Raw genomic sequence first — 55,655 nt, 5'->3', positions numbered from 1 at the left:
GCCCGGACCACCGAAGACGGCACGTGGAGCGACGGCACCCCGTTCGACGACTGGCAGCTCTCCCCCTCCGCCGAGGACGTCGCGCGCGTGGTCCGCGGCATCGTCGATCGGCCCGACGCACCGCAGTCCTTGGGCGTCGCCCACCGCACCCCCGTGGAGCGGGCACAGATTGCCGCCGCCCTGGCCGAGGAGTACGTCTCCGACGTGCACCTCATCGACGAAACCGGCGCGGCACTGGAATACCTGCGGCCCGGACTGCCGTCACACCACCGAACGATCGCACTGTTCGACGCCGGAGACACGGGCGTCGGCGTCGACATCGTGGACGTCGAATCCGGCCGCTCCTACGGATCGACGCGCACCACCGCCATCAGCGGTCGCGCGTTCGACGCCGTCGTCCGCGAGCACATCCTCGGTCTCGGCATCGTGCGCCCGCCGCAGTCTCCCGACGAAGAGAGTGCACTGACGGCCTTCTGCCGAGGAATCAAGGAAGCGCTGTCCACGCACCAGACCACCAGCACACCCGACGGCGAGCACGTCCTCCTCGAGCGCCACATCTTCGAGTTGTCGATTGCGCGCTCCACCGAGCAGGCCGCCGCGACGGTTCGCCAACTCGGTCTCGAAGCCGAGTTCTATCCCGATGCCGTCGTCGCCATCGGTGGAACGTCCAATGTTCCGTTGGTCCGGGCCACGCTGGAACGCTTTCTGCAGCTGCCGGTCATCGTCCCGGATCGGCCGGAGCTGGTGGTCGCCGGCGGAGCGGCGGTGCACGCCACCCACGTGGACGCGGCCCGTGTGCCGCCCCTCGTCTCACACCGACCGGCACTGACACGGCTGGGAATGATCGCGCTGCCGATCGCAGGCGTCATCGCGGCCATCGGGCTGTTCACCGCTATCGGGTCCAGCGAGGGAGACCAACCGCTGAGCACCCCCGCCAGCGTGGGCGAGCGCGTTTCGCAGACCACAAAGCCTGTAGCCGGCACTACGACGACCTCGACGACGGCACCCACACCCGACGTCCCGCCGCCGGCCCCGACGACGACCTCCGCGCCGCCGCCTGCTGCCGACCCGGCACCCTATGTTCAGTACCAACCGCACTACAACCCACCGGCACCTGCGCCGGCACCGACGGTGCCGCTGCCACAGATTCCCGGCGTGCAGATGCCCGTCATCCCACTACCGGTGTTGCCGCGCCTGCCGTTCTGACCGGCCGCGTTCTCGTCCGTCGAGCGGATACGGAAGGATCGTCGCTCATGGCCACCACTGCGCAATGGATCGAAGGCGCGCGACCGCGCACACTCCCGAACGCGATTGCTCCCGTCCTCGTCGGTACCGGTGCAGCCGTGTCCCTGGACGCCGGGGTGTGGTGGAAGGCGCTGCTGGCCTTGATCGTCTCGCTGGCCCTGATCGTCGGCGTCAATTTCGCCAACGACTACTCGGACGGAATCCGCGGCACCGACGACGATCGTGTCGGGCCCTTGCGCTTGGTCGGTTCCAAGGCGGCCTCCGCAGGCGCGGTCAAGAGGGCCGCCATCGGCTGCTTCGCCGTCGGAGCCGTGGCCGGATTGGCGTTGGCTGCCACCAGTGCCTGGTGGTTGGTCATCGTAGGCCTGGTCTGCATAGCCGGTGCCTGGTATTACACCGGCGGCTCGAAGCCGTACGGCTACAGCGGATTCGGCGAGATCGCGGTATTCGTGTTCTTCGGACTCGTCGCGGTTCTCGGCACGCAGTTCGTGCAAGCAGAGCAGATAGATTGGGCCGGAGTGTTGGCCGCGGTGGCCGTCGGATCGTTCTCGAGTGCCGTGCTAGTCGCCAACAATCTGCGGGACATCCCCACCGATACCGAATCCGGAAAGCTCACGCTCGCAGTGCGATTGGGCGATGCCCGCACTCGCTACCTGCATCTAGCATTGCTGGTGGTGCCGTTCGCGATGACGGTGGTTCTGATTGCCCGAACTCCGTGGGCACTGGTGGGCCTGCTGGCACTCCCCTTCGCTGCTCGCGCGAACTCCCCGGTACGCAAGGGTGCGCACGGATTCGAATTGATTCCCGCACTGCGCGATTCGGGCTTGGCGATGCTCGTCTGGGGAGCGAGCACCGGCGTTGCGTTGGCCTTCGCCTAACGCTTGTCGGGCACGAACGCGCCGAGCAGGAAGTTCACGATCGAGATGATGATCGCGCCCCAGAACGCAGCGGCGAATCCCACGATCTCGAGGCCGTAGCCGGTCTGCGACGACAACCAGCCCGTCAACAGCAGCATCAGCGCATTGATCACGAGCGTGAACAGTCCGAGAGTCAGAATCAGCAACGGCAGCGAGAGCAGCTTGACCATCGGCTTGATGAACGCGTTGACAATGGTGAGAACGGCTGCGATACCGAGCAGCACAACGATGTCCCACCCGTCACCGCGGCCCGAACTGGTGACGGTGATCCCGTCGACGAATTCCTTGGCGACCCAAATGGCAACAGCGTTGATCACGAGCCGAATCAGAAAGTTCATGGCCGCCATCGTAGGGTTCGCAGCGTTCGGCGGCTACGGTGTCCGAACCAGCAGGACCGTCGACCGCAGTTCATCGAGCGAACAATGCCGCTGCACCAGTTCGGTGAACCATGGATCGGCACCTCGAACCAAACCGAGAAGAACATGTTCGACGCCTATCTCGCGGTCGTGTCGTTCGACGGCTTCCTTCAGCGACAGCTTCAATACTTCCTTGGCCGATGGCCCGAACGGTATGCGATTCAGGCCGCCCGGCTGCGCCCCGTCGACGGCGTGCGGACCCAGGGCTGCGTCGACGGTGGTCATGACGGCGTCCAGGTCGATCCCGAGAGAACGCAGCGCACGCGCGTCCTGGGACTGTGCATCCTCGAATACTCCGTCGACGGTGAATCCGGCCTCGGCGAGCGCGTTCTTCAGCGGCTCTTCGGCGACCGCGAGCGCACCGAGGAACAGATGCGTGGGCTCGATACGCGGTGAGTGCAGCGCCCGCGCTCGACCCTGGGCGCCCAGGACGACTGCTCTGGCGGACGTGGTGAATCGCTCGAACATGATTGTCTACCTTCCTTTTCCGCCGTGCTTCTTGTGGACCGCCTGCCTACTGACGCCCAGCGAGTCCGCTATCGCCTGCCACGACCATCCCTGATTGCGGGCGGTGCGAACCTGAACGGCTTCCAGCCGCTCGAGCAACCGTCGAAGAGCCGCTACCGCACGCAGCCCCTCACCCGGATCGGGACTGGCGGCTGCGGCTGCAAGTGCAGTGGCTTCGGTCATGGTTGTCAATGTAGGTTGACAGACCGACTGTTGTCAACCTTGATTGACAGAGCGGCGTGCAGCCACCGCAGGAGTGGCACCGTCGAGAGCACGACGACAACGCCGAAACCCAGCCCCGCCAGCACGTCGTGCGGATAGTGGACTCCGGCCGAAACCCGTGCGACGGCGATCAGAACAGCCGCCGGGCAGACCACCCACGCGCTCCGAGGCACGGCCAGGACACAGGCCGTGGCCACAGCAGCTGCGAGCACGGCGTGATTAGACGGCCATGACCAATCATCGACGTCGGGGCAGGCGATGACGGTAGGCGCATCGATAGTCCGGCATGGCCGGGGTTGGGCCACGAGAACCTTGACCACCTCGCTGGCGAGATAGGCGATCGCCACTCCGCAGCCGCCCGCGACCAGCACCCCGAACGACTTCCGATCCCGCAGCCAGGTCCGGACTGCGAGGACGATCGCAGACGCCACCGAGACGAGCAATCCGATCTCGGCCACTGCCGCGATCAGTGCGTGCGGCAACGCCGTGTCCGAGGCGCGGACCACCGAACGAAACAGCGGCTCGCGGATCGGAAATGTCAGCGCGGACAGAAGGAGAAGCACAGCCGCTGCAAGGGCAAATCCGCAGTAAGAGTTCATGGTCGGCGTTCGTGTCGAATTCATGCTCAGGACGCTACGAAGGGTCGAAGCCGAGCAGATCTGGCCGAAGTCGATACCTGACTATGACCCTGGTACTAGTCGCACAACGCGCCCATCGTCGAGGATGTGGAATATGAACACCGTCGATGCGTCCATACGTCGCCGCGCGGCGGCCGCACTGATGATCGTCGCTCTCGTCGCGCTCACGTCCGTGCCGAGTCCCGGCCCATGGAACGCTGCGGCCGTCGCCGTGTGCGCAGCGACCATCGGGCTGGGCCCGAACCCCGTCCGAAGCATCGCCGTGGCCTGGATTCTGGGAGTGTCTGTTCTGGTCGCAGTCCTGGTCGGCTGGGGCAGTGCGTGGACAGAGCTACCCCGGGACATTCTCTACGCCTCGCTACGCATGGGCGTTCCATGGTTGGCCGGCTTCGCCTGGCAGCTCCGCACGCAGGTGCGCAACCAGGCCGTCGAAGAATTGGCTGCCACGCGACAGCGCAGAACCGCTGCTGCGGAACGGGATCGAGCCAAGGAGCGACTCGAGCTTGCGGAGTCCCAGCACGACGACCTCGGGCATTCCCTGAGTCTGGTAGCCCTCGACCTCGGCCGCCTCGAGCTCGACTCCACACTGACGCCCTCGGCACAGGAATCGGTGGGTACCGCACGAAAGCAGCTCGCCCGTGCAGTGGAACGACTCGGCGACTCGGTGGAATCGCTGCGGGTCGGCGCAGCACCGGGCCTGCCTCGCCGCGACACTGTCGACGCGTTGATCCAGCGTGCTCGTGAATCCGGGGTCGACGTCGAGGTGACGAGCACGATCGACGTGTCGAACCTGCCGGAAGCGGCTCACGCCCCACTGTTTCGAGTGCTGCAGGAAGCTTTGACCAACGCGAGCAAGCACGCACCGGGCCTCCCGATCAACGTCGAGCTCGACGGAGACAGGACGTTTTCGATTGTGCGCGTACGCAACCCCGTCGAGCACACCGCTGTGTTCGGTCGAGGTACCGGACTCGAATCCGCGACAGATCTTCTGCGCAGTAGCGGAGGCGACCTGCGGGTCGAACTGAGCGAGAGCGAATTCGAGCTCCGTGCTCGGATTCCACACAGGCCGTCGCCGATGGACCCGATGGACATGCCGCCGGAGGAAGACATCGCCGGTCTCACGCGGGCCCAGCGACGCGGACGGCTACTGCTCGTCGGCGCTGCACTTGTGGCGGTGTCGATGCTGGCGGCCGTGGAGAGCTTCAACTGGTTCGAGACTCGACGAGCTGTACTGTCGGAAGACGACTTTCGCAATATCAGCGTGGGTGACAGTCGAGACGACACCGCCCGCTCATTGCCCGATCGCGAACTACCCGGCGAGGCCGGGGGAACAGGTGAGTGCCACATGTATGCCGTCACCGCCGATCGATTCGCCGACTCGTCCGGGAACCGATATCGCATCTGCTACGACGGTGACGCCGTGTCCGAATCAAGCCTGATCTCGGAGTGAACGGCACTCGATCGGGACAGATCAGAATCCTGATCGCCGACGACGAACCACTCGTCCGCGCCGGCATCATCGGGATCCTCGGTACCGAACCGGATCTGAACGTCGTCTGCGAGGCCGCCACCGGACGCGAGGCACTGGACATGGCGCGCTCACGCTTGCTCGACGCCGCGGTGCTCGACATCCGAATGCCCGAGCTGTCCGGTCTCGAGGTTCTCCGCGAGCTGCGGCGCGACAACTCGACCTTGCCGTGCCTCATCGTGACGACATTCGGTGAGGACGACTACGTGTCGGAGGCCATGAACTGTGGTGCCGACGGGTTCGTACTCAAGTCCGGTGACCCCCGCGAACTGATCCTTGCCGTCCGAGCCGTGTCGGAGGGAGGTGCGTTCTTCTCACCGGCCGTGGCGCGAAGACTTCTCACGGACTCGGTGGTGGTGCGACTCGATCGCAAGGTACAGGCGCAGAACGCCTTTCGGTCACTCACCACCCGCGAACAGAACGTCATACAGCTGATCGGCCGGGGCATGTCCAACTCCGACATCGCCGCCGAACTGCATCTGGCCGAGGGCACGGTCAAAGTACATATCACGTCGATCCTGCGGACGACCGGGGCTCGAAACCGAGTAGAGGCGGCGCTCATCGCAGTCCACGCCGGCGAGGCCTGATTCGCCGTTTCGCGGACTCAGTGATCCACGGCGATGTCGACGAACACTCGACCGCGATCGTCGCGGGTCGCCGTCGCGAGGCCTGTGTACTGAACACCGCCGAGATCGACGTCGACGCGACCGCCGTCGTTCGTGAAGTTTCGCCACCAGTTCTTCTTGTCCGGCATCGCCACCCTGACTTGCAGGTAGTCACCTTTCCGGTCGATAGCCAGCGGTAGTGAAATCTTCTTGCCGGACTTTCGGCCGGTGTAGGTCAGGATGCCCATCGACCGTCCGAGCACCCTGTCGAGCACGGGCGCCTTCATCGCGACCGTGAAAACCCTGTTGAACGCTGCCGCCGACTTCTGAAATGTGTTCATCGTGTGCTCCTTCCGAGCTCGCTCCCGCACCTGCTCGCGAGCGTAGCCCTCGAGCAGGTCGACGGAGCAGTCACAGCGATGAGACACCGTCCTCCATCGACTCGGCGAGGGTGGCCAGAGCGTCGAGAACATGCGACCGTTGCGCACCCAATGCGTCGAACAGCCGTCCGTGAGCGTCGAGCTCGCGAGGAAAAACCTCGTCGACAACGCGCTTTCCCCGATCGGTCAGGGTGATCGAAGCAGACCGTCGATCCTCGGCGCTGGGCACTCGATCCACGAATCCGCGGCGTTCGAGTTTGCCGAGTGCCTTGCTCACCCCGGCGCGAGTCATGCCGAGCAACTCCGCCAACCGCACCGCTGTCACCTGCTCGACTGCATAACGCAGGGGCACCATCAACTCCACCTCGGCGACGGAGACATCGGCGGCGGCGTATATCGGCTCGACGGCCAGATCGAGCAGTGCGACGATTCGTTTGATCTGGGCCACCACCTGCATCGGCGACGTATCCAGTTCCGGATTGAACTCGGTCCACCGTGCGCAGGTCAGCTCACGGAGCGAGTCATCGGTCATCGTCACCACCAATATTGTTAACCAGTTGACAGTTCTGCTACGTTCGGATCTTAGCCCATCGACTTCGAGGAGCCTCTTGACGTACGACACCGTGGTGATCGGCGGCGGACCCGCCGGGCTCAGTGCCGCAACCCTTTTGGCGCGGGCCCGCAGGCGCGTGATCGTCGTCGACGCCGGAGAGCCGCGCAACGCTCCTGCCGACCATGTTCACAACTTTCTCTCCCGCGACGGTTCCGCACCAGGGGACTTGCGTGAGACCGGACGCCAGGAGGTTCTCCGGTACGACGGAGAGATTCTGCAGGGCAACGTAACTCGAATCGAGAACGGCTTCGAGGTTCACCTCGGTGATGGCACGGTCCTGACTTCCCGATCGGCATTGGTGGCCACCGGGCTTCGCGACGAACTACCCGACATCCCCGGCGTCCGAGAACAGTGGGGTTCGGGGGTTCTGCATTGCCCGTACTGCCACGGCTACGAGGTACGGGATCAGCCCATTGCCGTTGTCGGCGGGCCCAACCGGCCGTTCACGGTCCATCAGGCGTCTTTGATTCGACAGTGGTCGGAGGATGTCGTCTTCTTCACCAACGGCATCGAACTGAGCGACGACGAACGCCTCCGACTCGACGCTCGCTCCGTCGATATCGTCGACGCGCCCGTTGCCCGAGTCGTCGTGCGGGATGGTCGCGTCGTCGGCATCGAGCTGTCCGACGGGACCGTCGTTCCTCGAACAGTCGTGTTCGTCGGCCCGACGTTCGTCCCGAACGACATGCTGCTGACTCCGATCGGATGTTCCCGCCTCGACGACGGGTGGGTTGCTACCGACCCGACCGGACTCACCAGCGTCGACGGCCTGTGGACTGCAGGGAACGTCTCGGATTCTCCCGCCCAGCTGATCAATTCGGCAGCAGCAGGATCGAAGGCAGCGATCGCCATCAATCACTACCTCCTCGAACTCGATGTGACTCGCGCCGTCAGCGCGCTCTGAGGGCCTTCCACCAGGGCCGGGGAATGTGTCGGTGCTCTGGTTTACCCTTGTGGCAACGAGGTCGAATACGTGTTCGATCTCCGGTCGCTGGGGGGTGACATGGGGCTACGAAAAGCGGCGTGGACGACGGACGATCATTCCGCGCTCGCCGATGTTCTGGGCGCGCGTCGGAGGATCAACGCTGCCGTCGCGTCGGAACTTGCCCTCATGGACCACTATGTCCGGAATCGAACGGCATGCGCATCACCGTGGGACACCGGGGTGACCGAGAAAGATCTGTACAGCTCGGCAATCTGCGAACTGGCGGCGGCTCTGTCGTCCACCTTCGCCGCTGTGAACAACAAGCTGCAGATGTGGCGTCAACTGCGCCCTCTCGTGCGTCAGGGCTTCATCGACGGTGCGCTCGACCTGGAACGCGTCAGGACGATCCACGATCATCTGCTTCATGCCCGGCCGGAGACGGTCGTCGCTCTCGAGCCCGAAATTCTCAAAGCCGCCCGGGAGATGGCTCCGAGCACCTTGGGTCGCGAGATCGACCGACTGCTCATCGAGGCCGACGCCGACTGGGACCGCGCGGTGCGCAAGCGTGCCGCTCGCACCGAGAAGCGAATCCGCCTTCGCCGCCGGGCACGGGGACTGTCGAGCCTGACCACACTGATGACCGACGGCGAAGCCGACGAACAGCTTTCGCGGATCGACGCCGAGGTCACGCGTCTGCACCCGGAGGATCCACGTTCGGACGACCAGCGTCGAGCCGACGCCCAGACTGCATTGATGCGCGGCGAGGCACTGCTGTGCGAGTGCCCCACGTGCGTGGTGTCTCGCGAGGATGTGACCGATCCGGAGGCCCCTGATACCCACGGGTCACCCGAGATCGGTGGTCCGAGTCCGGCGACAACCGAGCCCTCGGACACGAACTCCGAGGCAACTGGTGAAACATCCAGTGGCTGTTCGAGTTCCGGTCCGGACACGATGCCAACGGCCGCACCACCACCCCCGCCAGGCACACCGGTACCCGACACACCGCCGCCCGATACAGTGCCGCCCGATGCAGTGCCGCGATCGCGGCCGGGCGGAGGAACGCTGATCGAACGGTGGCGTGGCATCGTCGGGCACGACCCCATCGGCGTCCACGCCTTGTATCCCGACGGCCACGGGGGCATGAAACTCCCGCCTCCGGGTGCACTGAGCTACACGCCCAGTCGATCTCTCGCGGCGCGAGTTCGTGCCGAACAGCCGTACTGCCTCCATCCTGGCTGCAACGTGCCTTCGGAACGATGCGACCTCGACCACATCGTCGAATTCGACCGACGACAACCCGAGAAAGGCGGCTGGACAATTCTCACGAACATCGGTCCGCGCTGTCGGCTCCACCACAACCTCAAAACGCGGAAGCTGTGGCGCACCGAACTACTCCCGGAAGGAGTTCTACATATCGTCGATCCACTCGGAAATCACTACTTCACCCCACCCGCCCTGTGAAAACGAATCACCTAGGGTTGGTTCGGTGAGCACCGCAAATCTGACCCGGACCGAAACTCGCAGGCGATCGCGACACATCGACGGGGTGAAATATCTCGTCCATCTGGATCTCCTGCGAGCCGAGGACATGGATGTCGATACCTTCGAGACGGTCACGACCATCGAATTCGACGCCACCACCGCAGCTACATGGGTCGACTTCATCGGTGCCGCTGTCGACGAGGTCACCGTCAACGGCACCGACGCTCAGGTCGATTACGACGGCGCTCGCATCCAGCTGGTCGGACTCACCGAGCACAACATCGTTCGGATACGTGCACGCGGGCGATACAGCAGGTCGGGGGAGGGACTGCACCGATTCGTCGACCCGGTAGACGACAGCGTCTACCTCTACACCCAGTACGAGCCGGCCGATGCTCGCCGGGTGTTCGCAAACTTCGAGCAACCGGACCTCAAGGCCTCGTTCACGCTGACGGTCACGGCACCACCGGCGTGGACGGTCTTGTCCAACCGCGCGGGGGTCACCGACGACACGGTCACTACCTTTGCCCCGACCCTGCCCATATCGACCTACATCACCGCGGTTGCGGCCGGCCCCTATCACGGCGTCGAATCATCATGGACGCGAGGCGAACTGACCGTTCCTCTCGGCGCATATTGCCGAGCCTCACTCGCCGAGCATTTCGACGCCGAGGACATATTCGACATCACGAAGCGGGGCCTGGACTTCTTCCACGACAAGTTCGACTATCCGTACCCGTTCGGTAAATACGACCAGATCTTCGTCCCCGAGTACAACCTCGGTGCGATGGAGAACCCCGGGCTCGTCACGTTCACCGAATCGTACGTATTCCGTTCGGCGGCAACCGAAGCCCAGTACGAGGCTCGCGCCAACACGATCTTGCACGAGATGGCACACATGTGGTTCGGCGACCTCGTCACGATGCAGTGGTGGGACGATCTGTGGCTCAAGGAGTCGTTCGCGGACTACATGGGTGCGTACGCATCGGCCGAGGCCACCCGATTCACCGATGCCTGGGTCAGTTTCGCGAACCGCCGAAAAGCGTGGGCCTATCTGCAGGATCAACTCCCCACCACTCATCCGATCGTTGCCGACATCACCGATCTCGAGGCCGCCAAGCTCAACTTCGACGGCATCACCTACGCCAAGGGCGCGAGCGTGCTCAAGCAATTGGGGGCATTCGTCGGTGCCGACGCCTTCTTCGCTTCCTCCCGCAACTACTTTCGCACCCATGCCTTCGGTAACACGACTCTGACGGACCTGTTGAGCGAGATGTCCACCGCCAGCGGACGCGATCTCGACACCTGGGCGGCCGCGTGGCTGCAGACCACCGGCGTGTCCACACTGTCCTTTACGGGTGATGCCATCGAGCAGACGGATCCGCGTCCGCACCGCATCGCCGTCGGACTCTACGATCTGAACGAGGACGGGAATCTGACGAGAACCCACCGCCGGGAACTCGACATCACAGAAGCGCGAACACCGGTCGACTTCGAAGATGCCGCACTGGTTCTGCTCAACGACGACGATCTGACCTACGCCAAGATCCGATTCGACGAGCGCTCCACCGCCACCGTGCAGGCTTACCTCGATCGCATCGTCGACCCGCTCGCGCGAGGGCTCGTGTGGTCCGCGCTGTGGAACTCCACCCGGGACGCAGAGCTCTCTGCGCTCCAATACATCGATGTCGCAACAAGATTTGCGCCCAACGAGCCCAAGATCGGCCTTCTCTCCGCGGTGACGGCCAACGTGGCGTTCACGCTCGGGCACTATCTCGGTGACGATCGGCGGGACGAACCCACCCGGCAATGGCTGAATGCGTCGTGGACGCAACTGCAGTCGAGCGAACCCGGGAGCGACGCACAGTTGGTGTGGGCGCGTGCGGTCGCATCGACTGCGCAGCTGGACGACTTCCTGGCGGAGGATCTGCGCTCACTGCTCGATGGCACTCGCACCATCGTGGGGCTGCGGCTCGATCCTGATCTCCGCTGGGCATTCTGGCTGGCACTCGCCGCCACCGGCCACGCGACTTCCCACGACCTCGATGGCGAACTGGCCTCGGACGACACCCTGTCGGGGCGCACCGCTCATACTGCGGCGTCGACGGCGATCCCCGACGCCGCAGTCAAGGCGAGGGCGTGGGCCGCGGTCACCGAACGCGAGGACATCTCCAACGATGTGCTCGACGCCTTCATCACCGGCTTCGGGGCGGGTCACCGGCCGGACCTCACTGCGCCCTATGACGACCGATACTTCGAGTCCATCTCGTCGTTGTGGACCTCACGCAGTATCGAGATCGCACGGCGAATCGTCGTTCGCCTCTTTCCGCAGCAGTCGTCCACCGACACCGCAGACTCGTGGCTCGCCGACCACGAGTGGGCACCGGCAGCGCTACGACGCTTGGTGATCGAGCAGCGAGACCACCTGGCCCGGAGTCTGCGAGTCCAGGCCCGGCTAGGGTGACGAACATGGCTGACCACGATGCTCGACGCTCGATCACCACCTCCGCCCTGGCCGCCGGTGGCTTGCTCGGCGGCTTCGCTGTTGCCCAGCAATCGGGCAATCGGCAACTCGGCGGAGCAGTCCTAGCGGCAGTCGGCGTGGCGTGCACAGCGCAGTGGCAGAAATCCTCGGGCTCGGCTCGCGCCGGCGCACTGCTCGGGACCTACCTCGTCGCGTTCGGCGCTTCGCACCCGCTTGCGAAGAAGATCGGTGCGTGGCCGGCTGTCGGCACGGTAGCCGCTGCAACCGCGGTGGCGTCGCTGATTGTGAGCAGGTAGGTCTGCCAGAAGGGCCCAGTCAGAACGCCCCGGTACCAATGAACTTTTCGAGAGCGGCGGTCGGTTCTTCGAGATTCATGCCCTGGTCCGCGACCCAGGTGTCGTCGAAGTATGTCTGCGAGTACCGATCTCCGCCGTCACACAGCAACGTCACCACGCTGCCGCGTCGGCCTGCGGCGATCATCTCCGAGATCAATCCGAAGGCTCCCCAGATGTTGGTGCCCGTCGATCCGCCCACCCGCTTTCCGAGTGCCTCCGAGGTGAATCTCGCGGCGGCGACCGACGCGGCATCGGGAACAGCGATCATTCTGTCGATCACCTGGCCGACGAACGACGGTTCGACGCGCGGTCGTCCGATGCCCTCGATGCGGGAGGGCAGGCCGGTCTCGAATCCCGCGTCCCCGGTCTCGTAGCCACCGATGAACGCCGAATTCTCTGGGTCCACCACAGCCAATTGCGTTGCGTGCCTGCGATATCGGATGTATCGACCGATCGTGGCGCTGGTTCCACCGGTCCCCGCGCCCACCACCACCCAGTCGGGAATGGGGCATTCCTCCAGCCGGAGTTGGTCGAAGATCGACTCGGCGATGTTGTTGTTGCCGCGCCAGTCGGTAGCTCGCTCGGCATGGGTGAACTGGTCCATGTAGTGGCAGTCGGGTTCGGCTGCGAGCCTGTGCGCCTCGGTGTACATCTCACCCGGCCGATCGACGAAATGGCAACTCCCACCGTGGGACTCGATGAGCGCGACCTTGGCCGGGCTGGTGCTCCGCGGCATCACTGCGACGAACTTCAGGCCCAGCAGTCGAGCGAAATACGCCTCGCTGACGGCGGTGGAGCCCGACGATGCCTCGATCACCGTCGTACGCTCGGTGACCCACCCGTTGCAGATCGCGTAGAGGAACAGCGACCGAGCCAGCCGATGCTTCAGGCTGCCGGTGATGTGCGTGGACTCGTCTTTGAGGTAGAGCGAAATCCCCCAGGCTGCAGGAAGGGGGTAACGCAACAAGTGCGTGTCGGCGCTGCGCTGCGAATCGGCTTCGATCAGCCGGACGGCATTGTCGACCCAGGTCCGTGATCCCGAGTGATCGACCGATGCGGTCATTTCTTGCCGTCTTCACCGCGCAGTTTCGACTGCAGGTCCGCACGCGCGGTGCGCCGGTCCTCGTCGACTGCCGCGATGGATTCGTTGACGCGGATCCGCATCTTCTTGAACAGGAGCAGCGACAGTGGCAATGAGATGAGCACTGCGAAAATCGCGGCGACGAGAACCGGAACCTCTACGCCGAACAGTAAACCGACGCCCACGATGACGGCAGCGATCACGATGACGAGGGCCAGGCGCGCGAAGGTATAAACGCCGAGGTTCACGGCGAGGGACTTCTTGGCCGACCTACCCGGAACGGCATTTCCGCTGGTCGGTTCACTGCTGTCGGCATTCGTCGCTTCACTCACGGCCTCCAGGTTACCGGGCTCACCGGGCATTCCGACCCGCCCCCGCGGTGACCGATTTGTCCATTACCTCCCCTTTACCAACCTTGTATCAGTCGAGTACCTAGGGGTTCGAGTGCAACCATGGGTTCCGAACGCAGCAGACCGATATCTCCGGTTCGACGCAAATGCACCGAACCGCATCGTAGGAGGACACGACAGATGAGCGCACCCACATTCCAGAAGGCTCAGGACTCACTGCTCACGCCGGGTCAGGTAGCCGCGCTTTTTCACGTCGACCCCAAGACCGTGACTCGCTGGGCACACGCCGGACGCCTCGGATCGCTCCGCACTCCCGGTGGACACCGTCGGTTCCGTGAGACCGAGGTCATGCAGCTGCTGACCTCTCTGACGACCGAAGCCGGCGTACACCACTGAGTCGGACGCGATACTGAAGTACGCGCAGACTCCGCACCCGTACGAACTCATCGAACATTCTCAGGAATCTTCGACGCTCGACGGGTGCGGAGGTTGTTGCATCGCGGCTACCCTCGTAGTAGGAGGTGCGTCGTGATCTATCTATTGGCGTTGATCGGCTTGGTGGCAGTGGTGGTTCTGTTCTGGAAGGCCTTCGGACCCAGCGCAGGTGCTGCACCCACCCGCACAGTCGGACCAGATGACGATCCCGATTTTCTGTGGCGAATCAATCGTGAAGCTCGCCGCGGCGGGAAAGACGGAACCGAGGCCGGAACCGAACCGACGGAGTAGGGTTCGGCAGCTTCTCAATCGGGGCGAGAAGCGGTGGGCGAGTCGGGAAATCCGGCCGCTACCGCTGCCGCCACTTCCAGAAGCGCGGTGCGGGTCCGTCCACGAAGACGATCCAGCTCGATTTCCGCACCTTCCTCGAGATGCGGGTCGAACGGAATCGTCCGTACGTGGGCGCAACGCTGCTCGAAGTGCTCGATGACCTTCTGCAAATCGACTTTTCCCGCTCTGGGCCGAACCCCGTTGACCACGGCCACCGACGTGGCCACCAATGATCGATACCCGTGAGCATCGAGCCAGTCCAACGTCGCCGACGCGCTCCGCGCACCGTCTACCGACGCCGAGCTGACGACCACCAGAGTGTCGGTGCCTTCGAGAATGCTCTCCATGGCCGAATGCATCAAACCGGTTCCACAATCCGTGATCACGATGCTGTAGAACTTCTCCAACATGTCGACCGCGCGGTCGTAGTCTTCGCCGCTGAACGCCTCCGACGCTGCCGGATCCGAATCGGACGCCAACACCTCCAATCGGTTGGCATTCTGCGAGGTGTAGGCACGGACATCACTGTAGCGATCCAGAGAATCCATGTCACGCAACAAGTTTCGAACGGTTGCAGTTGTTTCGCAAGGAACCTTCTGGCCCAGAGTTCCGCGGTCGGGGTTCGCATCGATCGCGATCACTCGATCACCTCGGATGTCGGCGAACGTCGACCCGAGCGTGGCGGTGGTGGTCGTCTTGCCGACACCGCCCTTCAGTGAGAGCACCGCGACGCGATAACACCCCACGAGCGTCCGATCCACCTGTGCGGTCAGCTCGAGCCGACGCTGCTGGGCGGCGCTGTTACCGACATCGATGCGGCCGCCGGACATCACGTACAGCGCCCGACGCCACCCGGAAACCGGTGGCACATTCGCCGATCGAACGAGCAACGAGTTGCCGAGATCGTGCGAGGAGACCGGCTGCACGGTCAGCCGATCACCCGTCAGGCTCTGACCGACCGCCGCTGTCTGGGGACCCAGACCATGCACGTCGACTGCGCCGCGCAGCTGCGGCTGGTGCTGTGCGACGGATTGTGGATGCGGAAGTTGGGGCCACGGACCGGCCTGAACTGGCCACTGGTTCTGCGGATTCTTTTCACCCTGCGGCGCACCCTGACCCGGAGGCACCATCGGCCCCTGTTGCACAACCTGACCCTGGGGCTGCGCCCCGTTGTTCTGCGGAGCCCAGTTGTTCTGCGGAGCCCAGTTGTTCTGCGGCGCCCCGTTGTTCTGCGGCGCCCAGTTGTTCTGCGGCGCTCCATAGTTTTGCGGCATCCACTGCTGAGCTGGCGGTGGCCCCGATGGCACCGGCGGCGTAGGCGGACTCTCGATCGGCTTCGCCTCGGGAGATGGGGCCACGGTGCTCTGCCGCGCAGGAGTCGCCTGCTCAGCGGAGGCTGAGGGAGTCTTCGTAGTCGTCCCGTTCGCAGTGGCCCTGTCCACCTCATCGACAAGCACCGCCGCCGAATCGGCGAGCACCGCCACCCCACTGGAATCCGTAACCGCATCGGATCCATCAGCCGCGGCAACTGTCCCGCTCTCTGCTTCACCACCGTTGTCGGTCAGCTCGGGAGCGTCTTGCGCCACCCCCGCAGGGTCCACCGAAACCGGCGGCGGACCAGACGTGGGCGTGGCCTCGTGGGGCGCTACCGGTGGGTTGTCCGCGCTCTCGGGCGGCATGGTGATGGGGGTCGAGCGGAACGGTTCCCGTTGAACCGCAGGCTTCGCGTCGGACACCGGTGTGGTTTCGGCGGCAACCGCAGGCTCCGGCTCTCGGTCGTCCGGCGGGTCGTCGTCCAATGGTCGGACGGGTTGCCAATTGTTCTCGTGCCGATCGGCCATGACCGATTCCCCCCAGTTCGCGTCCTACATCCTTCGATCCGGCTCGGATGTCTCCCCCATCGAGCCGGATCGGACGCTACCAGCTGAGCGGCCTGCGCAGCGGCCGAGTGCTAGTTCAGACCCGCGTAGCTGTGCAGGCCCGAGACCACCATGTTGATGATGAAGAGGTTGAACAGCATGGCGGTGAATCCGGCCACGTTGATCCACGCGGCGCGGGTGTTGCGCCAGCCGGAGGTGGCGCGGGCATGCAGGTAGGCGGCGTAGATGATCCAGGTGATGAACGACATCGTTTCTTTGGGGTCCCAGCCCCAGAAGCGTCCCCATGCGGCCTCGGCCCAGATCGCGCCGAGGATGACGCCTGCTCCGAAGAGCGGGAAGGCGACGATGGTCGTCTTGTATGCGAGTCGATCGAGGGCTTGGGCGTCGGGCAGCTTGGAGGCGAATTTGCCCCAGAACCCAATGCTTTCCTCTCCCAGTGGCTGCTTGATGCGCAGTAGGAACAGCAGGGAAGCGACGCCGGAAACCAGCAGGATGCCGCTACCGACGCTGACGATGGTGACGTGAATGGGCAGCCAGTAGGACCGCAGTGCCGGGACGACCGGGGCGGCGTCGGCGTAGAGCTTGGTGGCGGCGAAGAACATCAGCACGATGATCGGTGCGAGAACGAACACCAGCATCGGGCGCATCGCCTTCTTGCGCAGGGCGATGACGGAGGTCAAGGCCGCGGCTGCGGTGGCCATGGTGACGAACTCGTACATGTTGCCGAGCGGGAAGCGGTGCGTGGCGAACCCACGCAGCACCACCGCGGCGATGTGCAGGATGAGGGCCGGCGCTAGCAACGCGAAGCCCATGCCTGCCAGGCGGTCGGAGAGCGGGCGCTTCGGCGCTTCGGCGATACGACCCGGCCGGGTCTCGACCACCGGGGCACCTGCACCGACCAGTTCCTTGGCCTGAGCAGCCGTGGCCTTGGCCGACGCGTACTGAGCGATGAGCAGAACGAATGCGAGCACGTAGATGGTGAACGCTGATTCGAACGACCAGTCGCTGTACTGCGAGAGGGTCTCGTTGATCGGCATCGGTCAGTTCTCCTGTTTCGAGGTGTCGCCGAGCAGGCGGGTGCACAGGCGGTCGAACTCTTCGCCCCACCCCGCCTGATCGGTGCGTGCAAGTCCGCCGAGGTCTACTACAGTACGTCGTGCCTGGGCGTCGGCGGTGAGCCGGACCCAGATTCTGCGACGCTTGATCACCAGTGAGACGAGCAGCCCGCCCATCATCGTGAGTGCGAAGACGAGCACCCAGGTCTGAGCCGGGTCGTGCGAGACCTGAAGGTTGACGAACTCCTTCGCCCCGTCGAACGTGACGACGGTGCCGTCGCTGAGCGTCGCGGATTCTCCCGGCATCAGGTTGACGCGATCCTGCTTGACCAACCGACCCTGGGCGATCATTTCCTGGTCGAGCGAGAAGATGGACTGCGGCAGTCCGGTGTCGAGGCCGGTGTCGCCCTTGTAGATGTCGATCGCGACGGCGGGGTCGTTCATCGCAGGGAAGCTCGACGACAGCAGGCTGCCGTGGAACGACGCCGTCGGCGCGAACAGTCCCTCGATGGCGATCTGGTTCTTCCGGCGGTCCAGTGCGTCGGGATACAAACCGCCGGGCGGGTCGACGCGCAGCACGCCACTGGACAGGAAGGTCGTGGCGTCCGTCGGTTGCCACTGAATGGTGTCGGTACGGGTCTCACCGTTCGGGAACGTCACGGTGAAGGTCGGTGCATAGCCGTGGCCCTGCAGGTAGACGCGGTCGCCTGCGACGCGCAACGGGTGGTTGACCTGAAGCTGATCGTCGCGCCACACGTTGTTCGTCAGGTCGTCGCCGGCCTGGTATTCGATGTTGGAGGTGAACATCTCGGCCTGGCCGTTGTCGAGGTAGTCGGCCTGAAAGTCCTTGACGCGCAAGCACAATGGCTCGAGGTCGGTGCCGTCGACGAGATTGCCTGCGCGGAACGAGTCGTAGTTCGCGGGGGTCGAGGTGCAGAATCCAGGGCCGTCGTCGGCGATGACGATGCGGTTGCCCTCGTAGCCGAGCAGTTTGCCCATGGCGATCGCGGCCAACAGCCCGACGAGAGAGAGGTGGAAGACGAGGTTGCCCAGTTCACGGACGTACCCCTTCTCCGCCGAGAGCGTCACTGCTCCGCCGTCCTCGGTTCGCTGAGCGACGCGCCAGCCGCGCAGCTGAGCACGCACCTGACCGGCAATGTCCTCGGGTGTGCCGTCGACGTCGTACCGGCTGTGGTGCGGCAGCCGCGAGAGATTACGGGGAGCGCGAACAGGCTTGGTACGCAACTGCTTTGCGTGCTCGATGCACCGCGGCAGGATGCAGCCGATCAACGAGACGAACAACAGTGCGTAGATCGCGGTGAACCAGAAGCTGCCGAAGACGTCGAACAGCTCGAACTTGTCCATGATCGGGCCGAGAGTCGGCCGGTCGGCGATGTATTGATCGACCTTGCCCGCGTTGAGGCTGCGCTGCGGCACCAGGGCACCGGGCACTGCGGCGAACGCCAGCAGGAACAGCAGCACCAGCGCGGTCCGCATGCTGGTCAGACCGCGCCAGGTGTTGCGAATCAGGGCCACTCCCCTGCCCAGCACCGACTGCTTGTGGGGCGGCGACGCCTCGGTGCGCTCTTCGACGTCGGTGGTCATATCGGCAACACCACATCGGAGACGAAGGCGTCGCGCACCCAACCGACGAACTGATCCCAGGCACCGGTGACCAGTGCAATTCCTACCGCTATCAACATGATTCCGCCGAACACCTGTATCTGTCGTGCGTGTGTACGTAGCCAGCCGACGCCTCGAAGCGCGCTGACCGAACCGAACGCGAGGATCACGAACGGCAATCCCAGACCGAGGCAGTACGCCACGATGAGGGTGACGCCGCGCGCTGCCGTCGCACCGTCGGTGCCTGCGGCGAGCGAGATGACGCCTGCGAGTGTGGGACCGAGGCACGGGGTCCACCCGAGTGCGAACACTCCGCCGAGCAGCGGAGCGCCGGCCAGCGAGCCGATCTGCTTCGGCTCGAAGCGCACATCACGCTGCAGTGCGGGGATCAGTCCGACGAACACCAGCCCCATGGCGATGGTGACGACACCGCCGATGCGCATGAGCAGCTCACGGTTGATCGACAGCACCGTGATCGCCCCGAAGACGGATGCCGTGGCGAGAACGAACACCACGGTGAATCCGAGCACGAACAGTCCCGCCGCACCGGCGACGCGCACCCGGCCGTTGCGCACCTTCGTCTTGACGGCGGCCTCGTCGGCACTCACGGCCGGCGCGTCGGCTCCGACGACTCCGGCGAGGTAAGACAGGTAACCCGGTACCAATGGAACGACGCACGGTGATGCGAAAGAGACGAGTCCGGCCAGGACGCAGGCACCGAGAGCCAGAATCAGTGGCCCGGAGGCCGCAGCTTCCTGAAAACTCGCGCCAATCCCGGCGAGATACATCGTCTCTGTCACGGCTGCACTGGCTCCTCGGCTGCTATCCGTTCCACGACGGGCTGCAGATCCTCGGCCAGCAGTTCTCGCAGAAACACCGCGGCGACGCGATGCTGCCGGTCGAGCACGACGGTGGTCGGGATGACGGAGGTGGGAACGCCGCCGAGTGCGTTGAGCGTTCGCATCGGCGGGTCGTAGATCGAGGAGTAGGTGACGTTGTTGCTGACGACGAAATCCTGTGCGGCGGTTTGTGATTCGTCGCGCACATTGATGCCGAGGAATTCGACACCGGAGGCCTTGGTGGCCTCGTAGACCTTCTCGAGATCGTCGGCTTCACCGCGGCACGGACCGCACCACTGTCCCCAGACGTTGAGCACGACGACGTCACCGTCGTAGTCCGACAGCGAGGTCGTCTTGCCCTCGGTCATCAGGTCGGGCCCGGACAGTTCGCCGAGGGCACCGCGCTCGGACGGCGGATCGTAGAAGATGTCGGTCTTCCCGCCCGGCGAGACGAATTGGAAGGTACCGCCCTGAGCAACCGCGTCGGTGCCGGTCGAACAGCCGGCGACGAGGGCCACCGCGGCAACCGCGAGCAGAAACCTACGCACCGGAGATCCTCGGGTCGGACGCTCCCGCTGGCTCGGAGTAGACGAGGTCGACGAGCTGATCGCCCTCGTAGACCAGCGACGTCAGCGACGCGAGTCCGCACTGGCGATTGCGCGGGTCGTGCCACAGCCGGTCGCCCTGCAGGAAGCGGCGAAGTGTCCACACCGGGAGTTGATGGCTGACGCAGACGGCCTCGTGCCCGACGGCCGCGACGCGGGCTGCGTTGACGGCGGCGAGCATGCGGTGCGCGATCTGCAGGTACGGCTCGCCCCAGGACGGCGTGAACGGATCGCGCAGTTTCCACCAGTGTCGTGGCCGACGCAGCGCGCCGTCACCGACGGCGACGCGCAGCCCCTCGAATTCGTTCCCGGCCTCGATGAGGTTCTCGTCCTCGGCGATGGTCAGGCCGTGAGCCGCCGCGATGGGTCCGGCGGTCTCCTGGGCGCGCAGGAGCGGCGATGCCACGACGTGGGTGATGTCGTGGCCGGCGAGAGCGTCCGCCACCGACTTGGCCTGTGCCTGACCGGTGACCGAGAGCTTGAAGCCGGGCAGCCGCCCGTAGAGGATGCCCTTGGGGTTGTGCACCTCGCCGTGCCGGAGGACGTGCACGATGGTGCGCGTCGTCGAGTGCGGATGTGTTGCGGGGGCCTCGGTCACGTCGGGGTCCTGTTTCTCGCTAGTCGGGTGGGGAGTCAGTTCTGTGTAGACGTCACAGTGGTGCGGTAGCGGCTGCTGCGGCTTTCGCGGCAGCCGGGGCCGCGTCGGCGATGATCGAGAACGCGTCGTCGTCGAGGGCTGCGGAGACGAACCAGGCCTCGAATGCGCTCGGCGGCGGGTAGACACCGCGCGAGAGGAAAGCGTGGAAGAACGCCGGGTATCGCCATGTCTGCGCGGCCTTGGCCTGCGCGTAATCGGTGACGGGTCCATCGGCGAAGAACACACTCACCATAGTGCCCGCGAACTGCACCTGATGGGTGACGCCTTCGGCGGTGAGGGCGTCGCCGAGCAGCGTTCCGAGCCGTTGCGAGTTCGCCTGCAGCCTCTCGTAGACGGCTGCGTCGGCCAGTTGCAGGCTCGTCAGGCCGGCTGCGACGGCAACGGGGTTACCGCTCAGCGTGCCCGCCTGGTACACCGGTCCGGCCGGCGCGAGGTAGGCCATGATGTCTGCTCGGCCACCGAATGCGGCAGCGGGCAGTCCACCGGACATGACCTTGCCGAAGGTGTACAGGTCGCCTGCGACACCGTCGATGCCGTACCAACCGGCGGCGCTGACGCGGAACCCGGTCATCACCTCGTCCATGATCAGCAGCGCGCCGTGTTCGGTCGCAAGACGACGCAATCCTTCGTTGAAGCCGGTGACCGGGGCAATCGCGCCCATGTTGCCTGCGGCGGCCTCGGTGATGATGCAGGCGATCTGGCCGGCGTTGGCCTCGAAAGCGGCGGAGACGGCGGCGAGGTCGTTGTAGGGAACAACGATGGTGTCCGACGCCTGTGCGCCGGTGACTCCCGGAGAAGTCGGGAGTCCGAAGGTGGCCAGACCCGAACCGGCGTCGGCGAGCAGCGCATCGACGTGGCCGTGGTAGCAGCCGGAGAACTTCAGGATCTTGGTGCGGCCGGTGAATCCGCGGGCCAGACGCACCGCGCTCATGGTGGCCTCTGTGCCCGAATTCACAAGGCGAACCTGGTCGACGGGGCCGACTCGACGGACGATTTCTTCGGCGAGCTCGATTTCGCGCTCGGTGGGTGCGCCGAACGACAGGCCGGTTGCTGCGGCCTTCTGGACGGCGTCGACGATGGCCGGGTGAGCGTGCCCGTGGATCATCGGACCCCAGGACGAGATGAGGTCGACGTAGGACTTCCCGTCGGCGTCGGTCATCGTGTATCCGCTGGCCTGCGTGATGAACCGTGGGGTTCCGCCGACCGATGCGAAGGCCCGCACCGGCGAGTTGACGCCACCGGGAATCACCGTGCTCGCGCGAGCGAAAAGTTGGGCCGATACGGGGGCGTCGTCGCCGAGAGGAGCAGTCACGACTTCCAGTGTCCCAGGTTCGGCGAAATCACCAACTACAGGGCGTAATAATGAGCTCGCCCGACAGCCTCAGTCGTCGGTTTTGTTGTCCTCGGGCATGAACACCATCGCAATCAGGATGATGCCCCAGATGCCGAGGGGCCACAGAGGCCAATAAGCGGTCGGCTCGCCGTCGGAGATCCACTGGACGGCCCAGATTCCGTTCATGACGACGGCACCACCGAACCACCATCGCCACTCGTCCAGATACTCACGCCACTTGCTCGTCGCGTGGGCGACGTCCCTTGCTTTCGATTCGTGTGCCGTCGATTGCTCTGCGTCCGGCAAGTCGCGAACGACCTCGGCCAAGTCGCCGCGAGTTCTCGACGCCCACACTGCGTCGAGGCGTTGTTCGTACTCGACCAAGGTCAAGCGGCCCTCGCCCATCGCCAGGCCGAGTGTGTTCACGACGACCTCACGTTCGTCGTTGCTCACGCGCAGGTCCAGCCGATCGTTCCTGTCGACATTCTTTCCCATACGCAGCCTCCCGACACTCGTGTCCGTTTTGTCACCTTAACGGTTGAGTGAGCTACGCACCGGGTAGTTGGTTTCGATGACGAACACCGACAGAACAAACACCGACAGCTCCGCGGACGGGGTCACCAAAGTCGCCGAACTGATGTCCGACGCCGGACTCTGCATGTTCACCACCGTCGGCGCAGACGGCCACCTCATCTCACGTCCGATGGCGCTGCAGGAAGCCGAGTTCGACGGCGACCTGTGGTTCTTCGCCGCACACGACTCGCGCAAGGTGGCCGACATCGCGGCGAATCCGACGGTCAACGTCTCGTTTCAGTCCGGCGAAGGCTGGGTGTCCCTGTCCGGCACCGCGGCCGTGGTCGAGAACCGAACGAAGGCCGAGGAACTGTGGAACACCCGGGCGGCCACGTGGTTCGAGAAGAATCCCGATTCACGGGAGGTGGCACTGATACACGTGGCCGCCGAGGGTGCGGAGTACTGGTCGACCCCCGGATCGAAGGTCTCGAATCTGATGGCTTACGCCAAGGCCAAGATCACCAACGAGCGGCCCGACCTCGGCGAGCACGAGGTCGTCGAACTCGAGCTACCCCACAATTCGACGAACTAGTTCCGCTCGTGCCGGGGTTCTGTCGGGGGCACGTCCGGATCGCCCACGAGGTTCTGGTGGCCTGTGACGTTGCGGTCGTCCGTCACATTGTGGTCGCCAGCGATGTCCCGGTCATCTCGCTCGTTGCGGTCGTTTGTCATGGTCCGGCCGCTCTTCACGTCCGGGTCGATACGATTCGCGCGCTCGAACTCCGAGTCGACCTCGTCGCGTGATGCCGCCGCAACTCCCTGGTGGGACTGGGCCTGCTGTGCAAGTTTCTCCGCCTCGGCTGCTTTGACGTCGGCCTCGGCCTGCGCTCGACGCGCCTTGGCCTCGCTTTCGCGAGCGAGCAGTTCACGCTCTTCTACGATGGCCGCTTGATCGGCTGCCTTTTCACGAATGTCGTTCGCTTCCAGCCTCTTTCGCTCCTTGCCTTTGCGCGCCACGACCAGGGCGACAGCAACGACCAACACTACGACGACTACTGCAACGATGATCCACACTGCGGTACTCATAATTGGAACTCCCGATCTGTTTCGAATGCCGAAGCGGCAGACGTTCCCCGTCGGTTACCCGAGTAACGAATCAGTAAACTCGCCGAACATCGTGCGGGCGAGCGCACCGAATTCCTTCTCGTCCAACAGGCCTGCCCCGTCGAGCACAGACGCGATCAGTTCCACACCCGTCACGAGCGGCAACTCCTCCAGGTTGACCCGCGCCGCCAGACTCGGTTCGGTCGGCCACGACCCGATGACCAGGCCGGAACATCTCACGTCCGCTGCACGCACGGCTGCGACGGTCAGCGCGCTGTGATTGAGCGTCCCCAGCTCCGCCCCTGCCACGATCAGCACCGATGCGCCGACGGCAGCGGCGATGTCGAGCGCGGTGAACCCTGCGGCACCCAGGCGCACCGCTACTCCGCCCGCACCCTCGACCAGGACGAGGTCGTGGGTCTCGTCGAGTGCGAGAACCGCGTCGACGACGGCGGCGAGTTCGAGCATCGGCCGACCGGACCGGCGGGCTGCGACATCAGGTGCCAGTGGCTCGGGGTACCGCGCCAGCTCGATTCCTCGCACTCCCGAAAGACGCTCCACCACATCGATATCCGACTCTTCCGGGCGGTCGTCACCCACTCCGGTCTGCGCCGGCTTGCATACCGCCACCGTCCGTCCGTGCGCCCGAGCCGCGGCCGCGAGCGCTGCGGTCACCACGGTTTTCCCGACGCCGGTCGACGTTCCGGTGACGAGCAGCACGGTCATCCCGGTACCGCCGAATGAAATACTGCAGCATTCAATACCGTCGCCAAAACCGCTGCGGCACGGTCGATGTCAGCATCGGTGAGGTCGGCGCGGGCGGTCAATCGCAGCCGAGATGCGTTCGGAGAAACCGACGGCGGCCGAAAGCACCCGACGCGCAAGCCGAGCTCGAGACAGTCCGCGGCCGCGCGGACGGCACGCTCGGCATCACCGAGTATCACCGGAACGACCGCCGATGCAGTCGGTTCCACTCCCGCTGCAGAGGCCAGTTGGGTTGCCCGAACACCGATCGCAGCCACTCGATCGGGTTCGGTGCGCAGAATCTCCAGAGCGGCCGATGCTGCACCCACCGATGCCGGGGCGAGCCCGGTGTCGAAGACGAAGGTGCGCGCGCCGTGCAGCACCTCGTTGCGGACGGCGGCCGGGCCGAGTACGACTCCACCCTGCGACCCGAGTGCCTTGGACAACGTCGCGGTGATCACCAGATCGGGCGCACCGGCCAGGCCTGCGTCGTGGACGGCCCCGCGTCCGCCGGCTCCACGAACGCCCAACCCGTGCGCTTCGTCGACGACGAGTACGGCATTGCGTCGTCTGCACACCGCGTACAACTCGGCCAGCGGTGCGAGGTCGCCGTCGGCGCTGAACACCGAGTCGGTCACCACCAGAGCCCGCGTCTCGGTGCGCTCCCGCAGCAGCCGGTCGACGTGCTCGGGATCGCAGTGATGCGCGACGGCAACCCGTGCCCGAGACAGACGACAGGCGTCGATCAGCGATGCGTGCGACGCGGCGTCGGAGATCACCAGCGCGTCACGTCCCGCCAGTGCAGTCACGACGCCGAGATTGGCGGTGTAGCCGGAGGAGAACACCAACCCGGCGTCGGCACCGACAAAATCGGCGAGTTCGTCCTCCAGTTGCTCGTGTGCCGTCGTCGTGCCGGTTACGAGCCGCGATCCGGTGGATCCGCCGCCCCATCGACGCACGGCAGCGCAGGCCCCGTCGACGACGGCCGGATGCCGAGCCAGACCGAGGTAGTCGTTCGACGCCAGATCGAGAACTGCGTCCTCGGCTGTGCGGGCAGTGACGACGCGCTCGAGTCCGGCCTCGCGTCGGTTGCGCGCGGCGGCGTCGAGCCACTCCAAAGCGGTCATGGCAGCACCATACTTGAACGCTGTTCAAGTATGGCTTCGGGCCACCGCCAGCATGGCCTCGGCGATGGCCGTTACGTCCTCGCCGGTGCAGATGTACGGCGGCATCGCGTAGACGAGGCGACCGAACGGCCGCAACCACACTCCCGCGTCGACGGCCGCAGCGGTCGCCCGTTCCATGTCCACCGGACTGTGCATCTCGATCACCCCGATCCCGCCCAGCACTCGGACGTCGGCGACGCCCGGCAGCGAACGAGCAGGTGCCAACCCCTCTGCCAGGCCCGATGTCACACCCGCGACCTCGGCGCGCCAATCGCGCGAGAGCAACAGTTCCACCGAGGCCACCGCGATCGCGCACGCGAGCGGATTGCCCATGAACGTCGGCCCGTGCATCAGGCCACCGGCCTCACCGCCCGACACCGTCGTGGCTACCTCGGTGGTGCACAGCGTCGCCGCCAGGGTCAGATAACCGCCGGTCAACGCCTTGCCCACGCACATGATGTCCGGCGCAACACCGGAATGATCGGCGGCGAACAACTCCCCGGTCCGGCCGAAACCGGTCGCGATCTCGTCGAAGATCAGCAGTACGCCGTACTCGTCGGCGAGGCGACGCAGCTCGACCAGGTATTGCGCGTCGTGGAATCGCATACCGCCTGCACCCTGCACGATCGGTTCGACGATGATCGCCGCCAACTCGCTCGCGTGCGCTGAGAGCACCTGCTCGAACTCGGCGACGTAGGACTCGTCGAAGTCCGTGGGTGGGGCCGGTGCGAACACCTGTTTCGCGAGCACGTCGGTCCACAGCGTGTGCATCCCACCGTCCGGATCGCACACGCTCATCGGAGCGAACGTGTCGCCGTGATAGCCGCCGCGCCAGGTCAACAACCGTGTGCGCCCGTCCTCTCCACGGGCCCGCCAGTACTGCAACGCCATCTTCACCGCGACCTCGACCGAGACCGATCCGGAATCCGCGAGGAACACCTTGTCGAGCCCTGCGGGGGTGATCTCGACCAGCAGCACGGCCAATCTCGCCGCCGGAGCGTGCGTCAGTCCACCGAACATCACGTGACTCATCCGGCCGAGCTGATCGTGCGCGGCGGCGTCGAGCACCGGGTGCCGGTAGCCGTGCACCGCAGCCCACCACGAACTCATCCCGTCGATCAGTTCCCGGCCGTCGGCCAGGCTGAGCCGCACCCCGGATGCACTCTCGACCACCAGCGGTGCAGCGGTCGCCGGAAACCGGCTGTAGGGGTGCCACAGGTGGTCGGAATCGATTCGACGAACGTCCTCGGAAGTCAACACGCCACAGCACCCTGCCACAGCGCCCTCGAGCGCCGGCCGCATCGCCCCCTGAGGCGAAATGTCCGAATCCGTTAGCATCGCAGCATGATGATGCCGCGCACCACGACGAGACTCGCAGTCGTTGCCCTCGCGTCGACTCTGACACTCTCCGCCTGCGGCGGCACGGCCGAAACGCCTGCGGCCACCTCCACCACGACGGAACCGGCCTTCGCCGTCGACACCTCGACTCCCATCGGTGCGCTCAACGACCGAATTCTGCAGTGGATCAACGGCGAGAACGCACCCGATCCCACCGAGGTGGAGGCCGTCGTCGGCCCCGAGTTGGCCGCTGCCGTGGCCCCGCTGGGCGGACTCGTCACCCCACTCGAACAATTGCGCGCCGGTGCACCGAACGTGGCCACGAACTTCGATGCCGGCCCCGATACCGGCGTCCTGGGCTTCACCACCGCCGACGTCCCGGCCACGATCTCCACCTCGATCGGTGCCGATGGCAAGCTCGACGGATTCCTGGCCAGACCCGACACCCCCGAGATCTCGTCGTTCGACGACCTGGATGCGGCGTTGTCGAAGGTGGCCCCGAAGTACTCCTACAGTGCGTCTCGGCTCAACGGCGGTGACTGCGAGGCCGTCTATTCCACCAATGCGGACGCAGTGCTGCCGCTGGGGTCGGTGTTCAAGTTGTACGTCCTCGGCGCGCTCACCGACGAGATCGAGGCGGGCACGGTCCGATGGGACGAGCAGCTCACCGTTCGCGATGCGACCAAGAGCGCGCCGTCCGGCGAGTTGCAGAATCTGCCCGACGGCACGGCGGTGTCGGTTCGGGAGGCCGCCGAGAAGATGATCTCGTTGTCCGACAACACCGCAACGGATCTGTTGATGGAACGACTCGGCCGCGACCGCGTCGAACGCCAGCTCGGTATCATGGGACATCACGATCCGTCGGTGATGACGCCGATGATGGACACCCGGCAGTTCTTCGTCATCGGATTCGGCGATCCGAACATGCGGGCCGAGTGGTCCGGTGCGGACCCGGACGGCCGGGTCGAGCTGCTCGCCCGAGCGGACTCGCGGCCGCTCGAGATCGACTTCGAGAACTTCCTCGACAATCCGGCGTCGGCCGACGGCGTCGAGTGGTTCGCCAATGCCCAGGACGTCTGTGCGGCGATGGGCTACCTGGCATCGGGTCCGGCAGCGGAGGAGAACCGCCGGATCCTGGCGATCACCCCGGGTGTACAGCTCGACGCCGCACTGTGGCCGTATCAGGGCTTCAAGGGTGGCAATGCACCCGGCGACCTCGCCGGCGCATTCCTGGCCACCGATGCGTCCGGTCAGGACTGGATCGTCACCGAGCAATTCCAGGCCGAAGGTGCGATCGATCTGATCCCGTCCAGCTACGCGTTCCTCGTTGCTCAGGAGGCGTTCGCGCTACTGAAGTAGGTGTGATTTGTAACATCGGTGTTACTGCTGCATTACACTCGCGGTCGTGGAGGCACAACACGAACCAGCCCAGCACGCGTGGCCGTCGGGCTTCAAAGAGTTCCTGGTCAGCGAATTCACCGACTTCAGTCCCCTGGTCACCCGGGCTCTGGAGGACAACTGTGCGTCGTTGTTCCACGACGGTCCGTACGCGAAAACGGGCTTCTGGCGCACCTGCAGAGCGGTGTTCAGAGAATTCGTCTGGCCGGTCTGACTTTCCGGCCCTCACGCGCGGCGGCAAAAGGTTACCGTCGAGTATGGCAACCACAACGGATCACCTTCGGAACACTCTGGACGGCCGCTGGCGAGATGTGAAGAACGAGGCGCGCACGCAGCTCGCGCGCGACGAGTTCCGACCGCACTACACGCCGAACACCGTCATCGCCCGCACCAAAGCACTCGAGCAACTCAAGCTCCTCGCCGCCGCCGGTGCAGCCGACAACGGCTTCAAGAAGGAACACGGCGGTACCGGGGATGTCGGCGCTGCAGTGACGATGATCGAGATGCTCGCGATGAGCGACCTGTCGCTGATGGTCAAGGCCGGCGTCCAGTGGGGACTGTTCGGTGGTGCCATCGAGAATCTCGGCACCGAACGCCACCACGAGGCGTACGTCCCGAAGATCATCAACCTCGAACTGCTCGGTTGTTTCGCCATGACCGAGACCGGACACGGCAGCGATGTGCAGTCGCTCGAGACCACGGCCACCTACGACCCGAAGACGGACGAATTCGTCGTCAACTCCCCTACGCCGTCCTCACGCAAGGACTACATCGGCGGTGCCGCCGAGACTGCAACCGTCGCCGCGGTGTTCGCCCAGCTCATCACCGCCGGACCGGGCCAGGAGCCCGAAAGCCATGGTGTGCACTGTTTCTTCGTGCCACTGCGTGACGAGAACGGCGACGACCTGCCCGGTGTCACCACCTCGGACTGCCAGTACAAGGGCGGCCTTCCCGGAGTGGACAACGGCCGCATCATGTTCGATCACGTCCGGATCCCACGAGACAACCTGCTCAACAAGTACGCCGATGTGTCCGACGACGGCACGTACACCTCCCCCATCGAGAACAAGTCCCGACGGTTCTTCACGATGCTCGGCACGTTGATCCGTGGCCGCGTCACGGTCGGCGGCAGTGCCGCCGCTGCGGCGCGGGTCGCTCTCGACATCGCGACACGATACGCATTGCAGCGCAGGCAGTTCGCTGCACCCGATTCCGATCAGGAAGTTCTGATCATGGACTACCTGGTGCATCAGCGTCGACTGTTCCCGCTCATCGCCAAGTCCTACGCCCTGCAATTCGCACAGAACGAACTCGTGTCGAAGATGCACGAGTTGCAGACCGCGGACAGCCCCGACGCCGAGGAGCAGCGTGAGCTCGAGTCACGGGCAGCCGGCCTCAAGGCGGCGAACACCTGGCATGCGACCGCCGCGATTCAGGAAGCCCGCGAAGCATGCGGCGGCGCAGGCTATCTCGCCGAGAACCGGCTGATCTCGCTCAAGGCCGACACGGACGTGTTCACCACGTTCGAGGGCGACAACCATGTGCTCACCCAGCTGGTGGCCAAGGAACTGCTCACCGCGTACGCCGACGACGTCAAGTCCATGAGCCCGGTCGAGTGGGTCAAGTTCGCCGCCGATATGGTCGGCGACCGAGTGGTCAAACGCACTGCAGCGCAAGCGATCATGCAGACCATCCTGGACCGCCGTCAGGACAACGAGGAAGAGGGCTCGCTGTTCAACCGCGGCACCCAGGTCAAGATGTTCGAGGATCGCGAGGAGTACCTGCTCTCCACCGTCGCTCGCCGGTTGCAGTCCAAGTCCAAGGAGACCAGCCCGTTCGAGGCGTTCAACGCGGTGCAGGATCACGTGCTGCACGCTGCGAGCGCGCACATCGATCGCATCATCTTCGAGGCCTTCATCGCCGGCATCGAATCGTGTGAGGACGCGGCCACCCAGGATCTGCTGCACGAGGTCTGCGATCTGTATGCCCTCTCGGTGATCGAGAAGGACAAGGCCTGGTTCATCGAGCACCGCTACCTGTCCACCGAGCGGTCCAAGGCCGTCACCCGCGCCATCAACGAGCGCTGCCGCACACTGCGTCCGCACGCGGAGTTGCTCGTCGACGGTTTCGGTGTGCCCGACGCGTTGGTCGGTGCGGCGATGCTCGGCGAGCCGGGAGCGGGAACCGAGGAAGAGCCGGCGGCCAATCCCAGTCACGCGCACTGACGCATGACGGGATCGGAGCCAGGAGACCGAACCGACTAGGGGACTATCGCGAAAACTCGGCAGGGGCCACCGGTCGCGCCGGCGTGCTTGGGTGCGCCGACGACGACCGTCGCCCCTGCCGGGGGCACCGCATCGAGATTCGCCAGCGCTTCGACTCCGTACCGGCCCGCCCCGAGAACGGCTGTGTGCGCGGGGTATTCGCGGTCGTTCATCCGGTCGAGGCTCAGCGTGTCGACCCCGATTCCGACGATGTTGCGCTCACGTACCAGCATCTGTGCCGCGGCTGCGCCGAAGCCCGGCGCGGCACGCTCGGCAAGTCGGGTCTGCCACCGACTGTGCATCGCGACCAATGCCCGATCGGGTATTCGGCCGTGCTCACGCTCCCATCGGTCGATGTCCTCGGGTGTCACCACCGCTTCCGGATCGGCCTCGGCCCGCGCCGATATGTCCACGACGACGAGTGGGGCGATCAGATCGTCCAAGGGCAGCACGTCGGCCGTCGCCCCGCCGCGAACACGGTGCGCAGGGGCATCGATGTGTGTGCCGGTGTGCTCCCAGTACGAGAGCTTGTTCACCAGGAACCCACCGAGCTCGTAGGCCGCGACCGGGCGCATCGAGAACGGTTCGCTGCCCGGCCACACCGGAAACGTGGGGCTCAGGGTATGCGTCAGGTCGACCAGTCGGCCGGCCGGAACAGCCGCGGCGACAACGGGTTCGGCACGCACCGCCCCGCTTGCCGCGACCGTCAGCGCAGCCGCGCCCAACGATCCGAACAACGCCCTACGGCCCAGTGTGCGGTGAACCGTCTCGACGACCTCGGGGCCACACATCAGCCGGCAGCGGGAGTGACGAGCAGAACCTTGTCGTCGGACCCGTTGTCGGTGGTGAGCAGAAACGCTCCGTCGTTGCCGAAGCTGGTGAGCGAACGCAGGCGTCCGTACGTACCGACCAATGCGTCCGCTTCGTCGACGTATTCGGTGCCGTCCTCGGACAACTTGAGGAACACGAGCTTCTCGCCCTGCTGACTCGACACCACCGCGGCACCGTTCCAGGAGCCCCATCCTGCACCGTTCGCGAAGGTGAGGCCGGGCGTAGCGATGGTGGGGCTACCCGAACTCCAGACCGCCGCGAGTGCACCGGGCACCCGGGTTGGATCGGTCATCGGTACCGATTCGTCGTAGATGACCGGGAGTCGGTCGGGGCGGTAGCCGTAGTTTCCGCCGGGCTCGAGCAGATTCAGTTCGTCGTCGCGAGTCGTACCCTGCTCCACCTCGTAGATCTGTCCGGTCCCGGGGCGGATGGCCAAGCCCTGCACGTTGCGATGGCCGAGTGTGAAGATGCGATCCGGTGAATCGGCCGCCGGGGAACCGTCGGCGTTGACGTGCAGAACCTTGCCGCCCAACGAGTTTCGATCTTGCGGCACCGTCGGCGTTGCAGTGTCGCCGGTACCGACGTACAGGGTGCCGTCGGGATGAGCGAGGATGCGGCAGCCGCCGTGACGCCCACCGTCGGCGACGGGAATGTCGTCGATCAGCGTGCCGGTGCGCGTCAGCGCGGTCCACGCCGTGTCCACCGTCCACGAGAGGACGGCAATGTGGTTGTCACTTCCGCCGCCGCCCGCGCTGCCGGTTCCGGCGCTGCCCGTGCCTGCTCCGCCGCCTTGCACACCTTGGCACGTGTAGATCGTTCTGGATGTGCCGAAGTCCGTGGCCAGGGCGATGCCCATGAGTCCGGTTTCCCCCGACGCGTACAGATCGTCGAGGTCGGCATCGAGCTCGCGGGTGGCCCCGTCGACATCGCGGATCACGAACCGCCCGGACCGTTCACCCGTCAGCACCGTTCCGTCGGGCGCGACCACGGCATCCCATGGTCTCGCGAGTCCGTCGAGCACCGTGGTGACCGTCAGATCAGGGAGCGGATCGGTCTGTGCCGTCGCGCCCGTCGAACATGCCAGCGTCAGGAAGACACTGGCGGCGAGCACTCCGGAACTGGACACCAGCTTGTTCATCCACACTCCTGACGACGATCTGCGACCAGCCCGATATGACCGGTATCACATGATTTTAAACACAGTCAGGAGGTGAACCGCCAGCTCACGACGCGAGGCGGTACCCGGCCTCGGCGACGGCAGCATCAACCGTCGCGGTATCGAGTGCCGAATCACTGCTCACCACAACGGAACCGGCGTCCACGTCCACATCGACACCGGTGACCCCCGCGATCTCGGAGACTTCTTCCTTCACCGACGCGGCACAGTGTGCGCACGTCATGCCCTCGACCGAATATGTCGTCTGCATCGTCGACTCCCCTTCTGTCGTCAGGAGCGCACGAGGCGCGCGATGGCCTCGGACGCTTCTTTCACTTTCGCGTCTGCTTCCGGCCCGCCCTGCCTCGCCGCCTCCACGACGCAGCCGGCGAGGTGGGCATCGAGCAGCTTCAACGAGACCGACTGCAGCGCTTTGGTTACGGCAGAGACCTGGGTGAGAACGTCGATGCAGTAGCGGTCGTCGGCGACCATGCGGGATATCCCGGCCACTTGACCCTCTATACGACGCAATCGCTTCAGCAGGTCGTCCTGCTCGGCGCTGTAGCTGCTCATAGCCTCACTATACCCCTACCGGGTAGGGGGTGACTCTTCCGTTCGGACTCGGCGCACACCGTCGACGATCAGCAATCCCGCGACTATGACGGCGAGGGCGGCCAGCGCGATCCAGGACCCCGAGTAGAACGTCCCCTGATATGCCGGGAACACGTCGGGAACCGCGGGGAACGCGGTGGTTCGCACACCCATGTTCCAGCACGCCACGGCTCCGATCCCCGCCAGCAGCGTAACCACGATCTCCACCCAGCCGACGGACTTCCTCACAGGTACTCCCGTTTGGCCGTTTCGAGGGCCGCACGCAACCCGTCGTCGTCCTTGGCCCAGGCCTGAACCAGTCCGCCGCCCACCAGCCGTAGCCCGATGCCGTGGCGCTTCCGCGGCACCCCCGAAAGCTCCCCGAGCACTCGCGCCGTCTCCCACCTCTTGGGCTCGTACTCGTCGTCGGCGTACTCGGCCGGAGGAAAGATGTCTTCGATATCGGCGACGTCGACCGTCTCCGTGCCCTGACGCAGCGCTCGGGTGGTGAGTTCGACGCTGACGTGCATGCGAGCGGCGCGCAGCTGAACGTAGGTGAGACCGACGAGAATCAGCGAGAACAGCGCGAGTGCGAACCAGTGGATCACCGGACCGGACGCGAGCTCGACGGCGAGTACCACGAGGCAGAACGCAGGCCCCCAAGCCAACATGCGCCATCGACCACCGGGTTCGTGGAACAGCACGGTCTCGCCCGCCGACATCTCACTGCTCACGATGAAACCACTCCCGCGCCGACGGTCGGTAGACGAGAACGGCCGCGAGAACAAGGCCGATGGTGATCACCAGCGGAACGAACGGGAACACCAGCGCCGCGAAGATCAGCAGCAGAGCGGCAACTCCCGACAGCGCCGCCAGAGCCCGTCGAAATCTGCGGTCACCGCCGCGGACGTGGCTCGACATCAGTCCGATGGCCAATCCGACCACTCCGGAGATCACGCCGAGGCCGCGAAAGACGGTGAGGAACGAATTGCCCTGTGCTTCCGAGCTGAACGAGGCACGAATCTGATCGGCGGGAAGCGTCAGGGCGATCATGCAGACGACGATCAGCAACACGGCCGAGGCCAACCACAGCCAGTAGGCGGCCGAGACCACCCGAGGACGGACGATCGATGCGTCGGTGTCTGCGCTCACGCCAGACATCCTGCCACCGCGGGGTGTGAAAGGGTTCCGGCGGCAGAAATTCTGTACGGGCCCAGCGCGCTCAGCCTGCAGAAATTCCCAGCGCCATGATTGCGATCGCGGCCGAGACGGCGAGAAGCAACCCGAGCAGCGCCCAACCGGGACGGCCGCTCTCCTGGGGACAGGGCTCGCGGTCGGCTGCCGGCTGGGTCACGCTCGCTACTGCAGGGGTGTTCTCTGCCATGTCGGATCCGATCACTCGAAAAGATATCGAGAGTGATGCTAGTCACACAGCAGAGATCACAGCCGAGAACACGCCCGAAACTTCCGAGTTCCGACAACTACCGCCGTCTGGACGCGACGAAGTATTCGTTGGATTCACGACGATGCATCAGGTAGATCGCCCCGGCGGCAAGTACACCCTGGCCGATACCGATCACGCCCATCACGATGTTCATGGCCCCCGCCGTCGATGCCATGGCGAACAGATCGAGGATCGTGGTGAACACGATGAACGATCCGATGACGGTCAGCAGCATCCGGGCCCACATCTTGCCCGCGCGCATCCGCTTGACCCAGAACAGGAACAGCGCCCCGAAACCGATCACGACGAATATGGTGACGACCAGCATCACCGTCACCATCGACTGCGTGGACTCGACGGTCATGTCCGCTGCCGCGTCCTGCGCCGCGAGTTCGTCGAGCAGAGACTGCGCAAATTCCTCACGCGCCCCGAACAACGTCCACACCGAATACAGGGCCGAGAGAGCGCCGATCAGCGCCACTCCCCACCAGAGATGGCGAGCCGTCTCCACGTCGACCGGTGCCGGTCGTGGAGTCGGCTCCAGCTCCGGACCCGATTGCGGGAACCCGTGCTCGAGCTCCCAGCGCTGCCAATCCGGTTGCGACGGTGGATTGTTGGGCGTGTTGCTGTCGGGGTTGTTTCCCGGTGGAAAATCGTTCACAGCCAGCCCGCCACTTCGGTTGCCCAGTAGGTCAGTACCACATCGGCACCCGCACGCCGAATCCCGACGAGCGATTCCAGCACCGCCGCATCGCGATCGATCCACCCGTTCTGTGCGGCGGCGGTGATCATGGCATATTCCCCGGAGATCTGATACGCCGCAACCGGAACCGGCGACATCTCGGCCACATCGCGGAGTATGTCGAGGTAGGACATGGCCGGCTTGACCATCACCATGTCGGCACCTTCGGCGAGATCGAGCTCCACCTCGTGGGTGGCCTCTCGGCGGTTCCGGGCGTCTTGCTGATACGTCCGGCGATCGCCCTGCAGCGACGAGCCGACGGCTTCCCGGAACGGGCCGTAGAAGGCCGAGGCGTACTTCGCGGAGTACGCCAGCTGTCCCACCTCGACGTGACCGGCCGCGTCCAGTCCGGCGCGGATCGCACCGACCTGTCCGTCCATCATTCCGCTGGGTCCGAGCAGATGCGCGCCCGCGTCCGCCTGAGCGACGGCCATGTCGACGTAGCGCAGCAGGGTGGCGTCGTTGTCGATCGAGCCGTTCTCCCCCAGCACCCCGCAGTGGCCGTGAGAAGTGAACTCGTCCAGGCAGGTATCGGCCATGATGACCGTCGAATCTCCGAGGTCGGCCTTCAGTCGAGCCAGTCCACGATTCAGAATTCCGTCCGGATCGGTTGCCCCCGAGCCGGTTTCGTCCTTGTCCTCGGATTTCGGCACACCGAACAGCATGACGCCACCGACGCCTGCCGTCACGGCATCCTCGGCCGCTGCGCTCAGCGAGTCCAGCGTGTGCTGGAACACCCCGGGCATCGAGCTGATCTCTCGCGGTTCGGAGATGCCGTCGGCCACGAACATCGGCAGTATCAGATGCCGTGGCTCCAAGGACGTTTCGGCTACCAGCCGACGCAGCGCCGGGGTACGGCGCAGGCGTCGGGGGCGATCGGTGGGGAACAAGGTGGAACCTGCCTCACTTCGTTCGTCGTGCGCGTTTTGCGTAGTCAGAGCTACGCAAAACGCGCACGAGGCGCGTCAGCGCCTACGTGACTTCTTGCGCGGCGGGGGCAGTGCACCCTCGGCGCGCAGGCGAGCTGCGTGCTCGGCGAGTGCCTCCACCAGTGGTCCGACCTGAGCCGACTCGGGCTGCACGTCCACGCGCAGACCGAATTCGACGGCAGTCTCCGCCGTCTTGGGGCCGATGCACGCAACGAGTGTGCGGGCGTGCGGCTTTCCGGCGATGCCGACCAGGTTCCGGACGGTGGAGCTCGACGTGAAGCACACTGCGTCGAATCCGCCGGTCTTGATCATCTCGCGGGTCTCGGCGGGGGGCGGCGCGGCCCGAACGGTGCGGTATGCGGTGACGTCGTCGATCTCCCAACCGCGTTCGCGCAACCCTTCGGCGAGCGTTTCGGTCGCGATGTCGGCACGCGGCAACAGAACTCGATTGACCGGGTCGAACACCTCGTCGTACGGCGGGAAGTCCTCGAGCAGTCCGAGCGAGCTCTGCTCCCCCGACGGCACGAGCTCGGGATTGATGCCGAACGAGCGCACCTTCGCCGCGGTTGCCTCACCGACGCACGCGATCTTGACGCCGGAGAACGCGCGGGCATCCAGCCCGAACTCCTCGAACTTCTCCCACACTGCCCGGACGGCATTGGTGGAGGTGAAGACAACCCACTGGTAGCGGCCGTCGACCAGGCCCTTGACGGACCGTTCCATCTGGGCCGGGCTGCGCGGGGGCTCGACGGCGATGGTCGGAACCTCGATCGGGATGGCCCCGTGCGTGACGAGGCGGTCGCTCATCTCACCGGCCTGGTCCTTGGTACGCGGCACCAGCACGGTCCAGCCGTACAATGCGCGAGACTCCCACCAGGACATCTTGTTTCGGCCCGAGACGACCTTGCCGACGGTGACGACGAGCGATCCGACGAGCTCGGATCCGGCGTCGTTCAGAGTCGCCAGTGTTGCTTCGACGGTGCGCTGCTGACGGGTGGTGCCACGAACGGTGATGGCGGCAGGCGTCTGCGGTGCCAATCCGTGTTCGACGAGAGCACTGGCAGTTTCGGCCAGGTGACCCGACGTCGCGTGCAGCACCAGCGGGCCGGGAGCAGCAGCGAGCGCTGCCCAGTCGACCTCGCCGCGGACGTCGGCCTCGGTGTGGCCCGAGCCCAGTGCCATGCCGGCGTAGCTGGGCACCGCGGATCCGGCGGGCAGGCCGGGGAGCACCTCGAAGGGCACGTGCGTCCGAGCGACGGCGCTGACCTCGGCGATCACCGAATCGGTGGTGAGCGGATCTCCGGAGACCAGGCGAACGACGTCGTGGCCGTTCTTGGCCTCGGCGAGAAGCGTTTTGGCGACCTCGGCGGGCTCGCCGAGCGCCGGACGAACCTCGACACCGTTCTCGCCCGTCTCCGCGTCCCGAGGGACGTCGGCACCGACGAGCGCGGTGACGCCCTTGTCGACGTCGGGATCGGTGAATGCGAGCTCGGCCGCTCCGAGCACTTCACGTGCCCGGACCGTGAGCAGAGCCGGGTCACCCGGCCCGGATCCCACGAACAGGATCCGTCCGTTGGTGTTCTTGCGGACTGGGCTCATCGGTTGTTCTCCAGTGCTGTCTTGTGTGGGTACTGCAGTTCTATCGGGGTTGCCGTGCCCCGTTTCGGAATCAGTCGAGCGGTGGCGATCGACTCTCTCCGTACGACCGGACGGGTCGCCGTGCGTTTGGCGCGTCCGCGGACGGGTGCCGTTATGGCCCTAGACATGAGATCCACCCTGTGCGTGAGAACCGGCCTGCGCTGGTTCGGTGACTGAAACGAGTTCGCGGGCACCGAGATCGAGCAGTTCGCGGGCCAATTCCCGGCCCAGCTCCTCGGCGCGGTCGGGTGATCCGACGATCGACGCGCGGATGGTGTCGCTGCCGTCGATCGCGGCTACGCAGCCACGCAACGACAGTTCGTCGAAGATGCGGCCGTCCTCGTCGATGGATTCGACAACTTCGGCGATCGCGCCGACCGGAGCGGTGCAGCCGGCTTCGAGTTCGGCCAGCAGTCCACGTTCGGCTGCCACCGCGGCGCGCGCGTGTGCGTCGTCGAGGGTGGCGATGGCCGCCGCGAGATCGGTGTCGCCGGTGCGGCATTCGACAGCCAGCGCACCTTGAGCAGGTGCCGGCAGCAGCTGCACCGGATCGAGTGCTTCGGTGACGACGTCGAGTCGGCCGATGCGGGCCAGTCCGGCGCGGGCGACGATGACGGCGTCGAGCTCGCCCGAGGCCACCTTCCCGATCCTGGTGTCGAGGTTGCCTCGCAGCGGCCGGACATCCAATCCCTGTCCGAGAGCTCGCAATTGAGCAATCCGGCGGGGTGCGGAGGTACCGACCTTCGCGTCCGCGGGCAGCTCGCCCAGTACCAGCCCGTCGCGGGCCACCAGGGCGTCCCGGGGATCCTCGCGGGCCGGGATGGCCGCGATGACGAACCGGTCGTCGGCTGCCGTCGGCAGATCCTTGTAGGAGTGCACGGCGATGTCGACGGTGCCGTCGGCGAGTGCCTCGCGCAGCGCTGCGGTGAAGACACCGACGCCGATCGTCTGTACGGGTGCAGCAGACAGATCGCCCGCGGTCTTGACGATCACCAGTTCGGCCTCGACCCCTGCAGCGGCGAGAGCCACGCGCACGGTGTCGGCCTGGGTGGTCGCGAGAAGGCTTCCGCGAGTACCGATCTTGACGATGTCGTTCACTCCGATCGCTCCTGACCGGCGGTGCCGCCGGGGTGAGAGTCCGAGCGCAGATCGGTACGGCTGGCGGTGAAGTCGTCGACCAGCTCCAGCGAGCCGATCTCCATCGGCGTCGCCACCGCATCGACCGAACCGGGGCTCAGCTCGAACAACTCCCGCAGCGCAGCGGCGTAGGAATCCCCGCCCGGGGTGCTGGCGAGCTGCTTGACGCGCACCGTCGGCGAGTGCAGCAACTTGTCGACTACCCGGCGCACGGTACGGGCCACCTCGTCGCGCTGCGGTGAATCGAGCCCGGGCAGCCGCGACTCGAGGCGCAACAACTCCCCCTCGACCACTTCGGCAGCGCGCTGACGCAGTGCGGTGACGGTGGGGGTGACCTCGGCAAGCCGTTGTCCCGCAAGGTAACCCGAGAGTTCACTGGAGACGATCTCGCGAGCCGCCGACGCGTCGTTCGCCGCAGCACCGGCTGCGGGATCGCGCTGAAGCGACTCCATGTCGAAGACGGTGATACCCGGCAGCTGCGCCACGGCGGCGTCGACGTCGCGGGGCAGTCCGAGGTCGCAGATCACCAGGGGGTGCTCGGAGTCGCGTCCGACGAGGGCGAGGTGAGCATCGGCGATGGAGACCACGGTCCCCACCGCACCGGTACAGGTGATGAGGATGTCGGCCTCGGCCACCGCAGCGGGCAGATTCTCGAGGGCGACCGACGTGGCCGGGATTCCGTTCGAGACGGCGTTCTCGGCCAAGTGGTCGGCCCGCTCGCGAGTGCGGTTGACGACGGTGAGGCCGCCGATTCCGGCGCGGCCGAGGTGCGCGACGGCGAGGCCGCCCATGGCTCCGGCTCCGAGGACGACGGCCTTGCGACCGGCGAGGGAACCGCCGAACGTCTCGGCGGCGCGATCGAGGGCAACCGAGACCACCGAGGCTCCAGCGGCGTCGATTCCGGTTTCGCTGTGTACCCGCTTACCGACTCGCAGCGCCTGCTGAGCCAGTTCGTGCATCACCCGTCCGGAAGCCTGCTGGCCGTCCGAGGCGGCGTATGCCGACCGGATCTGGCCGAGGATCTGCTGCTCACCGATGACCATCGAGTCCAGGCCGCTGGCCACTGCGAACAGATGCTCGACGGCGGCCTCGCTGTAGCGCACGTAGGCGTGCTTGGTCAGGTCCGCGATCTCGAGTCCGGAGTGTTCACCGAGTACCTCGCCGACGGCGGTCAACGCGCCGTGGAAGGCGTCGACGACGGCGTAGATCTCGACACGATTGCACGTGGACACCACCATGACCTCGGAGATGCTTCCGCTGGCCATCAGTTTGTCGGTCAGTTTCGGGCGATCGGTGTCCGTGATGGCGACACGCTCGAGGACTGCGACGGGAGCGCTACGGTGCGATATCCCGACGAGAAGGACACTCACGGTGCAATCACCGATCCGTTTCTTGTCGAACTGTTGACTGGGCTTGGATTTCCGGCGATGCGCGGGCCGTGACTGCGGCCGAGACGTGCCGTGGACGTGAGTGGAGGCGGTGAGACCGGCTGTGGCCGAGGCGCAGTGACGACGGTCGGCGCGGTCACGCCGGTCGGTTCGGACACGTTGCGAGAGCTGTTGAAGGAGAGCACCTGCATCTCCACCGCCAGGTCCACGCGCCGCACCTCGACGTGTTCGGGAACATCGAGCACCATCGGCGAGAAGCTCAGAATGCACTCGACGCCGCCGGCTACGAGCTTTTCGGCGACGACGTGCACGGCGTCGTCGGGGGTGGCGATGACGCCGATGGTCGCCTCGAGTTCACGGCAGGCCTTGTCGAGCTCGTCGACGTGCCGGACGGTCAGTCCGTCGACGTCGGTGCCCACGCGCGCCGGGTCGCGGTCGAAGAGGCCGACCATCGTGAAGCCGCGACGCGCGAATCCGCCGTACCCGGCCAGCGCCTGTCCCAGATTGCCGACTCCCGCCAGTACGACGCGGTGGCCGCGATCGAGTCCGAGTGCGCTCTCGATCTTGGCGCGCAGACGTGCGACGTCGTAGCCGACACCGCGAACGCCGTTGGGGCCGAGAAAGGAGAGATCCTTGCGCAGTTTGGCCGATCCGACACCTGCTGCGGTGGCCAGTTCTTCACTGGAGACGATGAGAACGCCCTCGTCTGCGAGGATGGAGAGGACCCGCAGGTAGGTCGCCAGACGGGTGACCGTAGCCTGAGGGATGACCCGCTCTACGCCGCTGGGCGACGGGCGCTCTTCGGTCACGTCTGGGGCTCCTCGTCCGAACGGCGTCGATGCCGGTCTTCACGCTGATCCTGCGTTCGTGTCTATTTCACGAATGCTGTTCACACCACGGTAACTGCTTGTGAACGAATGAACAAAGTTGCGCATACCGGCCTTCACCTGCACACGGAGACGAATCACACGTTCTTAGGGTGCCCTGCCCGAGCCAGATCGGCCCGCAATCGGGGCACGTCCACCTCCCAGTAGCTGTGCTCGATGCCGTCGAGCAGCACCACCGGCACTCGGTCCCCGTACTCCGCACGCAGGTCAGGCGATTCCGTCGCCGCCTCGTCGACGTCGACGACCGTGACGGCCACGTCGAACTCGCGGCACACCTCGTTCAACACCTCGAGCGCGTGGGTGCACGAATGGCAGCCTGCACGGGTGAGAAGAGCCACGCCGGGGGGAGTCGTCTGCATCCGTCCACTGTGACACGTCCGCAATGGAGACGAACGTCACAGACGGCCGCCCTGCCGGCCCGCCCTCACGGCCGGCTTCGCTTATCCCCCGTCGGTCCGGTCGGACCCACGACTAGGCTGCGTGGGTAGCCGAGTGGGCTGCTTGCGTGACCGACTGGGCTGCGCGGGTAGACCGACTGGGCGCATCGAGTACTCGAGTGGGAGGAGGACCGAAGTGAGTGACGGGGGAACCGACCTGCCGATCGAGGCCACGCCCGATATCGACATGGTCGACACCGAGGATCCGCGCGGGGACAAGCAGTTCAAGCGGCGTATTCGCAGGATTCGCAACCCCTTCGGTCCGTCCGATGCAGAAGTCCGCGCCAACGTGGCCGGCCAGGCGAGTGCCGACGCCGCTCTCGCGTTGCAGATCGAGTCCGAGGGCGCGATTCCGCGCGATCTCACCGCCGCGGCCTTCTTCGACGTGGACAACACCATGGTCCAGGGCGCATCGATCATCCATTTCGCTCGCGGGCTGGCTGCTCGCAAATACTTCACCAGTGGCGACTTGGCTCAATTCGCTTGGCAGCAAGTGAAATTCAGGGTCAGCGGCAAGGAGAACAGCGAGGATGTGGCCAGCGGCCGAGAAAAGGCGCTCTCGTTCATCAAGGGCCGCCCCACCTCCGAACTGACCACGCTCGGCGAAGAGATCTACGACGAGGTCATTGCCGACAAGATCTGGGCCGGTACTCGCGCTCTCGCGCAGATGCACCTCGACGCCGGCCAGCAAGTGTGGCTGGTCACCGCCACTCCCCTGGAACTGGCTCAGATCATCGCCAAGCGGCTCGGGCTCACCGGGGCACTGGGAACCGTCGCCGAGAGCAAGGACGGGGTGTTCACCGGCCGCCTCGTCGGAGACATCCTGCACGGCATCGGCAAGGCGCACGCAGTGCGCTCACTGGCTGTGCGTGAAGGCCTCAACCTCAAGCGGTGCACCGCGTACTCGGACAGCCACAACGATGTTCCGATGCTCTCGCTCGTCGGGACCGCCGTGGCGATCAATCCCGATACTGACCTGCGTGAGCTGGCCAAGAACCGGGGCTGGGAAATTCGCGACTATCGCACCGGACGCAAGGCCGCCAAGATCGGCGTGCCGACGGCGTTGGCTTTGGGCGCAGTGGGCGGCGGACTCGCTGCCGTGGTCGGCCGCCGCAAGAGCTGACCCATCCGGGCAGGCCGCTCAGAGCGTCAGCTGCATCAGGGTCAGGTCGAGCCATCGGCCGAACTTGACGCCCACCTCCGGCATCTGCCCGACGGTCGCGAAGCCGAGTTTCCGGTGCAGCGCGATCGAGGTGGTGTTCTCGGACTCGATGAACGCCACCAGCACGTGCACGTCGCCTGCCCTGGCCCGCTCGATCAATTCGCTCAGCAGCGCGCTGGCAAGGCCACGCCGATAGAAATCCCGGTGGATGTACACCGAGTGCTCCACCGAGTGCCGGTAACCGCTCTTGACCCGCCACTGCCCGTACGACGCGTATCCGGCCACCCGGCCGTCGACCTCGGCGGTGAGGACGGGGTATCCCGCGGCGAGGCGGCCGTCGAACCAGGCCGTGCGATCGGCGAGGTCGACCTGTTCCTCGTCCCAGATGGCAGTCGTGTTGGCGACGGCATCGTTGTGGATGTCGAGAATCTCGGGCAGATCTTCGGTGGTGGTGTTGCGAATGTGCACTGGCACAGGATAACCCGTGCGTTCACCCCAGGAAGACGTTGCGTCTCTTGGCCAGCAGTCGGTACAGCGTGTGCTGAATGGTTTCGCGGACGTGGTCGGTCAGCTCGAAGAGCACCATCGGATCCTCGAACGCGGCGGCGTCGTACGAGTCGGTAGGAATCGGCTTACCGAACTCGATGTACCACTTGGACGGCAACGGGATCAGTCCGAGCGGACCGAAGTGCGGGAAGAACGGCGTGACCGGAAAGTACGGCATGCCCATCAGTCGAGCCAGTGGCGCGATGTCGCCGATCTTCGGGTAGATCTCCTCCGAGCCGACGATGGAGCACGGAATGATCGGTGCACCCGTTCGCAGAGCCGCCGAGACGAACCCGCCACGGCCGAATCGCTGCAGTTTGTAGCGCTCGCTGAACGGCTTGCCGATGCCCTTGAAGCCCTCGGGGAACACCGCTGCGAGTTCGCCGGTGCGCAGCAGGCGCTCGGCGTCGGGGTTGCACGCCAGCGTGTGCCCGGCTTTGCGGGCGATGGTGCCGACGCCGGGCATCTCGAAAGCCATGTCGGCGGCCAACATTCGTAGTGGACGGTGCGCCGGATGGTGGTCGCGCACCGCGACCGACGCCATCAGCGCATCGACCGGGACAACACCTGCGTGGTTGGCGACGACGAGGGCACCACCGTCGGACGGAATGTTCTCGATGCCCTTCACTTCGACGCGGAACCACTTGTCGAACAGCGGCCGCAGCAACGGAAGCCAGATGGCGTCGGCGAAGTGCGGGTCGTAACCGAACTCGTCCACGCTGTAATCGCCGGCCAGACGTCTGCGCACGAACTCGGCAACCGAGGAGATCTGGTCCACGACGGCGGTCTTGGTGTCGTCGATCATCGAGAGCAGCGGAGTCGGGATCGCTGCCGCCGAAGGGGACGCGACGGCGGGGGCAGGGTCGAGCAGCGGCGTCGGCTCACGCGGCTCGGTGTAGGCGGAGGGGTGCCGTTCGCGCGAACCCTGCGACGCGCGGACCGAGCGGCCACCGTGCAATGGAATCACTTTGGCCACTTCACTCACCCGTCCCTCCCGAACTTCGCACTGTGTCCGAGCTACGCAGTGCTGCCAGTGCGCGCGCGGTGGATGCGCCGGTATCGACGGCCGAGAGCAGTCGATTCTCGATGCCGTCCACCCACTCGGTCCTGATGACCGGGCGAAGCGCAGCGCCGCGGACGAAGTCGTCGAATGCCTGAACCGTAGTCCACCGCGGCTCGAAGCCCAGGACCGAACGCATGCGGGTGGTGTCGAGGCCGCAGCCGAAGTGGAAGTAGTCGAGTTGTTCGGTGGTGAATTCCCGCATCATGCCGCCCATGAGAGCGCGGCCGACACTCTTGAACAGTGGAAACGGAACCGGCACCTGGACGCGCCCGGCACGGCGGATCGCCTGCGACAGCATGATCGTGCCGTCGGCCCCGATGTTGAACGTGCCCGCCGGACCGCCGATGGTGGCGCGCTCGAGCGCGGCGAGGGCGTCTTCCTCGTGCAGCAACTGCATACGTGCATCGCGGCCGATGATGCTCGGGATCAGCGGCGAGGTCATGTACCGCGAGATGGTGCCGTTCAATCGCGGACCGATCAGCGGTGCCATGCGGAGGATCGACACGGCGATGTCGGGTCGTCGACGGCCGAGTCCGCGAACGTATCCTTCGATGTCGATGGTGTCCCGCGCGTACGCACCGCTCGGTGGGCGTCGGGCGCTCATCTCCTCGGTGAACTTCACCGGGTCCTTCGCGCTGCAGCCGTACACCGAGGAGGACGAACGCAGCACCACCTTCTCCACCGTCGGAGATTTCTGGCACACCGCGAACAGCTGCATCGCGCCGATGACGTTGAGGTCTTTCATCGTGGCGCGATGGCCGGATCGGGGGGGTTTGGCCACGGTGGCGGCATGCACGACGGTATCCACGCCGGCATTACGAATCACTTTGCCGATCAAGGGGTTTCGGATGTCCGCGCGGACGAACTCGGCGCGGCCCATGCGCCGGAGCAGATCCTTGCTCGGCGACAGCGCGTCGACGGCGATCACCCGTTCGATCTGCGGGTTCTGGGCCAGTCTGGTGACGAGGTATCCGCCGAGAAAACGACTAGCTCCGGTCACCAGGACCACTCGGGGCGCGGCAACACCACGATCGCTCGGACTCACTGCGCACCCCCAACATCGGCTCCGGTCCAAAGCCTACTGGATCGGTGGGCAGACGCGAGGGTGAGAAGCGAAGCCCACGTTCGAACGCCAGGAGGCCCGCCACCGACGGTGACGGGCCTCCTGGTGAAAGCTATGCCGGCAGAACTACTTGCCGAGTTTCCTGCGCTGCACGCGGGTACGACGAAGCAGCTTGCGGTGCTTCTTCTTCGACATGCGCTTGCGACGCTTCTTGATCACTGAACCCATGCGGGTGTCCTCACGTTCTTCTCTAGCGTTTTCGCGCACGCCGTTTGCGTACGCCTACCTGACAACCAAGCCCTGAGGGCTTCGAGCCAAAAGCCTTGGTCACCGAGCTGGCGCTGGGGCCACGTACTCGCCCACGGCTGCACACCGGCTGGCTGGCACGACGAGCGCCAATCCTACCGGTCCGAACCGGCACTTACGAAACCGGCCCCGCGTGCACTACTAGCCTGCGTCGAAGTACGAGGTCTCGAGATAGTCGTGAACCGCCTTGGCGTGCACACGAAAAGATCGACCCACTCGTACAGCGGGCAATTCTCCGCCGTGTACCAGCCGGTACACGGTCATTTTCGAAACCCTCATCAGCGTCGCCACTTCAGCGACAGTGAGGAACTGCGTTCCGGCCAGAGCCGGTTGACCATCCGGGGACGAACCCTTGGACGGCTTGTTTATAGACGCCATCAATCCACATACCTCCGGCACGTCTCATGCGGCAGGCTTCCCCTCCTGCCGAACAGACACGCACGTGCTGCCCCCGAGCCTATAGGGACAGATGGGGTTACTGCGACGGGAGTGGGGAAAAGATTTTTCAATCTGCTGTGATGCCCATCTCAATGGATCGGGCATTTGCGGCACCGAGAGCATCGAAAAACGCTGCTCGGAGGCCATTTCGTTCCAATTCTCGCACTGCTGCGGCCGTCGTACCGCCCGGCGAGGTCACGGCATATCTGAGCTCGTTCGCACTCTCGTCTGACCGATCCAGCATCGCCCCGGCTCCCACCATCGTCTGAACCACGAGCGCCGACGCCACGTCGCGGGCCAATCCCAGGCCCACTCCCGCGTCGATCATGGCCTCGGCCACCAGGAAGAAATAGGCCGGACCCGACCCGGATACCGCTGTCACGGCGTCGAGCTGATGTTCCTTGACCACCACGACCTTGCCGACGGCCGAGAGGATGGAACGGACCAGCTCGAGGTGCTCGGCGCGGGCGTACTTGCCCGGTGCCAGCACGCTGACGCCTTCCCCCACCAGCATCGGGGTGTTGGGCATGACCCGAACGACAGGGAAGCCGGCGGGGAGCTTGGGCTCGAACTTGGCGGTGGGGACGCCTGCGGCCAGCGAGACGATGAGTTGTTCGCGATCGCCGTCGAGCTCGATCTTGGTGATCTCGGTCAGTGCCGTTTCGACGTCGGCCGGCTTGACCGCCAGCACGATCACGTCGGCCCCCTCGGATGCGTCGCCGACGGTGGTGGTCAGGACACCGAATTCCTTCGCGATCTCCTTGGCGCGGGCCTCGGACTTCTCGGCGACCACCAGATCGCGCACTGCGTGGCCGGACTCGAGGAGTCCCGCAATCAACGCCTCGCCGATCCGTCCGCCGCCGATCACTGCAATTCTCGTCATGCGGCCAAGCCTGCCATGTCAGTTCGAGCGCGGCACCATCGCCAACTGTCTGCTCTGCACCACGACGGCACCGGTCGAATCCAGCACCACGTGGTCCTCCTCGAACCAGGTGCTGCCGATGACGGTGCTGGTCGCCGCAACGCGCAGCCACCCCGGTGCCGGACGGCGCCGCAGGTAGGTCGTCAACTGCACGGTCGGCGCCCAACCGAACATGCCGCGGTTCATGGTCACCGGAGCCGAGATGTCTCCGGTCATCAATGCGAACAACACCGCGGTGTCGATGTCGGCCTCGTCGCCCGCGAAGGGACGCACCCACAATCTGATCTCCGCCTCGCCCTGTGCGCCGGTCAGGAACGACGCCGAGGACTCGTCGATACGCATCTCGCAGCCCTTGGCGACGTGCACGATGGACGCCATCGGATGATCCCCCGCCACCGCGAGTGTCTCGGCGGGAGGTTCGACGGCCATCGACGCCAGTGACGTCGGCGTCTCGTGGTGGGGTTCGTCGGAGTCGGGACGACCCAGGGTCACCACCGCCCGTACGGCGACGCGTCCGGCCTGGGTGAGTTCGACGTCGACGTGGGAGACCTGGCGACCGCGCTTGCGCACCACCGTCGTCAGCTCAACCTCGCCGGGATCGGGAGCGGCCAGGTAGCTGACGCTCACCGCGAGCGGCTGGATCTCGGCCAGCTCCGGGTCGGTCAGGACGATATGCCTGCGCGCTGCCGCCGCGCAGACGGCGAGCATGGCACCTCCGTGCACCTTCGGACCGATGGTCCAGGTGGAGTCGATCGCGCCCGCGAACGACGCGGTGTCGGTGGCGACCTCGAGCGCGGTCAGGGTGGTGGCGGCCTTGAAGGGGCTGGCAGAACTCATTCCCGACAACTTACCGGCGGCCTCAGGACAGGTGTGCGCGGGCGAACTGCAGTGCTTGTCCGAGCATCGAGGAACGTTCGGGGACCGTCCGCGCGTTCTGCGTGTTGATCTCGATCACGGCCTGACCGTCGAAGCCGCGGCGCACCAGTTCGGTGCACACCTCCACGCACGGCTGACTGCCGTGCCCGGGGATCAGATGCTCGTCGACGGACGCGCCTCGGCCGTCGGCCAAATGCAGGTGTGCGATGCCCTCGCCCATCCGATCGAGCATCTCGAGGGCGTCGGAGCCCGCGGTGGCCGTGTGCGAGAGGTCGAGGGTGTAGTGACCGTGGCCGACGTCCGTCGGGTCGTACGACGGGGAGAACGCCGACAGGGCGGCTCCCGGGCCGCCCCGTCGTTCGAGTCGCTGTGCCGATTTCTCCTTGCGTCCGAAGAACCTGTCGGCACGCATCGGAAACATGTTCTCGACGGCAACCACCACGTGCGAGTTCGCTTCCAGTTCCGCTACCTGATCGGCGAAGCCCTCGCTGTACTTGCGTTGCCAGCGGAACGGCGGATGAACGACGACCGTAGCCGACCCGAGTTTCTCGGCCACCTCGACCGATCGGGCCAGTTTGGCGATCGGATCCGATCCCCACACCCGCTGCGAGATCAGCAGACACGGCGCGTGGATGGCCTGAACCGGCATCGAGTACTCCCGAGAGAGTGCGGCCACCGCGTCGACGTCCTGGCTGACCGACTCGGCCCACACCATCAGTTCCACGCCGTCGTACCCGAGTTCGGCTGCGTAACGAAACGCCGCCTCCGTGTTCTGCGGGTACACCGATGCCGTGGACAGCCCGACGTGTATTCGCTGCGCAGCCATGGCGGTTCCAGCTCAGCCGGTACTGAGCTGGAAGGCGAGCGGACCGAGCGTCACGAACACACCCACGGCGATCGCGATGACGATCGATATCAGATCATCGGTGCGCCGCAGGATTCTCACCACTGCCACGAGACCGACGATCACCAGCACCGACAGCACCAGGGCGACCCATGGCAACACGTCCCACAGTTGCTCGAAGCCCTTGAACAGCAATGCGCCGACGACGATGGCCACCACTGCCTGACCGAGGAGCACGAGCCACTGCCGAACGGCACCGCCCTTGCCCTTGGCGGCCGAAGCACGGCGGCTGGATCGGGTCGCGGGGCTCGCGTCGGTCTCGGTCTCCGGTGCCGCTGCAGTGTTGTCCTCGGCGTCGCGCTCTGCATCCGGCTCGACGAGATCGACGGCCTGGGTGGGAGCGGATGTCGCAGGTGCCTCGGTCGACGCGACCTTGCCCGTCGGGGTGGATTCCGTGTCGTCCGGGCGCGCAATGCGCGCAGACACCGCGGTCTTGGCGACGTCGTCGACGTCGATCACCGCTGCTCGCGGGGTGACGTCGGTGTTCGGCTCGGCCACCTCGACCTGGCGCGGCGCGGTGAATCCTGCGGGCTTGCGGTTCCGCCCCTGTTCGGCCGCGGTGGATCCGTACGGCTGCCGATCCGGTGGCGTCGTCGGTGCAGCCGGACGATGACCGCGCTCGGTGTCGTCGTGCGACCGGTTGAGCAGGTCACCGGCCACCGTGGTGGAGCCGGACAGCAGTTCGGGCTCGGGCTGCTGCTTCTCGCGCCTGGCCACCGGTTGGAACGCGGTCGGGCGAGCGCTCTGCGGTCGGGCCGGTTGTGGCCGCGAGGACAGGAATGCGGGCGCGTCGTCGGGCGTCACGCGGTCGTCGTCCGCCTCGACTCGAGCGGGGGCCGACGTGTCACGGTCCGCCGGAGGCGGAGCAGGCGCGTCGACCACCGGGGCGCTACGGCTGCCCGGCTCGTCCCGGACGACCGGGATTTCACCGGTGAGCTCGGCGACGGAGATGCCGCCCTTGACGCCTCGGCGACGGCGTCCACCGGTGCTCAGGTTCGTCTGCTGGCCGTTTCGGGCCAACAGCTCGGCAACCGAGATCTGCCCGGTGTCCTCTGGATTGTTCTCGCTCATCTCGAACTCCCCACCAGATCGCCGTCGGTTTCGGTGTCCAGCTTCCTCAAAATCAAACCTTCCCTCAGCGCCCACGGGCAGATCTCGAGTGACTCCACCGACAATGCCCGCATGCTCGCCTCCGCTACCAATGCCCCGGCCACCAGTTGTGGCGACCTGTCGGCGCTGACGCCTTCCAATTCTGCACGGTCGGCGGCCGTCATCCGCGATATGAAGGCTATGAGTTGCCTCAAGCCGCTCGCAGTGAGCGTCCGCGTCACTCTGGGACCGGCCGCGGAGGGCGCGGCACCGGTCAAGCGAGCCAACGAACGGAATGTCTTCGACGTTCCCACGGCCCGGTCGGCGTCGCCGGCCGCCAGCAACTCCTTGGCGGGGGTCGCCAATTCCGCATCCAGCCAATCCCGGAGAACCGCGATACGACGCTTGCCCGGTGGATCCTCGTCGAGCCAATCGCGGGTGAGGCGACCGGCACCGAGTTGCAGAGAGAATGCGACGTCCGGATTCTCGTCGCTTCCGCTGGCCAGTTCGAGCGATCCGCCGCCGATGTCGAGTCCGAGGATGCGCCCGGCGCTCCAGCCGTACCAGCGTCGAACCGCGAGAAATGTCAGCCGGGCCTCGTCGACGCCGGACAATGTCTGCAGGGAAACTCCGGTTTCGGTGAGTACTCGAGCGAGCACGTCCTCCGAGTTGTAGGCGTCGCGCACTGCGGAGGTGGCAAATGCCATCAGTTCACTGCAACCCGAACGTTCGGCGATGGCTGCGAACTCACGAACCTCGTTCACGAGGCGATCCGCGCCCGCAGGGGTGATGTTTCCGTGCGCATCGGTGTTCTCGGAGAGGCGCAACGTTGCCTTGCTCGAGCTCATCGGGGTGGGGTGAGCGCCGCGGTGGGCGTCCACGACAAGTAGATGCACCGTGTTGCTACCGACGTCGAGCACCCCTAATCGCACAGGTCCACGGTACTGGGTCTAGCGTCGTCCTTTGTGACAGCAGGTCGTGAGCAGCCACCGTTCGCTGCAGAGGTCGAGATGGATTTCCCACGAGAGTGGGTCGAATTCCCAGATCCAGACAATTCGGAACACCTCATCGCCGCCGATCTGACGTGGCTCCTGTCCAACTGGACCTGCGTCTTCGGCACTCCGGCATGCCAGGGAACCGTCGAGGGCAGGCCTGACGACGGGTGCTGTTCGCACGGCGCATTCCTGTCCGACGAGGACGACAAGCGCAAGCTCGACGAGTCGGTGAAGTTGCTCACCCCGCAGGACTGGCAGCTCATGGACAAGGGTCTGGGCAAGAAGGGATACGTCGAATACGACGATCTCGACGACGAACAGTCGCTGCGTACGCGCCGCTACAAGGGTGCGTGCATCTTCCAGAACCGTCCCGGCTTCGAGGGCGGCATCGGGTGCGCGCTGCACTCGATGGCGCTGCGCAAGGGCATCGAGCCGCTCGAGGTCAAGCCCGATGTGTGCTGGCAGCTTCCGATCCGGCGCACCCAGGACTGGGTGACGCGGCCGGACGGCTCGGAGATTCTCAAGACCACCATCGGCGAATACGACCGACGCGGCTGGGGCGAAGGCGGTCTCGATCTGCACTGGTACTGCTCCGGCTCACCCGACGCCCACGTCGGCGCGAAGCAGGTGTTCGAGTCCTACAAGCCCGAATTGACCGAGCTGCTCGGCAAAGCCGCATACGACGAATTGGCGTCACTGTGCAAGCGTCGCCGTGGCCTTGGTCTGATCGCGGTGCATCCGGCCACTCGTGAGGCTCAGCGTCGATAGAGCGGCTGCGCCGCATGTGCGCGGAACCTCGTAGCCCACTACGAGTTTCCGTGCACATGCCGCAGGCTCTATCCCTCGAGCTTGTAACCCAGCCCGCGCACGGTCACGAGGTGTTCCGGCTTGGCCGGGTCGGCCTCGATCTTGGAGCGCAGTCGCTTCACGTGCACGTCCAGGGTCTTGGTGTCGCCCACGTAGTCGGCTCCCCACACCCGGTCGATCAACTGTCCGCGCGTGAGCACTCGGCCGGAGTTGCGCAGTAGGTACTCGAGCAGATCGAATTCCTTGAGCGGCAACGTGATCTGCTCGGATCCCACCATCACCACATGGCGTTCGACGTCCATTCGCACCGGGCCGGCCTCGAGCACTCCGGTGTCGGCTCCGCCGTCGACCTCGGCGTCGGAGCCTCGACGCAGTACCGCGCGGATGCGGGCGATGAGCTCGCGCGCCGAATAGGGCTTGGTGACGTAGTCGTCTGCTCCCAGTTCGAGGCCGACCACCTTGTCGATCTCGCTGTCGCGTGCGGTCACCATGATGACGGGAACACCTGAGCGCGAACGCAATTGCTTGCACACGTCGGTGCCGCTCATCCCGGGGAGCATGAGATCGAGCAGCACGATGTCCGCTCCGGCGCGATCGAACTCGGCCAGAGCCGACGGACCGTCGCCCACGACGGTGGCCTCGAACCCTTCTTTGCGGAGCAGGAAGGCCAGTGGATCGGCCAACGACTCTTCGTCTTCCACGATCAGAACGTTGGTCACTGATTCTCTCTTTCTGTAACCGCAGCGTCGTCTTCTTCTTCGAAGTACGCGGGGATCTGGAGGGTGAAGGTGGATCCGGTGCCCAGCTTGCTCCACAGCGAGATGCTGCCGTTGTGGTTGGCTGCGACGTGTTTGGCGATGGCCAGGCCGAGGCCTGTGCCGCCGGTGGCCCGCGACCGAGCTTTGTCGACGCGGAAGAATCGTTCGAAGACGCGTTCCTGGTCGGCTTTGGCGATGCCGATGCCGCGGTCGGTGACGGCGAACGCGACCTGCGAGCCGCGCAGGGCCCGGCTGACCGAGACGGGCGATCCGTTGGACGAGTATGCGATCGCGTTCTGGATGAGGTTGGCGAGCGCCGTCACCAGTAGAGCTTGGTCGCCGAGCACTTCGAGTCCGCTCGGGTGATCGGTGGTGACGGAAATGCCGGCGTTCTCGGCGGCGAGCTTGGAGCGATCCATTGCTTCGTTGACGACGGTGTCGACGTCGACGACCTCGAGGTCGGGTAGCTTCTCGGCCCCTTGCAATCGCGAGAGCGCGATCAGCTCGGTCACCATGTTGCCCAGGCGTTTGGATTCGGCGACGACCTTGCCGCCGAAATGCCGAACGGAATCCGGATCGTCCGCGGACTCGAGCAGCGCCTCGGCCAGCAGGCTCATCGCACCGACGGGTGTCTTGAGTTCGTGACTGACGTTGGCCACGAAGTCGCGACGCGTCGCTTCCATCCGCACCTGCTCGGAATCGTCGTCGGCGAACAGCACGACGAAGCGCTTGTCTTCCTTGCTGAGCAGGCGCGCGACGCATCGGACGGCGATCTTGTCGCGGCCCGGTCGCGGTGCCTTGGAGCTGAGATCGACTTCGACGGGATGGCCGTCGGACAGCACTTTCGTCGCCGCAGCCCAAGCGCGCTCGTCGATCGAACGGTTACGCACCAAACCGAGCTCCTCGGCCCGTGGATTCGACAGCACGACGTCGTGAAACTGATCGACGACGGCGATGCCGCTCTCCGACGCGAGCACGATCAGGTCCAGTACCTGCGACATCGTCAAACCGGACGTGGCGCGGCGACGCTCCGAGTGTCGAGTGTTGAGGTACGGGATGAGAACACCGCCGACGAGGTATCCCACGAAGGCCGCGGCAATTGCCAGTAGTACGGCCGATGCAACACTCACACCGGAATCGTACGTTCGATGGACAGCTCACATACGCAGGGTGCAGGCATTTCCCTGGTCGTCATAGTCCTCGTCGGCAGTGTTCTTCGTTCGTTCACCTGCAGTTTCGACAAACTGCCGGTTTGTGCGCGATGGAGTTACTTACCGCCCTGATTTGCCACGGCAGCAGCTCCCGCGGCCGCTGCTTCCGGATCGAGGTAGGTGCCACCCGGATTGGTGGGCTTCAATTTGCCGTCGACCTCGGTGAGGTCGTACTGCAATGGGATGCCGGTGGGAATGTTCAGCTCGGCGATGTCCGCGTCGGAGATCTCGTCGAGGTACTTCACGAGCGCGCGCAGCGAGTTGCCGTGCGCGGCGACGAGCACGGTCTTGCCTGCCTTCAGGTCGGCGACGATCGTCTCCTCGAAGTACGGGATCAGCCGCTCGACCACATCTGCGAGGCATTCGGTCAGCGGAACGCTGTCCAGATCGGCGTAGCGGGGATCGGCATCCTGGCTGAACTCGCTGCCGACCTCGATGGCGGGCGGCGGGGTGTCGTAGCTACGACGCCACAGCATGAACTGCTCGTTGCCGTACTTGTCCTTGGTCTCGGCCTTGTTCAGGCCCTGCAGCGCGCCGTAGTGCCGCTCGTTCAGACGCCAATCGCGCACGACGGGAATCCAGTGGCGGTCGGCGGCGTCGAGCGCGAGGTTGGCGGTGCTGATCGCGCGACGCAGCAGCGAGGTGTACAGCAGGTCGGGCAGCACTCCGGCCTCCGCAAGGAGCTGACCGGCACGCTTGCCTTCGGCCTCACCCTTCTCGGTCAGTCGCACGTCCACCCAACCGGTGAACTGATTGGACGCGTTCCATTCGCTCTCGCCGTGACGGAGCAGAATCAGGGTTCCGATACTCATGTGGTCAGTTTCTCATGCGGGACGCTGGGGAGTGGAGCCTGCGGAACGACCTAACGCTGGGGGTCGTGGCCCGCGTGCGACGAGCACGCCGACGACGACGATCATGACCGCGGCGGTGAGGGTGATCGGGATGGGAATGATCGGGTCGAACAACACGAGTAGGGCGCCCACCGGAACTGCGATGTTGACGACGCGATCCGCGTTGGAACGAATCGCGATCAGCCACACTCCGAGGACGAATATCGCAATCGGCACCGTGACGGTGAAGGACGCGGCGACGTCGCCGAGCTTGCTGTGTTCGGTGAGCACGTCGATCTCGACCTCGATGCCGGCCGAGAACGCGCCGGCGGCCGCAAAGATGAAGTAGTGCGCGTAGCCGTAGATCAGCGAGTTGCCGAACTTTCCGATTGCCCGGTGATGCGGCGGCCAGAAGTAGATCCACCACAGACTCGCGGTGACGACGAGTGTGAGGACGGAAATCGAGATCAACGGCGCCAGGGCAGTCTCGT

66 protein-coding genes (2 of these 66 cut by a window edge) are annotated in these 55,655 nt (G+C 65.5%); 16 read left to right on the top strand and 50 right to left on the bottom strand.

The annotated features are described in order from the left end of the window. A protein-coding gene (locus BH93_RS06940; RefSeq protein ID WP_037171802.1) for an Hsp70 family protein crosses the window boundary here: on the top strand, window positions 1-1,206 show its 3' portion. 48 nt of this gene lie to the left of the window's left edge; only the last 1,206 of its 1,254 coding nucleotides appear in the window; its start codon lies off the left edge, out of view; its stop codon occupies window positions 1,204-1,206. A 47-nt stretch (window positions 1,207-1,253) separates the two neighbouring features. Continuing rightward, window positions 1,254-2,123, top strand: coding sequence for a 1,4-dihydroxy-2-naphthoate polyprenyltransferase (locus BH93_RS06935; RefSeq protein ID WP_037171804.1), 870 nt, complete (start codon window positions 1,254-1,256; stop codon window positions 2,121-2,123). Here BH93_RS06935 and BH93_RS06930 read toward each other — a convergent pair. Genes BH93_RS06930 through BH93_RS06915 form a run of 4 tightly spaced genes read right to left on the bottom strand, consistent with a single transcriptional unit; the run spans window position 2,120 to window position 3,930 of the window. Continuing rightward, window positions 2,120-2,500 carry a phage holin family protein gene (locus tag BH93_RS06930; protein WP_032380413.1) on the bottom strand — a complete coding sequence of 127 codons (381 nt, stop codon included), beginning with the start codon at window positions 2,498-2,500 and terminating at the stop codon, window positions 2,120-2,122. The genes BH93_RS06935 and BH93_RS06930 overlap by 4 nt on opposite strands. 33 nt (window positions 2,501-2,533) lie before the next feature. Next, window positions 2,534-3,046, bottom strand: a complete 513-nt coding sequence (locus BH93_RS06925) for a Clp protease N-terminal domain-containing protein (protein ID WP_037171805.1) — start codon at window positions 3,044-3,046, stop codon at window positions 2,534-2,536. Window positions 3,047-3,052: 6 nt separating this feature from the next. Then, a complete protein-coding gene (locus tag BH93_RS06920; RefSeq protein ID WP_032401893.1) occupies window positions 3,053-3,268 on the bottom strand; it encodes a helix-turn-helix domain-containing protein in 216 nt (71 codons plus the stop codon). Window positions 3,269-3,273: 5 nt separating this feature from the next. After that, entirely contained in the window at window positions 3,274-3,930 is a 657-nt protein-coding gene (locus BH93_RS06915; RefSeq protein ID WP_052064853.1) for a phosphatase PAP2 family protein, read from the bottom strand. A 109-nt stretch (window positions 3,931-4,039) separates the two neighbouring features. Here BH93_RS06915 and BH93_RS06910 point away from each other — a divergent pair, with 109 nt between their 5' ends. Continuing rightward, a complete protein-coding gene (locus BH93_RS06910; protein ID WP_037171807.1) occupies window positions 4,040-5,395 on the top strand; it encodes a sensor histidine kinase in 1,356 nt (451 codons plus the stop codon). Continuing rightward, window positions 5,392-6,060 (top strand): response regulator, encoded by a 669-nt coding sequence (locus BH93_RS06905; RefSeq protein WP_052064854.1) that lies wholly within the window; start codon window positions 5,392-5,394, stop codon window positions 6,058-6,060. The genes BH93_RS06910 and BH93_RS06905 overlap by 4 nt, the downstream gene beginning before the upstream one ends. A 17-nt stretch (window positions 6,061-6,077) precedes the next feature. Here the strand turns inward: BH93_RS06905 and BH93_RS06900 are convergent, their stop codons facing one another. Together BH93_RS06900 and BH93_RS06895 are read right to left on the bottom strand one after the other, a co-directional pair. Further along, window positions 6,078-6,419, bottom strand: a complete 342-nt coding sequence (locus tag BH93_RS06900; protein ID WP_037172200.1) for a nitroreductase/quinone reductase family protein — start codon at window positions 6,417-6,419, stop codon at window positions 6,078-6,080. Between the two features lie 70 nt (window positions 6,420-6,489). After that, window positions 6,490-6,990 (bottom strand): MarR family winged helix-turn-helix transcriptional regulator, encoded by a 501-nt coding sequence (locus tag BH93_RS06895; protein WP_052064902.1) that lies wholly within the window; start codon window positions 6,988-6,990, stop codon window positions 6,490-6,492. Window positions 6,991-7,066: 76 nt separating this feature from the next. Between BH93_RS06895 and BH93_RS06890 the strand changes: the two genes are divergently transcribed. From BH93_RS06890 to BH93_RS06875, 4 genes are all read left to right on the top strand, one after another. Continuing rightward, a complete protein-coding gene (locus tag BH93_RS06890) occupies window positions 7,067-7,975 on the top strand; it encodes an NAD(P)/FAD-dependent oxidoreductase (RefSeq protein ID WP_037171809.1) in 909 nt (302 codons plus the stop codon). Window positions 7,976-8,044: 69 nt separating this feature from the next. Further along, window positions 8,045-9,457, top strand: a complete 1,413-nt coding sequence (locus tag BH93_RS06885) for an HNH endonuclease signature motif containing protein (protein WP_155290863.1) — start codon at window positions 8,045-8,047, stop codon at window positions 9,455-9,457. Window positions 9,458-9,482: 25 nt separating this feature from the next. Continuing rightward, on the top strand, window positions 9,483-11,942 hold the full coding sequence (gene pepN, locus BH93_RS06880) for an aminopeptidase N (protein ID WP_037171814.1): 2,460 nt from the start codon (window positions 9,483-9,485) through the stop codon (window positions 11,940-11,942). A 5-nt stretch (window positions 11,943-11,947) separates the two neighbouring features. After that, window positions 11,948-12,259 carry a hypothetical protein gene (locus BH93_RS06875; protein WP_037171816.1) on the top strand — a complete coding sequence of 104 codons (312 nt, stop codon included), beginning with the start codon at window positions 11,948-11,950 and terminating at the stop codon, window positions 12,257-12,259. Between the two features lie 19 nt (window positions 12,260-12,278). On the opposite strand, the gene BH93_RS06870 is transcribed toward BH93_RS06875, so the two are convergent. Both BH93_RS06870 and BH93_RS06865 read right to left on the bottom strand, forming a co-directional pair. Continuing rightward, window positions 12,279-13,361, bottom strand: a complete 1,083-nt coding sequence (locus tag BH93_RS06870) for a PLP-dependent cysteine synthase family protein (RefSeq protein ID WP_037171817.1) — start codon at window positions 13,359-13,361, stop codon at window positions 12,279-12,281. Further along, window positions 13,358-13,741 (bottom strand): DUF4229 domain-containing protein, encoded by a 384-nt coding sequence (locus BH93_RS06865; RefSeq protein WP_080730732.1) that lies wholly within the window; start codon window positions 13,739-13,741, stop codon window positions 13,358-13,360. The genes BH93_RS06870 and BH93_RS06865 overlap by 4 nt, the downstream gene beginning before the upstream one ends. Window positions 13,742-13,909: 168 nt before the next feature. Between BH93_RS06865 and BH93_RS06860 the strand changes: the two genes are divergently transcribed. Beyond that, window positions 13,910-14,125 (top strand): BldC family transcriptional regulator, encoded by a 216-nt coding sequence (locus BH93_RS06860; protein ID WP_032380406.1) that lies wholly within the window; start codon window positions 13,910-13,912, stop codon window positions 14,123-14,125. 132 nt (window positions 14,126-14,257) lie between these two features. Next, entirely contained in the window at window positions 14,258-14,455 is a 198-nt protein-coding gene (locus tag BH93_RS06855; protein WP_032380405.1) for a hypothetical protein, read from the top strand. A gap of 14 nt (window positions 14,456-14,469) precedes the next feature. On the opposite strand, the gene BH93_RS06850 is transcribed toward BH93_RS06855, so the two are convergent. From BH93_RS06850 to BH93_RS06815, 8 genes are all read right to left on the bottom strand, one after another. Further along, complete coding sequence (locus BH93_RS06850) at window positions 14,470-15,768, bottom strand: MinD/ParA family ATP-binding protein (protein WP_080738934.1); 1,299 nt, start codon at window positions 15,766-15,768, stop codon at window positions 14,470-14,472. A 677-nt stretch (window positions 15,769-16,445) separates the two neighbouring features. After that, complete coding sequence (ccsB, locus tag BH93_RS06845; protein WP_037171818.1) at window positions 16,446-17,411, bottom strand: c-type cytochrome biogenesis protein CcsB; 966 nt, start codon at window positions 17,409-17,411, stop codon at window positions 16,446-16,448. A 3-nt stretch (window positions 17,412-17,414) separates the two neighbouring features. After that, window positions 17,415-19,034: a cytochrome c biogenesis protein ResB gene (gene resB, locus BH93_RS06840; protein WP_037171819.1), complete on the bottom strand. Its 1,620-nt coding sequence runs from the start codon at window positions 19,032-19,034 to the stop codon at window positions 17,415-17,417. Next, window positions 19,031-19,840 (bottom strand): cytochrome c biogenesis CcdA family protein, encoded by an 810-nt coding sequence (locus tag BH93_RS06835; protein ID WP_037172203.1) that lies wholly within the window; start codon window positions 19,838-19,840, stop codon window positions 19,031-19,033. Before BH93_RS06835 ends, resB begins: the two co-directional genes overlap by 4 nt. 8 nt (window positions 19,841-19,848) lie before the next feature. Next, window positions 19,849-20,439 (bottom strand): TlpA disulfide reductase family protein, encoded by a 591-nt coding sequence (locus BH93_RS06830; RefSeq protein ID WP_032380402.1) that lies wholly within the window; start codon window positions 20,437-20,439, stop codon window positions 19,849-19,851. After that, window positions 20,432-21,094 (bottom strand): histidine phosphatase family protein, encoded by a 663-nt coding sequence (locus BH93_RS06825; RefSeq protein ID WP_032401883.1) that lies wholly within the window; start codon window positions 21,092-21,094, stop codon window positions 20,432-20,434. The genes BH93_RS06830 and BH93_RS06825 overlap by 8 nt, the downstream gene beginning before the upstream one ends. A gap of 52 nt (window positions 21,095-21,146) precedes the next feature. Continuing rightward, window positions 21,147-22,466, bottom strand: coding sequence for a glutamate-1-semialdehyde 2,1-aminomutase (gene hemL, locus BH93_RS06820; RefSeq protein WP_037171821.1), 1,320 nt, complete (start codon window positions 22,464-22,466; stop codon window positions 21,147-21,149). A 69-nt stretch (window positions 22,467-22,535) separates the two neighbouring features. Next, complete coding sequence (locus BH93_RS06815) at window positions 22,536-22,982, bottom strand: DUF1707 SHOCT-like domain-containing protein (RefSeq protein ID WP_037171822.1); 447 nt, start codon at window positions 22,980-22,982, stop codon at window positions 22,536-22,538. 76 nt (window positions 22,983-23,058) lie between these two features. On the opposite strand from BH93_RS06815, the gene BH93_RS06810 reads away from it, so the two are divergent. Next, window positions 23,059-23,592 (top strand): pyridoxamine 5'-phosphate oxidase family protein, encoded by a 534-nt coding sequence (locus BH93_RS06810; RefSeq protein ID WP_037171824.1) that lies wholly within the window; start codon window positions 23,059-23,061, stop codon window positions 23,590-23,592. Here BH93_RS06810 and BH93_RS06805 read toward each other — a convergent pair. From BH93_RS06805 to BH93_RS06790, 4 genes are read right to left on the bottom strand one after another with little or no spacing between them, the layout of a single operon-like run. Further along, on the bottom strand, window positions 23,589-24,086 hold the full coding sequence (locus tag BH93_RS06805; protein WP_052064855.1) for a hypothetical protein: 498 nt from the start codon (window positions 24,084-24,086) through the stop codon (window positions 23,589-23,591). The genes BH93_RS06810 and BH93_RS06805 overlap by 4 nt on opposite strands. A 54-nt stretch (window positions 24,087-24,140) precedes the next feature. Beyond that, a complete protein-coding gene (gene bioD, locus BH93_RS06800) occupies window positions 24,141-24,830 on the bottom strand; it encodes a dethiobiotin synthase (RefSeq protein WP_037171825.1) in 690 nt (229 codons plus the stop codon). Then, window positions 24,827-25,975 carry an 8-amino-7-oxononanoate synthase gene (locus BH93_RS06795; protein WP_037171826.1) on the bottom strand — a complete coding sequence of 383 codons (1,149 nt, stop codon included), beginning with the start codon at window positions 25,973-25,975 and terminating at the stop codon, window positions 24,827-24,829. Before BH93_RS06795 ends, bioD begins: the two co-directional genes overlap by 4 nt. A 24-nt stretch (window positions 25,976-25,999) precedes the next feature. Continuing rightward, a complete protein-coding gene (locus BH93_RS06790; protein ID WP_371832096.1) occupies window positions 26,000-27,271 on the bottom strand; it encodes an adenosylmethionine--8-amino-7-oxononanoate transaminase in 1,272 nt (423 codons plus the stop codon). An 87-nt stretch (window positions 27,272-27,358) separates the two neighbouring features. Between BH93_RS06790 and BH93_RS06785 the strand changes: the two genes are divergently transcribed. Genes BH93_RS06785 through BH93_RS06775 form a run of 3 tightly spaced genes read left to right on the top strand, consistent with a single transcriptional unit; the run spans window position 27,359 to window position 30,975 of the window. Further along, on the top strand, window positions 27,359-28,711 hold the full coding sequence (locus BH93_RS06785) for a serine hydrolase (protein WP_052064857.1): 1,353 nt from the start codon (window positions 27,359-27,361) through the stop codon (window positions 28,709-28,711). Between the two features lie 46 nt (window positions 28,712-28,757). Beyond that, window positions 28,758-28,964 carry a hypothetical protein gene (locus tag BH93_RS06780; RefSeq protein ID WP_037171828.1) on the top strand — a complete coding sequence of 69 codons (207 nt, stop codon included), beginning with the start codon at window positions 28,758-28,760 and terminating at the stop codon, window positions 28,962-28,964. Between the two features lie 43 nt (window positions 28,965-29,007). Further along, window positions 29,008-30,975, top strand: coding sequence for an acyl-CoA dehydrogenase family protein (locus BH93_RS06775; protein WP_037171831.1), 1,968 nt, complete (start codon window positions 29,008-29,010; stop codon window positions 30,973-30,975). Between the two features lie 35 nt (window positions 30,976-31,010). Here BH93_RS06775 and BH93_RS06770 read toward each other — a convergent pair whose 3' ends face one another. The 16 genes from BH93_RS06770 to BH93_RS06695 all read right to left on the bottom strand — a co-directional run bounded on the left by BH93_RS06770 (window position 31,011) and on the right by BH93_RS06695 (window position 42,116). After that, window positions 31,011-31,805: a cyclase family protein gene (locus BH93_RS06770; protein WP_037171833.1), complete on the bottom strand. Its 795-nt coding sequence runs from the start codon at window positions 31,803-31,805 to the stop codon at window positions 31,011-31,013. Beyond that, window positions 31,805-32,983 (bottom strand): PQQ-dependent sugar dehydrogenase, encoded by a 1,179-nt coding sequence (locus BH93_RS06765; protein ID WP_037171835.1) that lies wholly within the window; start codon window positions 32,981-32,983, stop codon window positions 31,805-31,807. Before BH93_RS06765 ends, BH93_RS06770 begins: the two co-directional genes overlap by 1 nt. Window positions 32,984-33,068: 85 nt before the next feature. Next, window positions 33,069-33,272, bottom strand: a complete 204-nt coding sequence (locus BH93_RS06760; protein WP_032380389.1) for a heavy-metal-associated domain-containing protein — start codon at window positions 33,270-33,272, stop codon at window positions 33,069-33,071. Window positions 33,273-33,292: 20 nt separating this feature from the next. Further along, a complete protein-coding gene (locus tag BH93_RS06755) occupies window positions 33,293-33,574 on the bottom strand; it encodes a metal-sensitive transcriptional regulator (protein ID WP_032380388.1) in 282 nt (93 codons plus the stop codon). Between the two features lie 15 nt (window positions 33,575-33,589). Beyond that, window positions 33,590-33,841, bottom strand: a complete 252-nt coding sequence (locus tag BH93_RS06750; protein ID WP_037171837.1) for a hypothetical protein — start codon at window positions 33,839-33,841, stop codon at window positions 33,590-33,592. Next, window positions 33,838-34,314, bottom strand: coding sequence for a hypothetical protein (locus BH93_RS06745; RefSeq protein ID WP_037171839.1), 477 nt, complete (start codon window positions 34,312-34,314; stop codon window positions 33,838-33,840). The genes BH93_RS06750 and BH93_RS06745 overlap by 4 nt, the downstream gene beginning before the upstream one ends. Before the next feature lies 1 nt (window position 34,315). After that, complete coding sequence (locus BH93_RS06740; protein WP_155290864.1) at window positions 34,316-34,744, bottom strand: hypothetical protein; 429 nt, start codon at window positions 34,742-34,744, stop codon at window positions 34,316-34,318. Between the two features lie 70 nt (window positions 34,745-34,814). Beyond that, a complete protein-coding gene (locus BH93_RS06735) occupies window positions 34,815-34,976 on the bottom strand; it encodes a hypothetical protein (RefSeq protein ID WP_165430230.1) in 162 nt (53 codons plus the stop codon). 97 nt (window positions 34,977-35,073) lie between these two features. After that, entirely contained in the window at window positions 35,074-35,697 is a 624-nt protein-coding gene (locus BH93_RS06730; RefSeq protein ID WP_052064859.1) for a hypothetical protein, read from the bottom strand. Next, window positions 35,694-36,668, bottom strand: coding sequence for a porphobilinogen synthase (gene hemB, locus BH93_RS06725; RefSeq protein WP_032380384.1), 975 nt, complete (start codon window positions 36,666-36,668; stop codon window positions 35,694-35,696). The genes BH93_RS06730 and hemB overlap by 4 nt, the downstream gene beginning before the upstream one ends. A gap of 75 nt (window positions 36,669-36,743) precedes the next feature. Beyond that, window positions 36,744-38,306, bottom strand: a complete 1,563-nt coding sequence (locus tag BH93_RS06720) for a uroporphyrinogen-III synthase (protein ID WP_032401867.1) — start codon at window positions 38,304-38,306, stop codon at window positions 36,744-36,746. Then, the gene (locus tag BH93_RS06715) at window positions 38,303-38,473 is read right to left on the bottom strand and encodes a hypothetical protein (RefSeq protein WP_155289207.1); all 171 of its coding nucleotides are present in this window, start codon (window positions 38,471-38,473) and stop codon (window positions 38,303-38,305) included. The genes BH93_RS06720 and BH93_RS06715 overlap by 4 nt, the downstream gene beginning before the upstream one ends. Next, on the bottom strand, window positions 38,466-39,434 hold the full coding sequence (hemC, locus tag BH93_RS06710) for a hydroxymethylbilane synthase (RefSeq protein WP_032380798.1): 969 nt from the start codon (window positions 39,432-39,434) through the stop codon (window positions 38,466-38,468). Before hemC ends, BH93_RS06715 begins: the two co-directional genes overlap by 8 nt. Window positions 39,435-39,439: 5 nt before the next feature. Next, window positions 39,440-40,852, bottom strand: coding sequence for a glutamyl-tRNA reductase (locus tag BH93_RS06705; RefSeq protein WP_037171843.1), 1,413 nt, complete (start codon window positions 40,850-40,852; stop codon window positions 39,440-39,442). Beyond that, window positions 40,849-41,679, bottom strand: a complete 831-nt coding sequence (locus BH93_RS06700; RefSeq protein ID WP_037171844.1) for a redox-sensing transcriptional repressor Rex — start codon at window positions 41,677-41,679, stop codon at window positions 40,849-40,851. Before BH93_RS06700 ends, BH93_RS06705 begins: the two co-directional genes overlap by 4 nt. Window positions 41,680-41,834: 155 nt before the next feature. Next, window positions 41,835-42,116 carry a glutaredoxin family protein gene (locus tag BH93_RS06695; protein ID WP_037171845.1) on the bottom strand — a complete coding sequence of 94 codons (282 nt, stop codon included), beginning with the start codon at window positions 42,114-42,116 and terminating at the stop codon, window positions 41,835-41,837. 265 nt (window positions 42,117-42,381) lie between these two features. On the opposite strand from BH93_RS06695, the gene BH93_RS06690 reads away from it, so the two are divergent. After that, window positions 42,382-43,317 carry an HAD family hydrolase gene (locus BH93_RS06690; protein ID WP_052064904.1) on the top strand — a complete coding sequence of 312 codons (936 nt, stop codon included), beginning with the start codon at window positions 42,382-42,384 and terminating at the stop codon, window positions 43,315-43,317. 18 nt (window positions 43,318-43,335) lie between these two features. Here BH93_RS06690 and BH93_RS06685 read toward each other — a convergent pair whose 3' ends face one another. The 10 genes from BH93_RS06685 to BH93_RS06640 all read right to left on the bottom strand — a co-directional run bounded on the left by BH93_RS06685 (window position 43,336) and on the right by BH93_RS06640 (window position 51,495). Further along, window positions 43,336-43,824 (bottom strand): GNAT family N-acetyltransferase, encoded by a 489-nt coding sequence (locus BH93_RS06685; RefSeq protein WP_037171848.1) that lies wholly within the window; start codon window positions 43,822-43,824, stop codon window positions 43,336-43,338. A gap of 22 nt (window positions 43,825-43,846) precedes the next feature. After that, entirely contained in the window at window positions 43,847-44,887 is a 1,041-nt protein-coding gene (locus tag BH93_RS06680) for a lysophospholipid acyltransferase family protein (RefSeq protein WP_032380377.1), read from the bottom strand. After that, a complete protein-coding gene (locus tag BH93_RS06675; protein WP_052064860.1) occupies window positions 44,880-45,974 on the bottom strand; it encodes an NAD-dependent epimerase/dehydratase family protein in 1,095 nt (364 codons plus the stop codon). Before BH93_RS06675 ends, BH93_RS06680 begins: the two co-directional genes overlap by 8 nt. A 180-nt stretch (window positions 45,975-46,154) precedes the next feature. Continuing rightward, the gene (locus BH93_RS06670) at window positions 46,155-46,256 is read right to left on the bottom strand and encodes a 30S ribosomal protein bS22 (protein ID WP_003402602.1); all 102 of its coding nucleotides are present in this window, start codon (window positions 46,254-46,256) and stop codon (window positions 46,155-46,157) included. A gap of 219 nt (window positions 46,257-46,475) precedes the next feature. After that, window positions 46,476-46,712: a helix-turn-helix domain-containing protein gene (locus tag BH93_RS06665; RefSeq protein WP_008713658.1), complete on the bottom strand. Its 237-nt coding sequence runs from the start codon at window positions 46,710-46,712 to the stop codon at window positions 46,476-46,478. 127 nt (window positions 46,713-46,839) lie between these two features. Beyond that, complete coding sequence (proC, locus tag BH93_RS06660; RefSeq protein WP_037171850.1) at window positions 46,840-47,655, bottom strand: pyrroline-5-carboxylate reductase; 816 nt, start codon at window positions 47,653-47,655, stop codon at window positions 46,840-46,842. Window positions 47,656-47,673: 18 nt separating this feature from the next. After that, entirely contained in the window at window positions 47,674-48,531 is an 858-nt protein-coding gene (locus BH93_RS06655; protein ID WP_037171851.1) for a thioesterase family protein, read from the bottom strand. A gap of 22 nt (window positions 48,532-48,553) precedes the next feature. Then, complete coding sequence (locus BH93_RS06650; protein WP_032401858.1) at window positions 48,554-49,396, bottom strand: sugar phosphate isomerase/epimerase family protein; 843 nt, start codon at window positions 49,394-49,396, stop codon at window positions 48,554-48,556. 12 nt (window positions 49,397-49,408) lie between these two features. Then, window positions 49,409-50,545 (bottom strand): Yip1 family protein, encoded by a 1,137-nt coding sequence (locus tag BH93_RS06645; protein ID WP_037171853.1) that lies wholly within the window; start codon window positions 50,543-50,545, stop codon window positions 49,409-49,411. Then, window positions 50,542-51,495, bottom strand: coding sequence for a Ppx/GppA phosphatase family protein (locus BH93_RS06640; protein WP_032380371.1), 954 nt, complete (start codon window positions 51,493-51,495; stop codon window positions 50,542-50,544). Before BH93_RS06640 ends, BH93_RS06645 begins: the two co-directional genes overlap by 4 nt. Before the next feature lie 78 nt (window positions 51,496-51,573). Between BH93_RS06640 and BH93_RS06635 the strand changes: the two genes are divergently transcribed. Beyond that, window positions 51,574-52,326, top strand: coding sequence for a hypothetical protein (locus tag BH93_RS06635; protein ID WP_052064905.1), 753 nt, complete (start codon window positions 51,574-51,576; stop codon window positions 52,324-52,326). A gap of 68 nt (window positions 52,327-52,394) precedes the next feature. Here the strand turns inward: BH93_RS06635 and BH93_RS06630 are convergent, their stop codons facing one another. The 4 genes from BH93_RS06630 to BH93_RS06615 all read right to left on the bottom strand — a co-directional run. Next, the gene (locus BH93_RS06630) at window positions 52,395-53,084 is read right to left on the bottom strand and encodes a response regulator transcription factor (protein ID WP_037171854.1); all 690 of its coding nucleotides are present in this window, start codon (window positions 53,082-53,084) and stop codon (window positions 52,395-52,397) included. Then, a complete protein-coding gene (locus BH93_RS06625) occupies window positions 53,081-54,253 on the bottom strand; it encodes a sensor histidine kinase (RefSeq protein ID WP_037171856.1) in 1,173 nt (390 codons plus the stop codon). Before BH93_RS06625 ends, BH93_RS06630 begins: the two co-directional genes overlap by 4 nt. A 137-nt stretch (window positions 54,254-54,390) precedes the next feature. Then, window positions 54,391-55,146, bottom strand: coding sequence for a phosphoglyceromutase (locus BH93_RS06620; RefSeq protein WP_032380367.1), 756 nt, complete (start codon window positions 55,144-55,146; stop codon window positions 54,391-54,393). 12 nt (window positions 55,147-55,158) lie between these two features. Next, a protein-coding gene (locus tag BH93_RS06615; RefSeq protein WP_052064906.1) for a low temperature requirement protein A crosses the window boundary here: on the bottom strand, window positions 55,159-55,655 show its 3' end. 667 nt of this gene lie beyond the right edge of the window; 497 of the gene's 1,164 nt are visible here — the last part of the coding sequence; the start codon falls outside the window, past its right edge; it ends in the stop codon at window positions 55,159-55,161.

The organism is Rhodococcoides fascians A25f (assembly GCF_000760935.2).
Taxonomy (GTDB): domain Bacteria; phylum Actinomycetota; class Actinomycetes; order Mycobacteriales; family Mycobacteriaceae; genus Rhodococcoides.
The sequence above is the reverse complement of the archived record's forward strand: the minus strand, read 5'-3'. Positions and strand labels throughout refer to the sequence as shown.

Bases quoted from the DNA above. Each gene is read 5' to 3' on its own strand.
- BH93_RS06935 (WP_037171804.1), top strand. From the start codon at position 1,254: ATGGCCACCACTGCGCAATGGATCGAAGGCGCGCGACCGCGCACACTC.
- BH93_RS06930 (WP_032380413.1), bottom strand. From the start codon at position 2,500: ATGAACTTTCTGATTCGGCTCGTGATCAACGCTGTTGCCATTTGGGTC.
- BH93_RS06925 (WP_037171805.1), bottom strand. From the start codon at position 3,046: ATGTTCGAGCGATTCACCACGTCCGCCAGAGCAGTCGTCCTGGGCGCC.
- BH93_RS06920 (WP_032401893.1), bottom strand. From the start codon at position 3,268: ATGACCGAAGCCACTGCACTTGCAGCCGCAGCCGCCAGTCCCGATCCG.
- BH93_RS06915 (WP_052064853.1), bottom strand. From the start codon at position 3,930: ATGAATTCGACACGAACGCCGACCATGAACTCTTACTGCGGATTTGCC.
- BH93_RS06910 (WP_037171807.1), top strand. From the start codon at position 4,040: ATGAACACCGTCGATGCGTCCATACGTCGCCGCGCGGCGGCCGCACTG.
- BH93_RS06900 (WP_037172200.1), bottom strand. From the start codon at position 6,419: ATGAACACATTTCAGAAGTCGGCGGCAGCGTTCAACAGGGTTTTCACG.
- BH93_RS06895 (WP_052064902.1), bottom strand. From the start codon at position 6,990: ATGACCGATGACTCGCTCCGTGAGCTGACCTGCGCACGGTGGACCGAG.
- BH93_RS06875 (WP_037171816.1), top strand. From the start codon at position 11,948: ATGGCTGACCACGATGCTCGACGCTCGATCACCACCTCCGCCCTGGCC.
- BH93_RS06870 (WP_037171817.1), bottom strand. From the start codon at position 13,361: ATGACCGCATCGGTCGATCACTCGGGATCACGGACCTGGGTCGACAAT.
- BH93_RS06865 (WP_080730732.1), bottom strand. From the start codon at position 13,741: ATGCCCGGTGAGCCCGGTAACCTGGAGGCCGTGAGTGAAGCGACGAAT.
- BH93_RS06860 (WP_032380406.1), top strand. From the start codon at position 13,910: ATGAGCGCACCCACATTCCAGAAGGCTCAGGACTCACTGCTCACGCCG.
- BH93_RS06850 (WP_080738934.1), bottom strand. From the start codon at position 15,768: ATGCCGCAAAACTATGGAGCGCCGCAGAACAACTGGGCGCCGCAGAAC.
- ccsB (WP_037171818.1), bottom strand. From the start codon at position 17,411: ATGCCGATCAACGAGACCCTCTCGCAGTACAGCGACTGGTCGTTCGAA.
- resB (WP_037171819.1), bottom strand. From the start codon at position 19,034: ATGACCACCGACGTCGAAGAGCGCACCGAGGCGTCGCCGCCCCACAAG.
- BH93_RS06835 (WP_037172203.1), bottom strand. From the start codon at position 19,840: ATGTATCTCGCCGGGATTGGCGCGAGTTTTCAGGAAGCTGCGGCCTCC.
- BH93_RS06815 (WP_037171822.1), bottom strand. From the start codon at position 22,982: ATGGGAAAGAATGTCGACAGGAACGATCGGCTGGACCTGCGCGTGAGC.
- BH93_RS06810 (WP_037171824.1), top strand. From the start codon at position 23,059: ATGACGAACACCGACAGAACAAACACCGACAGCTCCGCGGACGGGGTC.
- BH93_RS06805 (WP_052064855.1), bottom strand. From the start codon at position 24,086: ATGAGTACCGCAGTGTGGATCATCGTTGCAGTAGTCGTCGTAGTGTTG.
- bioD (WP_037171825.1), bottom strand. From the start codon at position 24,830: ATGACCGTGCTGCTCGTCACCGGAACGTCGACCGGCGTCGGGAAAACC.
- BH93_RS06795 (WP_037171826.1), bottom strand. From the start codon at position 25,975: ATGACCGCTTTGGAGTGGCTCGACGCCGCCGCGCGCAACCGACGCGAG.
- BH93_RS06785 (WP_052064857.1), top strand. From the start codon at position 27,359: ATGATGATGCCGCGCACCACGACGAGACTCGCAGTCGTTGCCCTCGCG.
- BH93_RS06775 (WP_037171831.1), top strand. From the start codon at position 29,008: ATGGCAACCACAACGGATCACCTTCGGAACACTCTGGACGGCCGCTGG.
- BH93_RS06770 (WP_037171833.1), bottom strand. From the start codon at position 31,805: ATGTGTGGCCCCGAGGTCGTCGAGACGGTTCACCGCACACTGGGCCGT.
- BH93_RS06765 (WP_037171835.1), bottom strand. From the start codon at position 32,983: ATGAACAAGCTGGTGTCCAGTTCCGGAGTGCTCGCCGCCAGTGTCTTC.
- BH93_RS06760 (WP_032380389.1), bottom strand. From the start codon at position 33,272: ATGCAGACGACATATTCGGTCGAGGGCATGACGTGCGCACACTGTGCC.
- BH93_RS06755 (WP_032380388.1), bottom strand. From the start codon at position 33,574: ATGAGCAGCTACAGCGCCGAGCAGGACGACCTGCTGAAGCGATTGCGT.
- BH93_RS06745 (WP_037171839.1), bottom strand. From the start codon at position 34,314: ATGTCGGCGGGCGAGACCGTGCTGTTCCACGAACCCGGTGGTCGATGG.
- BH93_RS06735 (WP_165430230.1), bottom strand. From the start codon at position 34,976: ATGGCAGAGAACACCCCTGCAGTAGCGAGCGTGACCCAGCCGGCAGCC.
- BH93_RS06720 (WP_032401867.1), bottom strand. From the start codon at position 38,306: ATGAGCCCAGTCCGCAAGAACACCAACGGACGGATCCTGTTCGTGGGA.
- BH93_RS06715 (WP_155289207.1), bottom strand. From the start codon at position 38,473: ATGTCTAGGGCCATAACGGCACCCGTCCGCGGACGCGCCAAACGCACG.
- BH93_RS06695 (WP_037171845.1), bottom strand. From the start codon at position 42,116: ATGCAGACGACTCCCCCCGGCGTGGCTCTTCTCACCCGTGCAGGCTGC.
- BH93_RS06690 (WP_052064904.1), top strand. From the start codon at position 42,382: ATGGTCGACACCGAGGATCCGCGCGGGGACAAGCAGTTCAAGCGGCGT.
- BH93_RS06670 (WP_003402602.1), bottom strand. From the start codon at position 46,256: ATGGGTTCAGTGATCAAGAAGCGTCGCAAGCGCATGTCGAAGAAGAAG.
- BH93_RS06665 (WP_008713658.1), bottom strand. From the start codon at position 46,712: ATGGCGTCTATAAACAAGCCGTCCAAGGGTTCGTCCCCGGATGGTCAA.
- proC (WP_037171850.1), bottom strand. From the start codon at position 47,655: ATGACGAGAATTGCAGTGATCGGCGGCGGACGGATCGGCGAGGCGTTG.
- BH93_RS06655 (WP_037171851.1), bottom strand. From the start codon at position 48,531: ATGAGTTCTGCCAGCCCCTTCAAGGCCGCCACCACCCTGACCGCGCTC.
- BH93_RS06650 (WP_032401858.1), bottom strand. From the start codon at position 49,396: ATGGCTGCGCAGCGAATACACGTCGGGCTGTCCACGGCATCGGTGTAC.
- BH93_RS06645 (WP_037171853.1), bottom strand. From the start codon at position 50,545: ATGAGCGAGAACAATCCAGAGGACACCGGGCAGATCTCGGTTGCCGAG.
- BH93_RS06635 (WP_052064905.1), top strand. From the start codon at position 51,574: ATGGATTTCCCACGAGAGTGGGTCGAATTCCCAGATCCAGACAATTCG.
- BH93_RS06620 (WP_032380367.1), bottom strand. From the start codon at position 55,146: ATGAGTATCGGAACCCTGATTCTGCTCCGTCACGGCGAGAGCGAATGG.